The 56,642-nt window shown below is 60.6% G+C and carries 52 protein-coding genes, 1 tRNA gene, 2 pseudogenes and 1 riboswitch (1 of these 56 running past the window's edge); of the genes and pseudogenes, 26 read left to right on the forward strand and 29 right to left on the reverse strand.

Annotated elements, in window-relative coordinates:
- The first annotated feature begins 46 nt into the window (after positions 1–46).
- Complete coding sequence (locus DNK06_RS07825) at positions 47–1,141, forward strand: SH3 domain-containing protein (protein ID WP_131179473.1); 1,095 nt, start codon at positions 47–49, stop codon at positions 1,139–1,141.
- A gap of 58 nt (positions 1,142–1,199) precedes the next feature.
- On the opposite strand, the gene DNK06_RS07830 is transcribed toward DNK06_RS07825, so the two are convergent.
- Positions 1,200–1,276: transfer RNA gene (locus DNK06_RS07830), tRNA-Ile, on the reverse strand.
- A 268-nt stretch (positions 1,277–1,544) separates the two neighbouring features.
- Here DNK06_RS07830 and DNK06_RS07835 point away from each other — a divergent pair.
- The 3 genes and pseudogenes from DNK06_RS07835 (at position 1,545) to DNK06_RS07845 (ending at position 5,392) form a co-directional block, all read left to right on the forward strand.
- Complete coding sequence (locus DNK06_RS07835; protein WP_131179474.1) at positions 1,545–2,699, forward strand: Fic family protein; 1,155 nt, start codon at positions 1,545–1,547, stop codon at positions 2,697–2,699.
- 189 nt (positions 2,700–2,888) lie between these two features.
- The gene (locus DNK06_RS07840) at positions 2,889–4,571 is read left to right on the forward strand and encodes an SNIPE associated domain-containing protein (protein ID WP_131179475.1); all 1,683 of its coding nucleotides are present in this window, start codon (positions 2,889–2,891) and stop codon (positions 4,569–4,571) included.
- Positions 4,572–4,640: 69 nt separating this feature from the next.
- Positions 4,641–5,392, forward strand: a pseudogene (locus DNK06_RS07845) (nuclease-related domain-containing protein).
- Between the two features lie 65 nt (positions 5,393–5,457).
- On the opposite strand, the gene DNK06_RS25510 reads toward DNK06_RS07845, so the two are convergent.
- Complete coding sequence (locus DNK06_RS25510; protein WP_131179476.1) at positions 5,458–5,658, reverse strand: hypothetical protein; 201 nt, start codon at positions 5,656–5,658, stop codon at positions 5,458–5,460.
- Positions 5,659–6,290: 632 nt separating this feature from the next.
- On the opposite strand from DNK06_RS25510, the gene DNK06_RS25195 reads away from it, so the two are divergent.
- Positions 6,291–7,958 carry a P-loop NTPase fold protein gene (locus DNK06_RS25195; RefSeq protein WP_369073643.1) on the forward strand — a complete coding sequence of 556 codons (1,668 nt, stop codon included), beginning with the start codon at positions 6,291–6,293 and terminating at the stop codon, positions 7,956–7,958.
- A 650-nt stretch (positions 7,959–8,608) separates the two neighbouring features.
- On the opposite strand, the gene DNK06_RS07865 is transcribed toward DNK06_RS25195, so the two are convergent.
- Positions 8,609–8,881: a helix-turn-helix domain-containing protein gene (locus DNK06_RS07865; protein WP_423228050.1), complete on the reverse strand. Its 273-nt coding sequence runs from the start codon at positions 8,879–8,881 to the stop codon at positions 8,609–8,611.
- A gap of 140 nt (positions 8,882–9,021) precedes the next feature.
- Here DNK06_RS07865 and DNK06_RS07870 point away from each other — a divergent pair, with 140 nt between their 5' ends.
- The 6 genes from DNK06_RS07870 to argE all read left to right on the forward strand — a co-directional run bounded on the left by DNK06_RS07870 (position 9,022) and on the right by argE (position 15,025).
- Entirely contained in the window at positions 9,022–9,543 is a 522-nt protein-coding gene (locus tag DNK06_RS07870) for a BRO-N domain-containing protein (RefSeq protein ID WP_131179478.1), read from the forward strand.
- A 256-nt stretch (positions 9,544–9,799) separates the two neighbouring features.
- Positions 9,800–11,287, forward strand: coding sequence for a sensor domain-containing diguanylate cyclase (locus DNK06_RS07875; RefSeq protein WP_131179479.1), 1,488 nt, complete (start codon positions 9,800–9,802; stop codon positions 11,285–11,287).
- 168 nt (positions 11,288–11,455) lie between these two features.
- The gene (locus DNK06_RS07880; protein ID WP_131179480.1) at positions 11,456–12,757 is read left to right on the forward strand and encodes a flavin-containing monooxygenase; all 1,302 of its coding nucleotides are present in this window, start codon (positions 11,456–11,458) and stop codon (positions 12,755–12,757) included.
- Positions 12,757–13,182: a RidA family protein gene (locus DNK06_RS07885; RefSeq protein WP_131179481.1), complete on the forward strand. Its 426-nt coding sequence runs from the start codon at positions 12,757–12,759 to the stop codon at positions 13,180–13,182. Before DNK06_RS07880 ends, DNK06_RS07885 begins: the two co-directional genes overlap by 1 nt.
- A 9-nt stretch (positions 13,183–13,191) precedes the next feature.
- Positions 13,192–13,869 (forward strand): DUF1028 domain-containing protein, encoded by a 678-nt coding sequence (locus DNK06_RS07890; RefSeq protein ID WP_131179482.1) that lies wholly within the window; start codon positions 13,192–13,194, stop codon positions 13,867–13,869.
- Positions 13,862–15,025, forward strand: a complete 1,164-nt coding sequence (gene argE / locus DNK06_RS07895; RefSeq protein WP_131179483.1) for an acetylornithine deacetylase — start codon at positions 13,862–13,864, stop codon at positions 15,023–15,025. Before DNK06_RS07890 ends, argE begins: the two co-directional genes overlap by 8 nt.
- A gap of 261 nt (positions 15,026–15,286) precedes the next feature.
- On the opposite strand, the gene DNK06_RS07900 is transcribed toward argE, so the two are convergent.
- Positions 15,287–16,225, reverse strand: coding sequence for a LysR family transcriptional regulator (locus DNK06_RS07900; protein ID WP_131179484.1), 939 nt, complete (start codon positions 16,223–16,225; stop codon positions 15,287–15,289).
- A 324-nt stretch (positions 16,226–16,549) separates the two neighbouring features.
- Here DNK06_RS07900 and DNK06_RS07905 point away from each other — a divergent pair, with 324 nt between their 5' ends.
- Positions 16,550–17,605, forward strand: coding sequence for an ABC transporter substrate-binding protein (locus tag DNK06_RS07905; RefSeq protein ID WP_131179485.1), 1,056 nt, complete (start codon positions 16,550–16,552; stop codon positions 17,603–17,605).
- Positions 17,606–17,789: 184 nt separating this feature from the next.
- Here the strand turns inward: DNK06_RS07905 and DNK06_RS07910 are convergent, their stop codons facing one another.
- The 14 genes from DNK06_RS07910 to nac all read right to left on the reverse strand — a co-directional run bounded on the left by DNK06_RS07910 (position 17,790) and on the right by nac (position 27,713).
- Positions 17,790–18,623, reverse strand: coding sequence for an ABC transporter substrate-binding protein (locus DNK06_RS07910; protein ID WP_131179486.1), 834 nt, complete (start codon positions 18,621–18,623; stop codon positions 17,790–17,792).
- Between the two features lie 46 nt (positions 18,624–18,669).
- Positions 18,670–19,398, reverse strand: coding sequence for an amino acid ABC transporter ATP-binding protein (locus DNK06_RS07915; RefSeq protein WP_207389975.1), 729 nt, complete (start codon positions 19,396–19,398; stop codon positions 18,670–18,672).
- Positions 19,399–19,417: 19 nt separating this feature from the next.
- Positions 19,418–20,161, reverse strand: a complete 744-nt coding sequence (locus tag DNK06_RS07920) for an amino acid ABC transporter permease (protein WP_131179488.1) — start codon at positions 20,159–20,161, stop codon at positions 19,418–19,420.
- 6 nt (positions 20,162–20,167) lie between these two features.
- Positions 20,168–20,869 carry an amino acid ABC transporter permease gene (locus DNK06_RS07925; protein ID WP_131179489.1) on the reverse strand — a complete coding sequence of 234 codons (702 nt, stop codon included), beginning with the start codon at positions 20,867–20,869 and terminating at the stop codon, positions 20,168–20,170.
- 114 nt (positions 20,870–20,983) lie between these two features.
- A complete protein-coding gene (locus tag DNK06_RS07930) occupies positions 20,984–21,730 on the reverse strand; it encodes an SDR family oxidoreductase (RefSeq protein WP_131179490.1) in 747 nt (248 codons plus the stop codon).
- Positions 21,731–21,852: 122 nt separating this feature from the next.
- Entirely contained in the window at positions 21,853–22,626 is a 774-nt protein-coding gene (locus DNK06_RS07935; RefSeq protein WP_131179491.1) for a LamB/YcsF family protein, read from the reverse strand.
- Complete coding sequence (locus tag DNK06_RS07940; RefSeq protein ID WP_131179492.1) at positions 22,623–23,039, reverse strand: acetyl-CoA carboxylase biotin carboxyl carrier protein; 417 nt, start codon at positions 23,037–23,039, stop codon at positions 22,623–22,625. The genes DNK06_RS07935 and DNK06_RS07940 overlap by 4 nt, the downstream gene beginning before the upstream one ends.
- 11 nt (positions 23,040–23,050) lie before the next feature.
- Positions 23,051–24,007, reverse strand: a complete 957-nt coding sequence (locus tag DNK06_RS07945; RefSeq protein ID WP_131179493.1) for a 5-oxoprolinase subunit C family protein — start codon at positions 24,005–24,007, stop codon at positions 23,051–23,053.
- Entirely contained in the window at positions 24,004–24,654 is a 651-nt protein-coding gene (gene pxpB, locus DNK06_RS07950) for a 5-oxoprolinase subunit PxpB (protein WP_131179494.1), read from the reverse strand. Before pxpB ends, DNK06_RS07945 begins: the two co-directional genes overlap by 4 nt.
- Positions 24,651–26,003, reverse strand: coding sequence for an acetyl-CoA carboxylase biotin carboxylase subunit (accC, locus tag DNK06_RS07955; RefSeq protein WP_131179495.1), 1,353 nt, complete (start codon positions 26,001–26,003; stop codon positions 24,651–24,653). Before accC ends, pxpB begins: the two co-directional genes overlap by 4 nt.
- Positions 25,996–26,121, reverse strand: coding sequence for a hypothetical protein (locus tag DNK06_RS25430; RefSeq protein WP_278248842.1), 126 nt, complete (start codon positions 26,119–26,121; stop codon positions 25,996–25,998). Before DNK06_RS25430 ends, accC begins: the two co-directional genes overlap by 8 nt.
- Entirely contained in the window at positions 26,114–26,239 is a 126-nt protein-coding gene (locus DNK06_RS25435) for a hypothetical protein (RefSeq protein ID WP_278248843.1), read from the reverse strand. Before DNK06_RS25435 ends, DNK06_RS25430 begins: the two co-directional genes overlap by 8 nt.
- Before the next feature lie 19 nt (positions 26,240–26,258).
- Complete coding sequence (locus DNK06_RS07960) at positions 26,259–26,690, reverse strand: acetyl-CoA carboxylase biotin carboxyl carrier protein (protein WP_131179496.1); 432 nt, start codon at positions 26,688–26,690, stop codon at positions 26,259–26,261.
- A gap of 96 nt (positions 26,691–26,786) precedes the next feature.
- Complete coding sequence (gene nac, locus DNK06_RS07965) at positions 26,787–27,713, reverse strand: nitrogen assimilation transcriptional regulator NAC (protein WP_131179497.1); 927 nt, start codon at positions 27,711–27,713, stop codon at positions 26,787–26,789.
- Positions 27,714–28,000: 287 nt separating this feature from the next.
- Here nac and DNK06_RS07970 point away from each other — a divergent pair, with 287 nt between their 5' ends.
- The 3 genes from DNK06_RS07970 to DNK06_RS07980 are packed head-to-tail and all read left to right on the forward strand — an operon-like array spanning position 28,001 to position 32,155.
- Positions 28,001–29,209 carry an aspartate transaminase gene (locus tag DNK06_RS07970; RefSeq protein ID WP_131179498.1) on the forward strand — a complete coding sequence of 403 codons (1,209 nt, stop codon included), beginning with the start codon at positions 28,001–28,003 and terminating at the stop codon, positions 29,207–29,209.
- A gap of 16 nt (positions 29,210–29,225) precedes the next feature.
- On the forward strand, positions 29,226–30,767 hold the full coding sequence (locus tag DNK06_RS07975; RefSeq protein WP_165493693.1) for an MFS transporter: 1,542 nt from the start codon (positions 29,226–29,228) through the stop codon (positions 30,765–30,767).
- 56 nt (positions 30,768–30,823) lie between these two features.
- Complete coding sequence (locus tag DNK06_RS07980) at positions 30,824–32,155, forward strand: OprD family porin (RefSeq protein ID WP_131179500.1); 1,332 nt, start codon at positions 30,824–30,826, stop codon at positions 32,153–32,155.
- Between the two features lie 107 nt (positions 32,156–32,262).
- Here the strand turns inward: DNK06_RS07980 and DNK06_RS07985 are convergent, their stop codons facing one another.
- On the reverse strand, positions 32,263–33,675 hold the full coding sequence (locus DNK06_RS07985; protein ID WP_131179501.1) for an amino acid permease: 1,413 nt from the start codon (positions 33,673–33,675) through the stop codon (positions 32,263–32,265).
- A 1,019-nt stretch (positions 33,676–34,694) separates the two neighbouring features.
- On the reverse strand, positions 34,695–36,632 hold the full coding sequence (locus DNK06_RS07990) for a DNA topoisomerase III (RefSeq protein WP_131179502.1): 1,938 nt from the start codon (positions 36,630–36,632) through the stop codon (positions 34,695–34,697).
- 367 nt (positions 36,633–36,999) lie between these two features.
- On the opposite strand from DNK06_RS07990, the gene DNK06_RS07995 reads away from it, so the two are divergent.
- The 4 genes from DNK06_RS07995 (at position 37,000) to DNK06_RS08010 (ending at position 42,363) form a co-directional block, all read left to right on the forward strand.
- Positions 37,000–37,242, forward strand: coding sequence for an exodeoxyribonuclease VII small subunit (locus DNK06_RS07995; protein WP_131179503.1), 243 nt, complete (start codon positions 37,000–37,002; stop codon positions 37,240–37,242).
- On the forward strand, positions 37,239–38,126 hold the full coding sequence (gene ispA, locus DNK06_RS08000; protein ID WP_131179504.1) for a (2E,6E)-farnesyl diphosphate synthase: 888 nt from the start codon (positions 37,239–37,241) through the stop codon (positions 38,124–38,126). Before DNK06_RS07995 ends, ispA begins: the two co-directional genes overlap by 4 nt.
- 126 nt (positions 38,127–38,252) lie before the next feature.
- Positions 38,253–40,163 (forward strand): 1-deoxy-D-xylulose-5-phosphate synthase, encoded by a 1,911-nt coding sequence (gene dxs / locus DNK06_RS08005; RefSeq protein ID WP_131179505.1) that lies wholly within the window; start codon positions 38,253–38,255, stop codon positions 40,161–40,163.
- Between the two features lie 42 nt (positions 40,164–40,205).
- Positions 40,206–40,416: riboswitch (cobalamin riboswitch) on the forward strand.
- Positions 40,417–40,509: 93 nt separating this feature from the next.
- Complete coding sequence (locus tag DNK06_RS08010; protein ID WP_131179506.1) at positions 40,510–42,363, forward strand: TonB-dependent receptor domain-containing protein; 1,854 nt, start codon at positions 40,510–40,512, stop codon at positions 42,361–42,363.
- 262 nt (positions 42,364–42,625) lie between these two features.
- Here DNK06_RS08010 and DNK06_RS08015 read toward each other — a convergent pair whose 3' ends face one another.
- From DNK06_RS08015 to DNK06_RS08035, 5 genes are all read right to left on the reverse strand, one after another.
- A complete protein-coding gene (locus DNK06_RS08015; protein WP_131179507.1) occupies positions 42,626–43,636 on the reverse strand; it encodes an AI-2E family transporter in 1,011 nt (336 codons plus the stop codon).
- Positions 43,637–43,731: 95 nt separating this feature from the next.
- Positions 43,732–44,529 carry a cobalamin-binding protein gene (locus DNK06_RS08020; protein ID WP_131179508.1) on the reverse strand — a complete coding sequence of 266 codons (798 nt, stop codon included), beginning with the start codon at positions 44,527–44,529 and terminating at the stop codon, positions 43,732–43,734.
- Positions 44,529–44,942, reverse strand: coding sequence for an MFS transporter (locus DNK06_RS08025; RefSeq protein WP_131179509.1), 414 nt, complete (start codon positions 44,940–44,942; stop codon positions 44,529–44,531). The genes DNK06_RS08020 and DNK06_RS08025 overlap by 1 nt, the downstream gene beginning before the upstream one ends.
- Entirely contained in the window at positions 44,939–45,556 is a 618-nt protein-coding gene (ribA, locus tag DNK06_RS08030; RefSeq protein WP_131179510.1) for a GTP cyclohydrolase II, read from the reverse strand. Before ribA ends, DNK06_RS08025 begins: the two co-directional genes overlap by 4 nt.
- A gap of 229 nt (positions 45,557–45,785) precedes the next feature.
- On the reverse strand, positions 45,786–46,223 hold the full coding sequence (locus DNK06_RS08035; protein WP_165493691.1) for a DUF192 domain-containing protein: 438 nt from the start codon (positions 46,221–46,223) through the stop codon (positions 45,786–45,788).
- A 175-nt stretch (positions 46,224–46,398) separates the two neighbouring features.
- Here DNK06_RS08035 and DNK06_RS08040 point away from each other — a divergent pair, with 175 nt between their 5' ends.
- Positions 46,399–47,982 carry a peptide chain release factor 3 gene (locus DNK06_RS08040; protein ID WP_131179512.1) on the forward strand — a complete coding sequence of 528 codons (1,584 nt, stop codon included), beginning with the start codon at positions 46,399–46,401 and terminating at the stop codon, positions 47,980–47,982.
- A 134-nt stretch (positions 47,983–48,116) separates the two neighbouring features.
- Positions 48,117–48,740 (forward strand): annotated as a pseudogene (locus DNK06_RS08045) (IS110 family RNA-guided transposase); the annotation flags it as partial.
- A 667-nt stretch (positions 48,741–49,407) separates the two neighbouring features.
- Here the strand turns inward: DNK06_RS08045 and DNK06_RS08050 are convergent.
- Complete coding sequence (locus tag DNK06_RS08050) at positions 49,408–51,807, reverse strand: glucose/quinate/shikimate family membrane-bound PQQ-dependent dehydrogenase (protein ID WP_131179514.1); 2,400 nt, start codon at positions 51,805–51,807, stop codon at positions 49,408–49,410.
- A gap of 248 nt (positions 51,808–52,055) precedes the next feature.
- Here DNK06_RS08050 and DNK06_RS08055 point away from each other — a divergent pair, with 248 nt between their 5' ends.
- From DNK06_RS08055 to DNK06_RS25515, 4 genes are all read left to right on the forward strand, one after another.
- A complete protein-coding gene (locus DNK06_RS08055; RefSeq protein WP_131179515.1) occupies positions 52,056–52,313 on the forward strand; it encodes a type II toxin-antitoxin system ParD family antitoxin in 258 nt (85 codons plus the stop codon).
- 10 nt (positions 52,314–52,323) lie between these two features.
- The gene (locus DNK06_RS08060; RefSeq protein ID WP_131179516.1) at positions 52,324–52,626 is read left to right on the forward strand and encodes a type II toxin-antitoxin system RelE/ParE family toxin; all 303 of its coding nucleotides are present in this window, start codon (positions 52,324–52,326) and stop codon (positions 52,624–52,626) included.
- Positions 52,627–52,788: 162 nt separating this feature from the next.
- Entirely contained in the window at positions 52,789–53,004 is a 216-nt protein-coding gene (locus DNK06_RS08065) for an addiction module protein (protein ID WP_131179517.1), read from the forward strand.
- Positions 53,001–53,309, forward strand: a complete 309-nt coding sequence (locus DNK06_RS25515) for a type II toxin-antitoxin system RelE/ParE family toxin (RefSeq protein WP_165493705.1) — start codon at positions 53,001–53,003, stop codon at positions 53,307–53,309. Before DNK06_RS08065 ends, DNK06_RS25515 begins: the two co-directional genes overlap by 4 nt.
- Before the next feature lie 132 nt (positions 53,310–53,441).
- On the opposite strand, the gene DNK06_RS08075 is transcribed toward DNK06_RS25515, so the two are convergent.
- The 3 genes from DNK06_RS08075 to DNK06_RS08085 all read right to left on the reverse strand — a co-directional run bounded on the left by DNK06_RS08075 (position 53,442) and on the right by DNK06_RS08085 (position 56,137).
- Positions 53,442–54,137 carry a hypothetical protein gene (locus DNK06_RS08075; RefSeq protein WP_131179519.1) on the reverse strand — a complete coding sequence of 232 codons (696 nt, stop codon included), beginning with the start codon at positions 54,135–54,137 and terminating at the stop codon, positions 53,442–53,444.
- A 259-nt stretch (positions 54,138–54,396) separates the two neighbouring features.
- Positions 54,397–54,972 (reverse strand): REP-associated tyrosine transposase, encoded by a 576-nt coding sequence (locus DNK06_RS08080; RefSeq protein WP_131179520.1) that lies wholly within the window; start codon positions 54,970–54,972, stop codon positions 54,397–54,399.
- A gap of 688 nt (positions 54,973–55,660) precedes the next feature.
- Positions 55,661–56,137, reverse strand: a complete 477-nt coding sequence (locus DNK06_RS08085; RefSeq protein ID WP_131179521.1) for a pilin — start codon at positions 56,135–56,137, stop codon at positions 55,661–55,663.
- A 260-nt stretch (positions 56,138–56,397) separates the two neighbouring features.
- Here DNK06_RS08085 and pilB point away from each other — a divergent pair, with 260 nt between their 5' ends.
- Positions 56,398–56,642, forward strand: partial view of a type IV-A pilus assembly ATPase PilB gene (pilB, locus tag DNK06_RS08090; RefSeq protein WP_131179522.1) — the 5' end (the start) only. The gene runs 1,462 nt beyond the window's last position; only the first 245 of its 1,707 coding nucleotides appear in the window; the start codon lies at positions 56,398–56,400; its stop codon lies off the right edge, out of view.

Consider the following 56,642-nt stretch of genomic DNA (forward strand, 5'->3'; position numbering starts at 1 on the left):
CCCCAGAAACCCCCACCAACCTCCGACAAGTGACAGGGAAGTGCTTATGGCTGGCAACAAAGACTGCTCGGATAAGATGACCAAGGTTCAGGATCAACTCAGAATGGCCAGCTCGCCACGCATGCATGCGTTGCAAGAGCAAATCGACCGGATCACCAGCGCCGCCAACACGCCAGGCCTTCGTGCGTTTCAAGAGCAAGTTGACCGAATAACCAGCGCCGCCGGCACACCAGGCATGCGTGCGCTTCAAGACCAAATCGACCGGATCACCAGCGCCGCCAACACGCCAGGCATCCGTGCGTTTCAAGAGCAAGTTGACCGAATAACCAGTGCCGCCAGCACACCAGGCATGCGTGCGCTTCAAGACCAAATCGACCGGATCACCAGCGCCGCCAACACGCCAGGTATCCGTGCGTTTCAGGAACAGATTGAGCGCATGGTCGCAGCGGCGAACGACAGCAGGATGACCAACTTGTTGGCTCAGACTGTTGCCTCGTATCAAGGACTGACTGCTGACTCAGTATTGGCAAGCTACCTCGTATCAGAGTCGGATTCCGCCGAACCAACTACACAAACCGTCGAAGTAGAAGGTTTCGATAGTCTAGAGGTTGGTGACTGGGCAGAGCTTGAGGTCACCGGTTACAGCGACATTGATCACCAGATTGTTGAGGCGATCCAGAACGGAAAGGTAGAACAGTTACCGGAGCCAGCCACCCAGCGATTACAACTGGTCATCGCACGCATAGTGGTGGCCTGGGACATGCTGTTGAGGATATTCAATACCTGCATGGCTGTGGTTTATCTATCGGCCTTGATGTCTAGCACCACTGCCCCTTTAGATATCCCTAAACAAGCAGAACAGCTTTCCAACGAGCAGCGCGAACTGCTGGCCGATTATCGTGTTGTGAACCGTGAAGGTGCCAGGCTTAGAGCTGAGGCGACCACTAACAGTCAGGTGATTAGCTCACTCAAACTAGGCACGCTCGTAGAGGTCATCGAGTACAACGACAAGGGGTGGTATCGCGTTGCTACAGAGATCGATGGCCAGTCCGTACAAGGCTGGATGTACGTCACAATCACCACACCAGTGCCAAAGCCCAAGTACCCACGTGGACACTTTGTGGTCGCTGAGATCGAGTAAAAAGACAAGTTCACTCACCCTTAAACGACAAAAGCCGCGCAATGCGCGGCTTTGAAGATGGTGGGCCCACACGGACTCGAACCGTGGACCAAAGGATTATGAGTCCTCTGCTCTAACCAACTGAGCTATAGGCCCTCAGAGGCCGGCGGATTATACCGATGCGCCTGGCCGAGCGCCAATCTCATGCGCAGACTGCCTGGCAACATCGAAACGACACTGTACGGTGCGCCATTCCTAGAAAAGTACTGAGGCTGCTGCAGGAGCGCGACCTACAACCCTGAACAGGCGCGAATATCTTAAGCAGCCTGACCTGAGGATTCGACAGTGAGCCGAATAGCCGACATTATCAGCTCACGTAATGAGCCGAATAGGCTCGCTAATCGACTCACAGATGAGCAAGCCCATGAATGCCCCCTTGTGGATCTGGCAGCAGCACGATTGGCCTCACTTCAGTTGGCAAGCCGAACCACTTGCCCCACTGCTGCGTGCCTGCACCCAGACCCAGGGGCGCTTGCTTGGTATGCTCGGTGCCGTGGGTAACGATGCCGAAGCGCAGAGCAGCCTGGATGCCATGCTGCAGAACATCGTCACCTCATCAGCTATTGAGGGCGAGCAGTTGAATGTCGGCTCAGTGCGCTCCTCCCTGGCAAGGCGTTTGGGGATAAACGAAGAAGGACGTACCACGGCACGATCAGAGGGACTGGCAGAACTGCTACTCGATGCCACCCGTGCACATCAGCATCCGATGGATCTGCAGCGGCTGTATGGCTGGCACCGCTGGCTGTTCCCAAGCGACGACAACCTGTTGGCTCGCCCACTACGTATTGGCACGCTACGCGACGAAGAGCCTATGCAGGTTGTTTCCGGCCGACTCGACCGCCCCACAGTACACTTTGAAGCCCCACCACGCGCCGGGCTGGAAGAACAACTGGCCGACTTCCTCACTTGGTTCGAGAGCAGCCGCAGAGATACCAGTCTCGATCCGTTGCTGCGCGCCGGCATTGCCCATTTCTGGTTCGTTACCCTGCACCCATTCGATGATGGCAACGGCCGCCTTACTCGCGCTATTACCGACTTGGCACTGGCTCAGGGCGAGCAGCAGGCCATCCGCTTCTACGCCATATCAGCGAGCATCTTCGACGACCGTGCTGGCTATTACCGCATACTAGAATCTAGTCAGAAGGGCCCGCTGGATATCACCGCCTGGCTGCAATGGTTTCTCGGCACACTGCTCAAGAGTCTGGAGCAGGCCCTCGCCCGCATCGACAGAGTGCTAGCCAAGGCGCGATTCTGGCAGACACACCGCAGCCAGATCCTGTCTGCCGAGCAAATCAAAGTGCTTAACCGCCTACTCGATGGCGGTGAACGCGGGTTTGAGGCCGGTATCAGCGCCGCTCAATACCAAGCAGTGGTCAAGGTTTCCAAAGCCACTGCCACTCGCCACTTGAGAGACCTCCTTGGAAAAGGCTGCATCGTGCGACTGCCTGGCGGCGGGCGCAGCACCCACTATCAGATTAATTTCGCGGCGAATGGGCAAGGCAGCGAATCCCCTAATTGAGCAACGCAGAATATTCCAAAGCAGCCGGTCGACCATTGATTGCTATTAGCAATTAGTCATTAAGCCCTTGAGCTACCCAAGGCAATTGGCCATTATCCGATTCTGTGCCTGGTATTCGAATTTTTAGGCACGCCTGCTCGCTCAGATAACGAGCGTCACTCTAGCGGCTTTGTTCAAGGAAGAAAGCGCATGGAAATGCTCTTATCCGTTGCTCTTGTTGCGGTCACAGCGTTGTGTGTACGGGCGTTCCTAGCAGCGAAGACAGCTCGCAAAGTTCATGCTGGCGAGCTTGCACTGCGTGATTTACGCATTCACGAACACGAGCAACGCATTACTCAGCAAGATTCACAGATCAAGCTGTTGCAGCTCGAAATATCCTTACTCTCCGAGGAACGCGAAGAGCTGCTGAAACGGGTTGGAGCTCTCGCACGCTACACCCATATCGTTGATGTTGAAGCTGAAGCCAGGAGCATCGCAGCCAAAGCCGAGAACTTACTGGAAAAGGCCAGGCTAGAAGCCAACCACTTACGTCAGCAGGCAGAACAATCGGCCAGAAACACCCTTGACCAAGCTAACCAGAGATCAAGGGCCACCCTTGAGCAAGCGGAGCAACGGATTGGACGCGCGGGGCAGGAGGCGAGCAACATAATTGCTGCCGCCCAGCAGCGCGCTGAAGAGATTGCCGGTGATGCCTACACGGCAATGAGCCGTGCCAAAGAATTCACCAATACCGTTCAGGCGATGAAAAACCTCATTAAGGGCTACGGCGATGCCTACATCGTGCCCACCTATAACCTGCTCGACGATTTAGCTGATGAATTCAGTTTTACGGAAGCAGGGCAAAAGCTGAAAGATGCTCGTGATACTAGCCGCATGATGGTCAAAAGTGGCCTGGCTGCTACCTGTGACTATGTTGAAGCGAATCGTAAGGAAACCGCCATTCGCTTCGTGACCGATGCATTCAATGGCAAGGTCGACTCGATCCTTTCGCGTAGCAAAACCGATAACCACGGCAAGCTGGAGCAAGAGATCCGCGATGCCTTCGCGCTGGTTAATCACAATGGTGCCGCCTTCCGCAGTACGCGCATTACAGACAGCTATCTGACTGTGCGACTTGAAGAGCTCAGGTGGGCAGTGACAGCCAAAGCGCTCAAAGACGAAGAGAAAGAAGAGCAACGCCGACTGCGCGAGCAGATACGTGAAGAAGAAAAAGCACGCCGCGAATATGAACGGGCCATCAAGGATGCAGCGAAAGAAGAAGATACGCTGCGCAAGGCCATGGAGAAAGTGCAACGGCAAGTGGAAGCAGCCAATGAAGTACAGCGAGCCGAATTTGAGGCCAAGCTGTTTGAGTTGGAGTCGAAGCTGCGTCAGGCCGAGGAGAAAAACCAGCGCGCCCTCTCCATGGCCCAGCAGACCCGATCCGGCCATGTCTATGTGATTTCTAACATCGGCTCGTTTGGAGAGGAAATATTCAAGATCGGTATGACCCGCCGACTGGAACCGCAAGATCGTATACGTGAGCTGGGTGATGCCAGTGTGCCGTTTGAATTCGACGTACATGCCATGATCTTCAGCGACGACGCACCTGGCCTGGAGAAAAGCCTGCATCGCCACTTCCTTCGTCAGCAGGTCAACAAGGTGAACCCTCGCAAGGAGTTTTTCCGGTCAGGACTGGAGGCTATTCGCCAGGAGCTGGAGACTTTGGGGGTCGAAACACACTGGACAATGACAGCTCGCGCCCATGAATACCGCGAGAGCCTGCGCATCGAACAGCAGATACTTGAGAACCCCGAGGTCGAGCGCGAATGGACGAAGCATCAGCTTGAGGTCGAGGCGGAAATTGAAGAAGAAATCGAGGCGATTAGCTGACTCAACGACCACTGGGTGCCGCCCTGAGGAAGCATGGCGCTAGGCCTACAACAACATAAAGGACTGCACATGGACTACAGCGTCATCCTCCGGCCCGTCATTGACACAATGATCTGGCTAATTCCGGCCATGCTGCTGATTGGCCTGCTCAAGTCTCCTTGGGCCAAGGGCCATATTGGTGAACTCCTAGTGCGATTTTTCGCCCATTGGCAACTGGACAAGCAGACCTACCGCTGCCTGCACAATGTCACCCTGAACACGCCCGACGGCACTACGCAGATCGACCATGTATTCCTTTCGCCCTACGGCATCTTCGTGCTGGAAACGAAGAACATGAGCGGCTGGATCTTCGGTAGCGAGAAGCAGCCAGAGTGGACGCAGAAGCTCTACAAGCGCACCTTCAAATTGCAGAACCCACTGCGGCAGAACTACAAGCACCTCAAAGCACTGGAAGCCACCCTTGGCGTTAACCCCGAGCACCTTCATTGGCGGCAGCACCTTCAAAACCGAAGTACCAACCAACGTCACCCTGGGCATTGGCTTGATCCGCTATATCCAGTTATCCCAGCAGCCGGTATTCAGCGAGGCTGAAGTCGATGCCATGCTGAAAACCTTACAAACCGGCCGCCATGCACCGACCTTCGCCACACACCGCAAGCATGTGCAGAACCTCAAGCGGTGGGGTGATCCGACAGCTGAGCGACATTGTCCGAATACGGCAGTGCTCTGCGGATCAGAACCGTAAAATCAGGTGAAAAAGTGGGGTAGCAGTTTCAGCCTGTTATGGTTTCCCCAAATGCAGAATGATTCAAGGTTTTTAGAAAAATCAAGAAGATGCACCAGGGTATCTTCATATTTGAAATGAACTTAATGACCTCTGGGCTTATTAAATATTAAGTATTGGAGAACACGATGCAGGATACAATAAGAGAAATATTAGAAGCAGCCAAAAAAATTGACTTCGAAAATGCAAACGAAGCTGAAACCAGACTAAAGGTAATTGACAAGATACTTTTCGACATCCTAGGCTGGACTCACAATGATGTCCAAGTCGAAGAAAGAGTATCGGAGGATGGGAGCACCACATATGCGGATTATGTAATACGCACGGCAAGCACAGCCCTAATAGTTGAAGCAAAAAAAGGCGGCTCAGTATTTAAAACTCAAGCAAAAGAGCGGAGACTGAAACTTTCTAAATCAAATTTACAGGGAGAGCTTGAGAGTGCAGTACTACAGGCTCGCGAATATTGCAGGAAGCTAGGGGTACAGTTCGCAGTTGTGACTAACGGTAATCAGTGGATTATATTCCCAGCCAACAGGATAGACCAAGTTACCTTTCATAATTCTTATGCGCTAGTCTTCAACTCCCTACAATCAATCTTGGTGGATGACTACGCTGAGTTCACAGATATCCTATCAAGGCATTCCGTAGTCAATTCAAGCTTGGAAAACTTCCTGCTCGGATATACCGAAGATCAAATTGAAGGGCGTCGACTGAGAAACTATTTTCAAAGCCCAAGATCGGAAATGCGAAATCCTATCTATCCATTGATAGAGCAAGCAATAACCACATCCTTTTCTGATACGATGATAGAAATGGATCCCGAACTGTTCGAGCGCTGCTACGTTAACTCGCCGGAGAAAATAAAATTTGATCGGCGAATAAATATGCACATCTCAAAAAGCCAGCACTTGTTTAGTTCTCAGCCTGCACGTCCAATGCAGAAAAAAGACTCAAATTTTTTTCGTGACAAAATAAAGAATCTGAAAAACGCTTCCAAACCCCTTGCGATAGTAATTTTAGGAAGCGTAGGGGCTGGCAAAACTACTTTCCTTCACTACACAAGGCATGTAACGGCTGCGTCTGTTTTTGAAAAAAAGCCGAATGAGGTATACCCACATTGGATACCTGTAAATTTTATAAATTACACCAAGGATCAAACTCCAGTTGACTTCATATATGAATCAATAAAGGAGTATATTATCGGCGACCAATATTTTTCCAACTTCAACCTCTGCATTGAAAAGGCATACAGCAAAGAACTTGAGGCTATAAGAAAAGGCCCGGCATTTCTAATTTCAAAAAACCAAGACCAGATAGACCAACTAATAACAAAGAAGCTTACCGAGGATTATGATAAGACCAAGCCGTATGTGGACAAGCTACTGAGACATGGGGCTTCTCAGGCGCCCATCTTTGTAGTTATCGACAATATAGACCAGATTGAAGAGAAACTTCAGTCTAATATATTTACAGAAGCCGTTGCTTTTTCGTCTAAACTCCACCTCAATTTAGTCATTGCTCTAAGAAGCTCTACATATGTTGAGCACCGTAATTCCCCCGCATTCAATGCATTCGATTTTGATCCAATACTCATCGAGCCACCTAAGGTTGAAGCAGTACTGTCAAAAAGATTCTTTTTGGCAAAGAATTTGCTTTCAGGCCAGTCTGGAGATTTCACGTCTGAAAATGGAATGAAGGTGCATGTTTCTGACCTTGCTGTTCTTATTGAGCTAATACAAAGTTCAGTTTTGGGGACTGACGTTGGTGGGCTGCTTGAAGTTCTAGCTTCAGGTGACGTTCGTAATGCATTACGCATGACTCGAGAGTTTGTCGAGCACGGCTACTCCAATCCTGGCAAGGCATATAGCATTCATGTTTCTGGTGAAAAGTACACGCTTCCCAAACATGAGGCGTTACGAGCGATTCTTCTCGGTAATCAGTCTGTATATAGTGAAGCATTCTCCCTCATAGGAAATCCTTACGATTCTCATCTGGGTCGCACGACACTACAGATGACTCGTATTTTTCTCTTATCTGCTTTAGTGCAATATTCTTCTGATGCAGCATTCCAATACCTAGATGGTATTGAAATTAATAAATCCCTGAGAAGTGTTGGTATTGGGGATGATGCAGCCTTGAAACTCCTCAGTGACCTTTGTCGTTTCCGCTTTTGCTATACTGGCGGCCATGGTGAGGCCGACTTCAAATCAAGCTATTACCCTAGCCGTCTTGGTGGGTATGTCGTCAGAGACCTTATGTCAAATTTCATGTTTGTTGAGAACATGATGATGGATACGTTTGTTGCGGACGAAAAAGTATGGACGAACCTAAACCAGCTCGGTCGAGATATATCTAACAGTCATAACAGTAGAACCATTAGGGTTGCATATCGGATCGAGAGAGTGAAGACTTTTCACTCCTACATGGCTGAGTTATATTCAGTGCTTTGCGACGAAGCAATCAGGAGGGCTCTCCCTAAAGAGTGGCATATCAATGTGCTTAAGGAAACTTACCCATTACTGGAGGTTAACATGCGAACTGCTCTGGAGTCAGCAGAGCGAAACTACGGGCGTTTGCCAAGTACACTTGATAGACCTGTATAGTAATTGAGCTTCTTGGCCAGGCAGCTTAGCCAAAATCCAAGTAAAAGGAAAAGACTACAATTTAAATAGGGAATTGTAGTTTTTCCTGTTCAGCGTAATCAGTAGAAAACACTTTGAATTTCATCTAGTGTGGGTACGATCGCGAACTCACATTCCAGCTCGCGCGGTAGTTACACCTACTGAAAGATCACCCTTTTCGATTGCGATGATCTTTTTCCGGATGACAGCGGCCAATGCCGCAAGCCTGGCTTGCGTCAGCCCTCAATTGAAGCGGCGCTGCCGGGCCTGCTCGCCAAGGCGTGTCCTGATGAGGGAATAATCCATGTTCTATATACGTAACAAATTAGAATCAATGTAACGTATACCTAACTCTTGAAAAATCAAAGCAGATGAGGCAACCGAGCAACAACAGAGGTGAGACGGATTAGCGGATTTTTAAATCTTTCATCTGACAGGAAGTAAACCTGATCGATTGGAGGTAAAAACGATACGCTAGCAGTACAGTACCCAGAGCCTGAAGCTTTCGTAATTACGCCAATACTAGTAACCATGCTACTTACAGCTCATAGTACCTACGCTCAGCTACTCATAACTTCACTAGGTTTGTCCTTTCTAGGCAATTCATAATCCTTTACTCTACCGGGCAATGGTCAAATCGGACTAACCTGACCACACTCTGGAGCCGTCTCTCCCGTAGCCAGCCAAAGCGCATACTTTTTAAAACGAGGATGGTTGGCGACCTTGAGGAACGGTACCAATCCCATGTCAGTGATCGAGGCCTCGTACTTCTTCCAGCTACTCAGGCTGATATCCACCTCCCGGCAAAACTCTCCCTGAGTCAGGTTCTCCCTGGCGCGTATCGCCTTCATTTTTGCCGGCAAATCCAATGCAACCCCCTTGACAGGTTCCAACAATGGAACCATGATTAGTTCCAAGATTGGAACCTTAAGAAAACAAGCTTCGGCAGGTTATCAAAAGCAGTACGTCCTCGACACGCTATGCGTGCGCGATGTCGTGCCCCTGCAGAAAAGCACACTAATCCATACCTGTCTCAGGAGGTCTTATGGATAAAGCCTTTACTCCTCTCGTATTGATGCGCCATCGCCAATCGTTGCGCGGGGTGATGATCGATCGGCAGCCCTGGGTTGGTGCTCGGGAGTTTGCGCGCTTGCTTGGCCATCGCCGCCCGGAGCGGGTCTGCCGGCTGATGGATGCCGACCAGTTGCGCCTGGTGCATTTCCAACTCGCCAGCGGGCAACTGGAGGCCGTGGAGGTACTCAGTGAATCGGGGATGTACCGGGCGCTGTGCCGCTTCTCGCACCCGGAGAACCGCCACCTGCGTCGCTGGCTCAGCCATGTGGCCCTGCCTGCGCTGCGTGATAGTGACGTTACCGAGGGATATGAGCCGTCACGCCGCCTGATGGCCTGGGGCAACGGGCAGGTCAATCTGCTGGAATGGCAGGGTGAGCTGTGGGTTGCCCTGGATGAACTGCCGCGCTTCCATGGGCAGGCCCAGGCTGCACCCTCCCCGGCCGGCTCATGGTTCGCGCGCTGGTGGCGGGGCCGGTTGCAGGCGGGGCGGTAATCCATGACAGGCAACGCGCCAATGTTATGAGGCTGCCCTGGGGCATGCAGACATCACCATACAGGGGCATGGCCATTCATAATTGCCGCACCAGCCTCTATCATTGGATAAGTCAGCGTCCTCATCCAACGTCTCTTATCCCGCCAAGCGCTCCAATGGCGCAGGGCGATACGAGCACAACACCGCCTAAGCCAGGCCTGTGAACTTGACGAGTCAGACTTCAAAAATAGGTCACCTCAGACGCCTGGTCGCGATCATGACCAGTGTCGTGGGCGTGGCCTTTTTGCTGCTTACCTACCTGCAGGTCGAGTGGGACAAGCGCGAGGCGCTGAAGCAGCATGTCGACGATATGCAGAACCTGTCGACGGCGCTTACCCGGCAGGCCGAGTCGACGATTCGCGATGCGCACACGGTGCTGATCGGTATCGAGCGCAAACTCGAGATTTCCGGTTATGGCCCGGAGAGCCTGCACGAGGTACTGGAGGTATCTCGGGCCCAGTTGGGTGCGCTGCGTGATGTCGAGGGGTTTACCGTGATCGGCTCGGATGGCCGGCCGCTGATCACCACGATCGCCGAACCCAACGCGACCTATAACGCCACCGACCGGGATTACTTCGCTCTTCATCGCGTCGATAGGAATCACGGCCTGTTTATAGGTACGCCCATTGAGAGCCGCATGACCGGTGAGCGAGTAATCTCACTGTCCTTGCGTCTGAACGGTGCCAACGGCGAATTCCGCGGCGTGGTACTGGCGACGCTGCTGATCAAGCGCTTCCTCGATTTTTATCGAACCATCGACCTGGGTAGCGAGGGTGTTATCAGCCTGGTCAAACGGGATGGGACGATCCTCGCCAGGTCGCAGGTGATGACCCAGGGTTTCGCGCTCAATGTGGCGAAGAGCCCCGTGTTGCACATGGTCAACGACGAGGGCGTGACGCGCGGCAGCATGGTACTGACGGCGATGCTCGATGGCATCAGGCGCATCTATGGCTTCGACTCCAGTGCCGAGTATCCGATTCTGGTGGCGGCGGCGGTATCTGAAGAGCAGGCGATGCAGTCCTGGAAAAACCGCGCACGACAGACCTGGGGGCTGAGCAGCATCGTGCTGCTGTTGCTCGTTTCGATGGCCTGGCTGATCTGGCGCGCGCTGGTTCGCCAGGGTCTGATGGAGGCCAGCCTGAAGGGCATGCATCGTGACCTGGCAGAAGCCAACCATGCGTTGGAAATCATCGCTGGCGAAGATGCGCTCACTGGCCTGGCTACCCGCCGCCGCCTGGATGAAGCCCTGCAGGCCGCCTTCAGTTCCGCGCCCGCCCAGGATCAGCCATTGTCCTTCGTGCTGGTCGATGTGGACTACTTCAAACGCTTCAACGATCAGTACGGCCACCCGGCCGGCGACGAAGCGCTCAAACAGGTGGCCGCGGTGCTCAAGCGGCATGCCAAACGCAGTGTGGACACCACCGCACGCTATGGTGGTGAGGAAATGGCGCTGGTTCTTCCCGGTGCGGAAAGCACGCCTGCGCTGGTCGTCGCCGAGCGGATCCGCGCGGATGTCGAGGCCCTGGCGATTGCCAACGAGGGCTCGCCCTACGGCAAGCTGACCCTGAGCATCGGTGTCGCGTCCTGCGTTCCGGGGCGGGATATGCCGACGCCTGCCGCACTGGTCGCTGCTGCGGATGTCGCCCTGTATGCCGCCAAAGGTGCCGGCCGCAACCGGGTGACACGCGCCGAGAACCCCGCCTGATTCATCCACCGAAGAGCCATTCCCCCGGCCGCGGCTTCGGTGCCCAGCTTTTTGCTGGTCAACGACTACAAAAACGCTAATTTCGCTATCCCCCTCCTCTGAACACAATGCCCTCAACGCACGAGCGGCTTGCGCAAAACGCCCGGCCTCCTTCAGAGGGACATAGAAATGACTGTCGAGAAAATCGAAATAGATACCCTGGTGGTTGGCGCAGGCCAGGCCGGGGTAGCGATGAGCGAGCACCTGAGCAAGTTGGGTGTGCCGCACCTGGTGCTGGAGCGCGACCGCATCGCCGAGCGCTGGCGCACCATGCGCTGGGATTCGCTGGTGGCCAACGGGCCGGCCTGGCACGACCGCTTTCCCGGCCTGGAATTCGACATCGACGACGATGCCTTTCCCGCCAAGGAGCAGGTAGCCGCCTATTTCGAAGCCTATGCGCGCACCTTCAACGCGCCGATTCGCACCGGTGTGGAAGTGAAGAAGGTACGCCGCAATGCCAATCGCCCCGGCTTCACCATCGAAACCTCGGAGGGCGTGATCGAGGCCAACCGTGTTGTCGCTGCCACCGGGCCATTCCAGCGCCCGGTGATTCCGGCCATCGCGCCGAAGGACGAACGCCTGACGCAGATCCACTCCGCCGAATACCGCAACCCGCAGCAGTTGCCAGCCGGCGCGGTGCTGGTGGTGGGCGCTGGCTCCTCGGGCACACAGATCGCCGATGAGCTGATGCAGGCCGGCCGCCAGGTATATTTGTCGGTCGGCGCTCACGACCGCCCGCCACGCGCCTACCGCAACCGCGATTTCTGCTGGTGGCTGGGTGTGCTCGGCGAGTGGGACGCGGAGATCGCCAAGCCCGGTCGCGAGCACGTGACCATTGCCGTCAGCGGCGCCAATGGCGGCAAGACCATCGATTTCCGCCGTCTGGCCCATGAAGGCATGACGCTGGTTGGCCTGACCCAATCCTTCGAAAACGGTGTGGTGCGCTTCGCCGACGACCTGGCCGACAACATCCGCCGTGGCGACGAGAATTACCTGGCACTGCTCGATGCAGCGGATGCCTATATCGCCCGCAACGGTCTCGATCTGCCGGAAGAACCAGAAGCGCGACGTATACCTGCCGACCCGGCCTGCATGGCCGAGCCATTGCGCGAGCTCGACCTGATCGGGGCTGGCGTGACCTCGATCATCTGGGCCACCGGTTTCGCCACCGACTTCAGCTGGCTGGAAGCCGATACCTTCGATGCCAACGGCAAGCCGCAGCATCAGCGCGGCGTGTCCCGTGAACCGGGCATCTATTTCCTCGGCCTGCCGTGGCTGTCGCGCCGTGGTTCGTCGTTCATCTGGGGCGTGTGGCACGACGCCAAGCATGTCGCCGATCACATCGCCACCCAACGCAAATACACCGCCTATCGCGATGCCGAGCAGCGCCAGGCAGATGCCCCCATCACTCGTCTGCAGGGAGTCAAATGATGCCCACTCATACCCGTATCCGCATGTTCAACACCAAGGACACCTACCCCAACCAGTCCCTGGACAATGACCTCTGCCAGGCCGTGCGCGCCGGCAACACGGTGTACGTGCGCGGCCAGGTCGGCACCGACTTCGAGGGCAACCTGGTCGGCCTCGGCGACCCGCAGGCGCAGACCGAGCAGGCGATGAAGAACCTCAAGCAACTGCTGGAAGAGGCCGGCAGCGACCTCTCGCACATCGTCAAGACCACCACCTACCTGACCGACCCGCGCTACCGCGAGCCGGTGTACAAGGAAGTCGGCAAATGGCTGAAGGGGGTCTTCCCCATCTCCACCGGCCTGGTGGTGTCCGCCCTCGGCCAGCCGCAGTGGCTGATGGAAATCGACGTGATCGCGGTGATCCCGGACGATTGGCAAGCCAAATAGGAGGCAGGCATGACCTTTTCCATCGTCGGGCGTTGCCCGGAAACCGGCCAGTTGGGCATCGCCATCAGCTCGTCGAGCATCGCGGTCGGTGCACGCTGCCCCTGGCTGCGTGCCGGCGTCGGCGCGGTGGCCACGCAGAACGTCACCCTGCCCGCCCTCGGCCCGCAAATTCTCGACCTGCTGGAACAACAGACGCTGGAACCGGGCGAAGCATTGCAGCGCGCCCTGAGCGCCAATGGCTGGAGCCAGTATCGCCAGGTCACGGTGATCGACAGCCACGGCCGCACCGCGCTGTTCAGCGGTAAAGAGGCGCTGGGGCTGTACAACGCGATGGCCGGTGAACAGTGCGTGGCGGCGGGTAATCTGCTGTCGAGCGAAGCGATCATCCAGACCATGGTTCAGGCATTCGAGAATGCCAGCGGGCAACTGGCCGACCGCCTGCTCGCCGCCATGCATGCGGCGATGGCCGCCGGTGGCGAAGCCGGCCCGGTGCATTCGGCCGCGCTCAAGGTGGTGGGCGACCTGATCTGGCCGATCATCGACCTGCGGGTCGACTGGGCGGATAGCGACCCCATTGGCCAACTGGATGGGCTGTGGCAGGCCTACCGATCACAGATGCAGGATTACCTGACTCGCGCCCTCGACCCCACGGCCGCGCCGAGCTACGGAGTGCCGGGTGATGAATGAGCCCAGCAGCCGCGCCCTGCTCGAGCGGCTGATCGGCTTTGCCACGGTCAGCCGTGATTCCAATCTGCAGTTGATCGAATTCATCCGCGATTACCTGGCGGGGTTAGGCGTCGACAGTGAGCTGTTCCACAACGCCGAAGGCACCAAGGCCAATCTGTTCGCCACCATCGGCCCCCGTGATCGAGGCGGTGTGGTGCTGTCCGGCCACACCGACGTGGTGCCGGTGGACGGCCAGGCCTGGACGGTCGACCCGTTCCACCTGACGGAGCAAAACGGTCGCCTGTATGGCCGAGGCACGGCGGACATGAAAGGTTTCATCGCCTGCGTGCTGGCGGCGGTGCCGGGTTTTCTGCAACGCCCACTGCAGGTGCCGGTGCACCTGGCCTTTTCCTACGATGAAGAGGTGGGCTGCCTCGGCGTGCGCTCCATGCTCGCCGAACTGGAAAAGCGCCCGCACAAACCGACCCTGTGCCTTATTGGCGAACCCACCGAACTGAAGCCGGTGCTCGGCCACAAGGGCAAGCTGGCGATGCGCTGTGAAGTGCATGGCGCAGCCTGCCATTCGGCGTATGCGCCCTACGGCGTGAACGCCATCGAATATGCGGCGCGCCTGATCGGCCATCTGAGTGATATCGGCGCGCGGCTGGCGCAGCCCGAGCATCACGACGCGCGCTTCGACCCGCCCTTCTCCACCGTGCAGGCCGGCCTGATCAAGGGTGGCCGTGCACTGAACATCGTGCCCGCGGAATGCGAGTTCGATTTCGAGGTGCGCGCGTTACCGGGTTTCGATGCGCAGAGCGTGGCGGATGAATTGCAGAGCTACGCCGCCCAGCAACTGCTGCCGAAGATGCAGGCGGTGAGCGCCGATAGCGACATTCGTCTGCAACCGCTGAGCGCCTACCCCGGCCTCGCCACGCCGCCCGACAGCGAGGCTGCACGTTTGCTGGCGAGGCTCTGCGGGTCGAGTGATTTCGGCACCGTGGCCTTCGGCACCGAAGGCGGGCTGTTCGACGGAGCCGGCATCCCCACCGTGGTCTGCGGCCCCGGCAGCATGGATCAGGGTCACAAGCCCGACGAGTTCGTCAGCGTGGAGCAGCTGCAAGGGTGTGATGCGATGCTCTCGAGACTGGCGGATTACCTACGCGAGCCGGTTTGAGATTCGGTTGTTTGGTGGGCTAAAGCGACTCGCCGCCCGGCCCACGAATCGTAGGGTGATCCTGCGACAAGTCGCGTTATCGGTCGGGTAGCGTAGGTGAAACCCATCTAAATCTGATGGGTTGCACCCATCCTACGGGCTGCTGAGATTGGCAGGTTACCTACGCGAGCCATTGTGAAATCCGGCTACGTGGTGGTGGATGAAAAGAGCGTCATCCACCCTACGTAGCGCACGGACGTAGGGTGGGGTCCGGCCCACCAATTACGATTGCCGGCCCCCTGCGACCGCCTGCTCACTCAATTCCCCCAACCGTTCGCGGCAGAAGTCCACGAACAATTGCGCCGGTTTGGTGAGCTGGCCACGTTTGAGGCGTGCCGCCACCAGCCCGGAGGTGGCGACGGGTTCGGCGATATCCACGGTCACCACACGCTTGCCGTCGTAGGTGCATTCCGAATGCGGGCGGGTGACCAGCAGTGAGAAGCCGAAGCCCTGGCCAACCATGCCGCGCACCATCTCGATCGATGGCGAGCTGAACACGATGTTGGGCGTCAGCCCCAGCTCGTGGAACAGGCTGACGAAATAAGTACGACTGGGCTGCACGTCGAGCAGAATCATCGGCTCCAGGCACAGGTCGCGCAGCGACACCTGGGCCTGGCCGGCGAAACGATGGTGTTCGGGCAACAGCACGTAGGGCTTCTGCGGTGGCATCAACGGCTCGGTGGCGATGGTGCCATCGAGGTCGTGTTCGTAGAGAAAGGCCAGGTCGAAGGAGCCGGCGGTCAGGCCTTGCACCAGTTCCTGCTGCTCGCCATCGCGAATGCGGATGTCTACACCCGGATAGCGCTCGCGAAAGCCGGCGATCAGTTGCGGCAGATAGAGCGGCGCCACGGTTTCGAAACAACCGATGTCGATCTGCCCGGCGACGATGTCGTTGTCGGCCAGCGCGTTCTGCTCGAACTCCCGCGCCATGCGCAGCAGTTGTTGGGCCTTCTCATAGAAGCGCGCACCGCTCGGTGTCAGCGATACGCCCTGGGCGTGGTGGCGAATGAACAGCTGCACGCCGAAGCTTTCTTCCAGGCCCTTGATCGCCGTGGAGATGGACGGCTGGGCGATGTACAGCTGCCGCGAGGCCTCGGCCACGCTGCCTGCTTCCACCGTGGTGACGAAGTACTTGAGTTGCCTGAGGGTGTAGGTAGCCACGTGTCGATCTCACCACCATTACTGTCTGCACCTTACCCCAGTAATGCCTTGCTACGGAGCCGCCGCTTGCAAAGTTTTTTCGTATGTCTCGAGCATATTTTTACTAATTTTCCTCCTCGCCAGACTGACGCACCATATCCCTCACTCGAACAACGCACAGGTCGCGACGACGACCTGAACGGATTGCCGTTCACACTCACCAGGCGAGCGGACGCCCATAACAAGAACCATCCCCCTGACGCGTGGTACGACGCGCAGGTTCGCCGATTCGGCCATTACTGCCTCAGACCTGACTACAACGTAAAAAACAGCGAGGGAGTTTCCATGTTCAAGCACTTGCGTCCATGCATCCGGGCCGCCATCGGCCTGTCCATTCTGGCCGGCGCCAGCACCTCGGCCCTGGCCGATTCTTCCAGCCTGACGGTGATTTCCTTCGGCGGTGCCACCAAGGTCGCGCAGACCGCCGCCTACTTCAAACCCTTCGAGCAGAGCGGTGCCGCCAAGGTGATCGCTGGCGAATACAACGGCGAATTGTCCAGGGTGAAAGCCATGGTCGATGTCGGCCAGGTCACCTGGGACGTGGTCGAAGTGGAAAGCCCGGAGTTGCAGCGCGGCTGCGAGGAGGGCCTGTTCGAGCGCCTCGACCCGGCCATTCTCGGCGATACCGCCAACTTCATTCCCGGCACGGTCAGCGAATGCGGCGTGGCCAGCTACGTCTGGTCGATGGTGCTGGCCTATAACGGCGACAAGCTGAAAACCGCCCCGAAATCCTGGCAGGACTTCTGGGATCTCAAGCAATTTCCCGGCAAGCGTGGCCTGCGCAAGGGTGCCAAATACACCCTGGAAGCCGCCCTGCTGGCCGATGGCGTGAGCCGCGAAGAGCTGTACAAGGTGCTGGCCACACCTGAAGGCGTCAACCGCGCCTTCAAGAAACTCGACGAGATCAAACCGTCCATTCAATGGTGGGAGGCCGGTGCCCAGCCGCCGCAGTGGCTGCTGGCCGGAGACGTCGCCATGTCCGCGGCCTACAACGGCCGTGTCGGTGTCGCACAGAAAGAAGGCGCCAACCTGGCCATCGTCTGGAACGGCAGCCTGTACGACCCGGATCACTGGGCCATCGTAAGCGGCAGCCCGAACAAGGCCGTGGCCGAGCAGTTCATCAAGTTCGCCAGCCAGGCGGATACCCAGAAGGTGTTCTCCAGCCAGATCCCTTATGGCCCGGTACACAAGCAGGCCCTGGCCGAGCTGCCGGCAGAGGTTCGGGCGCAACTGCCGACCGCCGAAGCCAACATGGCCGGCGCACAACTGGTGAACGCCGAGTTCTGGATCGACCACGGCGAAGAACTGGAAGAGCGCTTCAACGCCTGGGCTGCGCGCTGATCGGCTAGCAGCAGAAACGAAGACGCGGGCCTAGGCCCGCGTCTTCGTTTACGGCACTCGCTCAACCATCGAGAAAGCCGTCGTCCTTCATCTTCTTCTCCGAGCTGTACTCGCACGTCATTCATAAGTGATGAGTTGAAGCATGATCCACTTCAAACGAGTCTGACGAAACGCGCCACAGATCTTAAGGCAGCGGTTCGAACTTGAGCTCGCTCAGGCTCTGTACCTTGTCTTCACGTACCATCTTGTACTCGGTGTTCGGGCCGATCCAGCGCTCCCAGATGGCGTCGATTTCACCTGCCTCCTCCATCGCGTAGAGGGTCTCGTTGACCTTGGCGAGGAAGGCCGGTTCGCCCTTGCGCATACCTGCGCCGACGGGTTCCAGGGCCATGGGCTCCTTGGCGATGGCCAGCTCGATGCCGCTTTGCTTGGCCTGCCCGACCAGCTTGATGGCGGTCATGGTGTTAGTGACCAGGCCGATCACCTTGTTCTGCTGCAAGGCCATGTAGGCCGAACCGGTGTCCTGGAAAGTCACGGGCGTGGCATCAGCCAGTCGAATGGATTGCTCGGAGGTGGAGCCCTTGGTCGAGCTGATGCGCTTGCCCTTGAAGAAGTCCTTGGGCTGATCGGCATTGGCGGCGCGCACCACCAGGGTTTCCTTGGCGATGTAGTACGGGTCGCTGAACTGGATCTGGTCGGCGCGGCTCTTGGTGTAGGCCAGATTGGCGAAAATCACATCGACGCGGCCCATCTTCACTTCCGGAATACGTGCCTCGACGGACAGTGGCTTGAGTTCCAGTTCCACGTCCAGGTGCTTGGCCAGTGCCTTGCACAGATCCACGTCCATGCCCACCAGTTCGCGGGTTTTCGGATCCGGCGCCGAGAACGGTGGCACGTCGGCGTAGACGCCGCAGCTCAGACTCTTCTTGCTCATCACATCACTCAGCTGATCGGCCTGGGCCAGCGAAATCGCCAGCGGGGACAGCGCGAACACAGCCAACAAACGCTTCAAGCTCATGGGATTACTCCTGGACTCGTGATTGAATCGGTGGTGACTTGCGGCCTCAGTGGCTGCGCAGGTCGGAAATGAAGCGCTGAGCACGCGGGTGTTCAGGCTGTTGGAAAAACGCCTCGGGTTTGGACTTTTCCAGGATCTGGCCGGCGTCCATGAACCAGATGGTGTCGGCCACTTCCCGGGCAAAGTTCATCTCGTGGGTCACGCACATCATGGTCATCCCCTCCTTCGCCAGGCCCTTCATGACGCTGAGCACCTCGCCAACCATTTCCGGATCAAGGGCGCTGGTGGGCTCGTCGAACAGCATCACCGGTGGCTCCATTGCCAGGGCACGGGCAATCGCCACACGCTGCTGCTGACCGCCCGAGAGCTGGGCCGGATAAGCACCAGCCTTGTGCGAGAGACCTACGCGGTCGAGCAACTGCATGGCCCGCGTCTTGGCTTCGGAGGCCTTGAGGCCCCGTACTTTGGTCGGGGTAAGAATGATGTTGTCCAGTGCCGACAGGTGCGGGAACAGGTTGAAGCTCTGGAACACGAACCCTACCCGGCTGCGCAGACGGTTGACGTTGGCATCGGTACCATTGACGTCGTGGCCGTCGAACAGGATCTGGCCTTGCTGGATGTTCTCCAGGCGATTGACCGTACGGATCAGGGTCGACTTGCCGGAGCCTGAAGGCCCGCACAGCACCACCACTTCGCCGCGCTTCACGTCGGCACTGATATTGGTCAGCGCCTGGTACTCGCCGTACCACTTGTTGACCTGGGAAAACATGATCATCGGATGCATGGGCGCGCCCTCAATTATCGGTAGTCAGTACGGGGCTCTTGCTCGCCACGGCCGCCGAGGTGCCCAGACGCTTGCGGGCGATACGGCGCTCGACTGCGTTGGCCACTCGGGTCAGGCCGTAGCACAGCACGTAGTAGGTGATCGCCAGGATGAAGAACACCTGGAACGGCTTGGTCAGCAGCTGGTTATTGACCTGGTTGGCGGCAAAGGTGACTTCCTGGACGTTGATCACGTAGCCCAGGGAGGTCTCCTTGATGATCGAGATGAACTGGCTGATCAGGCTCGGCAGCGAGTTGTACAGCGCCTGCGGCAGGATTACCCACGCCGTGGTGCGCATATAACCCAGGCCCAGAGCCCGCGAGGCCTCGTACTGCCCCGGCGGCAACGCCTGGATGCCACCACGCACGATCTCGCACAGATAGGCGCTCTGGTACAGCACCAGGGTGCAGAGCATGGTGGTGAAACCGGTGATGTTGTGACCGATGATCAGCGGCACCAGGAAGTAGGTCCAGAAGATCACCATCAGCAGCGGAATGCCGCGCATCACGTAGACCCAGACCGTGGCCGGGTAGCGCAGCCAGCGCCACGGCGACACCCGCGCCAGGGCCATCAGCACCCCCAGCGGAAAAGCCAGAATCAATGCCAGCGCAGCGAGAATCAGCGTGGTGGCGAGGCCGCCCAGGGCGCCATGGGGGTACTGGCCGACCAGGAACAACGTCCAGTTATCACGCAGGATCGTGAAGATATCGAACATCGCCGCTTACCTCGCCATCGCTTTGTTGAAATGACGAGCCAGCAAGGCGCCGAGCCCCATGAGTGCCAGGGAGAACCCCAGGTACACCAGGGTCGCGACCAGGTAGGCCTCGAAGGTACGGAAGGTGTAGTTCTCCACTTCCCGCGTGGCGTAAGTCAGCTCCACCACGCCAATGGCCATGACCAGGCTGGTGTTCTTGAACAACAGCACCGTGTGGTTGATCAGCGATGGCAGGCTGTTACGGATGCCTTGCGGCAGGATCACATAGCGCATCGAGCGGATATAGCCCAGGCCCATGGCCCGCGCGGCCTCGGTCTGCCCCGTGGGAATGGCCCGCAGGCCGCCACGGATGTCTTCGCTGAAATAGGCGGCCTGGCACAGGCCCAGGGCGATCAGCGAGAAGATGAATTCGGTGCTGTAGTTGGCCAGCCAGATCTGCGTGGATTCCGACAGCAGAGTCGGGATGCCGAAGTACCACAGCATCAGTTGCACCAGGGTAGGCACGTTGCGGTGGTAGGACACATAGGCTGCCACCGCGCCTTCGGCATAGCGGTTGCCGGTCAGGCGAATCGACACCAGCACCAGGGCCAGCGCCATGGCCAGACACCAGGCGAAGAAGGCCAGCTGCAGCGTCATGCCGATGCCCTTCAGGATCAGCTCGGCGTACTCGCCCTGCAGGATCGCGGAAAGATCGAAATCAGTCGTCATGGTCAGGTTCCAGTGACTTCAGCTTGGGGCAGGAGCAAGGCGCCAGTCTGGGCTGGCGCGAGTGAAGCAGGCGGCTTGGGCCGCTCTAGGGATAGAGCCTGACGAACTACAGCTTCAGATTTCTCCAGGGCGAGCGGTGGAAAGCCCACCGGGAACCTGCAGGGTCGGGGTGATTTCCATATGGCCGATGTTCACCGCCACCGGTGCTGCGATGGCGAAGGCGATGGCATCGGCGATGTCCTTCGCCTCAGGCAATTCGAAACCTTCCAGGAAACGCTTGCGCACTTCTTCGGAGTCGCCGTGCACATGGGCGAAGATGTCGGTAGCCACACGCCCCGGACAGATCTCGGTGACCCGCACGCGCTTGCCGAAGGCATCCACCCGCAGCTGTTTGGAGAGCATGCTCACTGCGGCCTTGGTCGCGTGATAAGTCGCGTTGCCGCCGAAGTTGTAGGCGGCGGCGATGGAGCTGATGTTGACGATGTGCCCACGGTCGCGCTCGACCATGCCCGGCAAGGCCAGGCGAGCGATCTGCAGCACCGCCCGCAGGTTGACGTCGACCAGCAGGTCGATGCCTTCGGCGTCGGCCTTGAGCAGCGAGCCGGGACGGTCGACCCCAGCATTGTTGATCACCACATCGAAGACATTGCTACGGAACAACTCGGTCAGCCCGGCCAGGTCGGTGACGTCGATGGCGTGAGCGATGCATCCGGTGCGCTCGGCCAACTCGGCCAGCTTGTCGGCGCTACGGGCCAGGGCATGAACCTGCAGCCCCTCGGCACACAGACGCTCGACGACGGCAGCGCCGATCCCGGAGGAAGCGCCGGTGACCAGCGCGGTTTGGTAGTCGGAAAATGGCATGACGTGTTCCTCTGATTCCTCTGCGATCGCCGGCCATGAGGGGGCGATTGCCTTTCACTGGACTGTAACCACTGCCGTTCGGGTCGACCAAGACGCAATGATTGTGTGGCAATAAGCTGCGCTTATGACCCAGCCAGCAGCTGTGTAATCGGGGTGATCAGCCCGCCCTGGCGCTCGATGCTGGCGCGGATGCTGCGGGCGAAGTCGACGGCGCCCGGCGTGTCGCCGTGCAGCAGGATCGAGCGCGCATTCACCGCCACGCGCTTGCCGGTGATGGTGGTCACCGTGCCGTCCTCGAGCAGTTGGGCGATGCGCGCCATCACCTGCCCGTGATCGCTGACTACCGCGCCGGGCGTACCGCGCGGCACCAGCAGGCAATCGTCGTCGTAGGCACGGTCGGCGAGGAAGGTGGTGGCCACGCGCAGGCCGCATTTGTCCGCCGCACGCTCGATGGCCTGGCTGCTCGACGAGCTGATGATGATGCCCGGGTCGAAGCTGGCCACCGCCCGCACCAGCGGCCCGGCCAGTTCGGCATCGGCCGCGGCCATATTGCCCAGGGCGCCATGGAAGCTCATATGGCTGACCCGGTGACCGGCTGCCCTGGCGATGCCACTGAGGGCGCCAAGCTGGTAGATCACCATGCAGCACAGCTCCTTGAGCTCGATATTCATCCGCCGCCGGCCGAAGCCCTGCAGGTCGGGGAAGCCGACATGGGCGCCGAGGTCGATGCCCAGGGCCTTGGCCCGGCGCACCGTGGCATCCATGATCAGCGGGTCGCCGGCATGGAAACCACAGGCCACGTTGGCCGAGGAAATCAGCGCCATCAGCGCTTCGTCCTCACCCATTTTCCAGGGGCCGAAGCCCTCGCCCAGGTCGGCGTTCAGGTCGATCTTCACGATGCCAGCTCCTCGAGTTCGATCAATGTCTGGCCATAGCCAACGGTTTGGCCATCCGCCACCGATACCTGCCGCACGCGCCCTGCCACCGCGGCGCGCACCGGCAGAAACAGTGCGCCGACCCGCAGTACGCCAACCAGTTGACCCAGGCTGATCACGTCACCGCCTTGCACGTAGGCCGCCGTTTCGTCCGGGTGGGTGGCGAAGAACACACCAGGGCCGCTGGCCTTCACCGCACATGCGAGACGTTCTCTGCCGCGCGCAGGCGTTACGCTGGCCGATAGCGAAGCGCTCGGACTGATTCGCGCCGTACGCCGCAGCAGTACGCTCTCGTCGCCCCGTTTCAACTCGATGGCGGTCAACCCGGCCTCGCCAAGCCAGATCGCCAACTGGCGAATCTCGTCAATCTTCATCAGGGGTTTCCTCAACTGCGCAGCGCCAGCTGCTGGCGGGTGCGTTCGATAAATGCCTGGTTGGCCTCGAGCGCATCCAGGGCCTGGTCATAACTGCAGGCGACGAAGCGCACCTTGCTGCCGATAGCGGCCTGGCCCAGCCGCCAGATATCCGCCTCGATCACCGTGGCGAACTTCGGATAGCCACCGCTGGGTTGCGCATCGCGCATCTGCACGATGGGCTGGCCGCCGTGGGGCACCTGGATCACGCCCGGCACGATGCCGTGGGAGCGGATTTCCAACGGCCGCTCCGGCAACAGCGGCGTGCCCTCCAGGCGATAGCCGTAGCGGTTGCTCTGCGGGGTGATCTTCCACTCGCCGGCGAAGAACGCATCCCGCGCCTGGGCGCTGAAACACTCGAACTCCGCCGCCGGCAGCACCCGTATCGCCGGGCGGCCTTCCACCGTCAGCGGCAGGGCGGCGAACACCGACTCGACGCCGAAGTCGGCGGGCTGGTCGAGACCGGGACGCGCTGCGGAAATGCGGTCGCCGCGCTCCAGAGCGCGGCCCTGCCAGCCGCCGAACTCGCCGCGCAACTGGGTACTGCGCGAACCCAGCACCTCGGGAACGTCGACGCCGCCGGCCAGGCACAGGTAGACACGGCTGCCCGAAGTCGGATACGTCAGCGTCAGCACCTGGCCCTTGCGCCCGTGGGCCACCCAGTTGGGCGGCAGGCGCTGGCCATCGAGGCGCGCGGCGCAGGCGGCGCCGCTGACGGCGAAGGTGCAGTCCTCGACGAAGCGTGCCTCGAAGGGGAACAGCGGAATCTCGATGGCCGCCGCATTGAGGTCGTTGCCCAGCAGCAGGTTGCCGAGCTGCAGGGACAGCGCGTCCATCGCCCCGGAGGTGCCGACGCCGTAACCCAGGCTGCCGTGGCGACCGAGATCCTGCACGGTGGCCAGCGCCGTGGCGCTGATGATTTCGATCATCGGATGATCCTCTCGATACGCAGACGCAGTCGATCGCCCGGCTGCAGGATCGCCGGCGGATTTCGTTGGGAGTCGAAGAACACCATCGAGGTACGGCCGATGGTGTTCCAGCCGCTGGGGCCGGCCGACGCGGAGATGCCGGTCTGCACGCCACCGATGGACACCGCGCCGGCGCCGATGCTGAGCACCGGCACCTGGCGCCGTGGCGTGGCCAGGCGCGGATCCATGCCGCCGAGGTAGCAGTAGCCCGGATGGCTGCCCAGGGCGTAGACCGGGTACAGCGGTTCGCAATGCAGGTTGGCGATGGTCTCGATATCCAGGCCGGTATGGGCGATGACATCGGCCATGTGCGGGCCGTCTTCGCCGCCGTAGACCACCGGCAGCTCGACGATGCGTCCCTCGATCGGCAACGGCTGACACTGCTCCCAACCTTCGAGCAGTTGCGTGCTCAGCCCAGCGATATCGCGCGGCGGCGTCTTGAAGGTCAGCATCAGGTTATTCATCCCCGGCACCGCCTCATGTACCGCCGGCCACTGCTGCGCCAGCCGGGCCAGGGCCCAGATGCGTTGCTGGGTGACCAGTTGCAGGTCACCGGGCGCTTCGAACAGCAGGGCCGTGGTGCCCAGCAGACTGATATGCGCGGTCATGACGAAGCCCTCTGCTGCAACCAGCGTTCGAGATGGTGAATGTCCACCGCGCCGGCGCAGAACGCCGGATCCTGGAGAATCTCGCGGTGCAATGCGAGGTTGCTGGCGATGCCGCCGATGGCCATCTCGCTCAGGGCCAGGCGCATGCGCGCCAGCGCTTCGTCGCGAGTCGCGCCCTGGGTGATGACCTTGGCGATCATCGAGTCGTAGTACGGCGGCACCCGATAGCCCTGGCTGACGTGGGAGTCGACGCGCACGCCAATGCCACCGGGCAATTGCCACTCGCTGACCAGGCCCGGCGTGGGCATGAAGGTCTGCGGGTCTTCCGCGTTGATGCGGCATTCCAGCGAATGGCCGAGCGTGCGAATGTCCGCTTGGGTCAGACTCAAGCGCTCGCCCAAGGCCATGCGAATCTGCTGCTGGACGATGTCGATGCCGGTGGTCACTTCCGTCACCGGGTGCTCGACCTGCAGCCGTGTGTTCATCTCGATGAAGTAGAAAGCGTCGTTCTCGAACAGAAACTCGAAGGTGCCGACCCCGCGATAGCCGATCTGCCGGCAGGCCTCGGCGCAACGTTCGCCGACCTGGGCGATCAGTGCCGGGTCGATACCGGGGGCGGGCGCTTCCTCCAGCACCTTCTGGTGCCGGCGCTGCATCGAGCAGTCCCGCGAACCCAGCCACAGCGCATTGCCATAAGCATCGCAGAGCACCTGGATTTCCACATGGCGCGGCTTGCCGAGGAACTTCTCGATATACAGCTCGGGGTTGCCGAACGCCCGCCGTGCTTCCTCGCCCGTTACCGCGATGGCATCGAGCAACTGCGAGGCCTCCTGCACCACACGCATGCCGCGACCGCCACCGCCGCCGGCGGCCTTGACGATCACCGGGTAGCCGATTTCCTCGGCAATCGCCAAGATCGCCGATGGCTCGGCCGGCAGAGCGGAGTCCGGCCCCGGCACGCAGGGCACCCCGGCCAGGCGCATGGCGCGCTTGGCCGCGACCTTGTCGCCCATGGTGCGAATGCATTCGGCGCTGGGGCCGATAAAGGTCATCCCGGCATGCTCGATACGCTCGGCAAAGGCCGCGTTCTCGGAGAGAAAGCCATAGCCGGGATGAATGGCCTGGGCTCCGCTCACCCGCGCGGCATCCAGCAGGGCCAGCTGATTCAGGTAGCTCTGCCCGGGCGCCGCCGGGCCGATGCACAGCGCGTCATCGGCCAGCTGCACATAACGAGCATCGCGATCGGCCTCGGAATAGACCGCAACGGTCTTCAGCCCCAGGCCCTTGCAGGCGCGCTGGATACGCAGGGCGATCTCGCCACGGTTGGCGATCAATACCTTGTCAAACATCGTGCTTCTCCGTGGCGAGATCGCCCACACGGGCTACGCCCGCCGGGCACTTTGGCTGCGCCGCTGCGCCGCGTTGCGGCTGGTCACCACAGTTGGCGATCAATACCTTGTCAAACATCGGGGTTCTCCGTGGCGAGGTCGCCCACACGGGCTGAGCCCGCCGGGCACTTTGGCTGCGCCGCTGCGCCGCGTTGCGGCTGGTCACCACGGTTGGCGATCAGAACTTTGTCGAACATCAGAATTTTCCGCCCTTGCTTACGCGATGCGCACCAGCACCTGGCCCGCTTCGACCTCGCTACCGCCCGCCACCAGAATCGCCTCGACCACGCCAGCGGCCTGCGCCTTGAGCGGGTGGAACATCTTCATCGCCTCGAGCACCGCCAGGGTCTGCCCGGCGCTGACCTGAGAGCCGACTTCGATGAACGGCGGCTGATCCGGCGCCGGGGTGAAGTGCACGATGCCATGCAGCGGCGCCTTGGCCTGGTAACCACTGACCTTCTCGCTTACCGCCTGCGACTCGGGCGTGGCAGGCTGGGAAACCGCTGCCGGCGCAGCGACTGAGGCGCACACAACCTGGCCGTGCTCACGCAGCAGACGCAGCTGCGCGCCCTCCTCGCTCAGGCTCAGCTCGCTCAGGTCGGAGTCGACCATCAGCTCGATCAATGCTTTTATGCGTTCGGGTTTCATCTACGGCCCCTGCCGATGAAAAATTGGCTGAGGGCAATGTATCGAGGCCATCCTGGAGCGGCCAAGACGGTTTGGCTGTGGGGTAATAAGGCCTCCTTATGACCCCCCGCCCTCTGCTGGCGGGCGGCTCGTGCGCATCTCGGCGACCAGCTCCAGCAGGATCGCCTTGACCGCCTGCGCCGGTACCGAAAGCGGCAAGTGGCCGGACAGGCACAGCGCCAGCGGCGCCTCGATATCCGGTTCGACGACGCGGCTCAGGTGCAGGTCATGGGCATCCGCCAGCACCCGGGCGGCCGACTCCGGGAGGATGGTCGAGCCGAAATGATCGGCCACGGCGGCGGCCAGGGTGGTGGACGACTCGATTTCCGCGACCACCTGAGCGCTCATCTCGATACGCAGAAAGGCCTCGTCGACCAGGCGACGCATGACGTTGTAGGTGCGCGGCAACAACAGCCCGTACGCCGCCACTTCGCTCAGGGCAATCCGTTCGCGCCCCTGCAATGCCGGTTCGGCGCTGACCAGGTAGAGCGGCTCGCGCATCAGTTGGATAAAGCTCAGGCCATGCACTTCGCGCCCACCATAGAGCACCGCCATGTCCATGCGGCCGTTCATGATCAACTCACTGAGGGTGGTGCCGAAATTCTCGTTGAGGTACAGCAGGATGCCCGGATGCTTCTCGCGCACCCGCTTGAGCAACGGCAACGACAGGGTCGACGCCGCGGTGCCCGGCGCCAGCCCCACCGACACCGGCCCGGACAGCGCGAGGCCACTGGCGTTGACGTCGCTCTGCGCCTGCTCGCACTGGCGCAGGATCACCTGAGCGTGGCCATACAGCACCTTGCCGGCCTCGGTCGGCGTCACCCCGCGCTTGGTGCGGATCAGCAGTTGTTGCTGCAGTTCGGACTCCAAAGTGCTGAGTTGCTGGCTCAACGCAGGCTGGGCGATATGCAATACATCGGCGGCCTGGGTCAGGCTGCCGATGTCGACGATCTTGACGAAATATTTGAGGCGACGGAGGTTCACGGTGCGCTGCTCTGTACAGATGAATACTCCCTGGCAGAGCAATAGGCGGGCCAACGCATACGGAAAGCTGCGCCTGGATACATAAGCGTTTCATATGACGACACATCGGCGACTGGCGATCCCTGTTCTGGAGCCTACGCCTTTGCTGTCGCACAACATTGGTGCGCAACATATCGAGCTCTATCCATAAGCACTTCCTATCAAACCAGAACGAACTCATCTTATGGCGCCCATGCGGCCGAGCCGTAACGTAATCCTCGTCAAGGCCCTAACCGAGGATCATTCCCGTGACCGCATCCCGCATCGCTGCCCGCGTGCTCCGTATCAAACCGTCCCCCAGCAGCGCTGCCGCAGATCGCGCCAACGAGCTGCGCCGTGCGGGCAAATCCATCATCAACCTGGTGGTCGGCGAGCCGGACTTCGACACCCCCGAGCACATTCGCCAGGCCGCCTGCCAGGCCATCGAAAACGGCGAGACGCGCTACACCCTCAATGCCGGCACGGCGGCCTTGCGCGAGGCCATCGTCGCCAAGCTGCAGCGCGAGAACGACCTGAGCTACCCGGCCAGCCAGGTGGTGGTGACCAGCGGCGCCAAGGCGGCGATCTTCAACGCCCTGGCCGCGACCCTGGGCGTCGATGACGAGGTGCTGATCCCGGCGCCGTACTGGGTCTCCTATCCCGATATGGTGCTGGCCTGCGACGGCCGGCCGGTAACGCTACCCTGCCCGGAAGAAAACCAGTTCAAGCTCAGCGCCGCGCAGTTGCGCGCCGCGATCACCCCGCGCACCCGCTGGTTGCTGCTCAACTCGCCGAGCAACCCGACCGGCGCCACCTACAGTGCCGAGCAATACCGTGCGCTGGCCGACGTACTGCTGGACTACCCCGACGTGCTGGTGATGACCGACGACATCTACGAGCACATCCGCTACGACGAACGCCCGCTCAGCCATCTGCTGACGGTCGAGCCGGCCTTGCGCAAGCGCGTGCTGATCATCAACGGCGTCTCCAAGACCTACGCCATGACCGGCTGGCGCATCGGCTACGCCGCCGGCCCGGCCGACATCATCAGTGCCATGGCTACCCTGCAGTCGCAGTCCACCAGCAATGCCTGTTCGGTCAGCCAGGCCGCCGCCGTGGCCGCGCTGCAAGGCGAGCAGAGCTTCGTCGCTGAAAGCGTCAAGGTCTACCGGCAACGCCGCGACCGCTGCCTGGAGCTGATCAACGCCATCGACGGCCTGAGCTGCATCGAGCCGGAGGGCGCCTTCTACCTCTACGTCAACTGCGCCGCCCTGCTCGGCAAGCGCACGCCACAGGGCAAGGTGCTGGAAGCGGACACCGACGTGGTGCTGTACCTGCTGGAAAGCCAGGGCGTCGCCGTGGTCGCCGGTACCGCCTACGGCCTGGCGCCGTTCTTCCGCATGTCCACCGCCACCGCCATCGAAACCCTGGAAACCGGCTGCGCGCGGATCGCGGCGGCCGTGGCCGAGTTGCGCTGAGGAGCGCGCCGTGACGATGCCGAGCCAGCCTTCGATGACCTTCAAGCAGGCGCTGCTGGCGATGCTCGGCATCTCCCTGGTGCTGATGCTGTCGGCGCTCGACCAGACCGTGATCGGCAACGCGCTGCCAAGCATCGTCAACGAGCTGCAGGGCTTCGACCTCTATGCCTGGATCGCCACCGGCTACCTGCTCGCCTCCATCGTCACCATCCCGATCTTCGGCCGCCTGGGCGATTACTACGGGCGCAAGCCCTTCATCCTCGCCGCCACCCTGATCTTCACCCTGGCCTCGCTGCTCTGCGCCCTGACCGACAGCATGCGGGTACTGGTCATCGGTCGCATCCTGCAGGGCATCGGCGGCGGTATGCTGATCGGCACGGCCTTCGCCTGCGTGCCCGAACTGTTCCCCGACACCCGCCAGCGCCTGCGCTGGCAGATCCTGCTCAGCGCCATGTTCAGCGTGGTCAATGCCATCGGCCCGGGCCTGGGCGGCTACCTCACCGGCACGTTCGGCTGGCGTTCGGTGTTCTGGCTGAACATTCCCCTGGGGGCCCTGGCGCTGTTCTTCGCCTGGCGCTTCCTGCCCTGGTATCGCCCGCAGTCTGCCGGGGCGATGAACCTCGACTGGTTCGGCGCGCTGCTGATCGTGCTGGTGCTGGGCAGCCTGCAACTGTTCGTCGAGCGCCTGGAACAGGCCGATCTGGCGCTGTGCTCGCTGCTCGGCGCGCTGTTCTGCAGTGCCGCGTTCGCCCTGTGGCGCTGGGAACGGCGCTGCCGCTTCGCCCTGCTACCGAAAGAACTCTTCACACAACCGAGCCTGCGTCTGCTGTTCGTGCTGTCGATGCTGGCCGGCGCGATCATGTTCACCCTGCTGTATTACCTGCCGCTACTGCTGCAAGGCAGTTATGGCTACTCGCCGCAGGACGCCGGCCTGCTGATCACGCCGCTGGCGTTGAGCATCACCCTCGGGGCGATCATCAACGGTCGCATCGTCACCCGCCTGGCCAATCCCAACCTGTTGCCGCTCGCTGGTTTCTGCGCGCTGCTGGTGGCGTGCCTGGGGCTCGCCTGGGCCGGCCTGTCGGCCAGTTTCAACCTGTTGCTTGGCCTGATCCTGCTGGCCGGGCTGGGGCTCGGTTTCATCCTGCTCAACCTCACGGTGTTCACCCAGACCCTCGCCGCACACCAGTTCCTCGGTATCGCCACCGCCCTGACTCAGTCATTGCGCCTGGTCGGCGGCCTGCTCGGCACAGCGATGATGGCCGTGCTGGTCAAGCTGCTCTACGCCAGCACCTTGCAGCGCAGCCTGATCGCCGCAGGTGAAGGGGATGCCCTGGCGCAATTCGCCAATCCTCAAGTGCTGTTGCAACACGCGGCCAGCGACACACAGACACCATTGCTGATGTTGGCGCGCAGCGCCCTTGCCCAGTCGATCGGCGTCGGCCTGCTGCTCTGCGCCGCCCTCGGTGTTCTGGCCCTGCTCATTCTTTACCGTTTGCCGCCGGTGGTGTTACCGCGCGTGCGACCTCCCGTTGCTCCAGAAAAACAACAACCTTGACTGCCGACATTTGACTGCCTCTCACAACACCCAATGACAACCAGAGGATGAACACGATGGAGCGTTTCAATCGCACCCCCATTCTAGCGACAGGCCTTTGTGGCCTGCTCATCGCGCAACAGGGCCATGCGGCAGGTTTCGTGGAGGACACCAAGGCCAGCATCCTGGCCCGTAACTTCTTCAGCAATGCGGACAACCGCAGTGGCAGCGCAGATCCGAGCTACACCCAGGAATGGGGCCAGGGCTTCATGCTCAACGTGCAGTCAGGCTTCACCGAGGGCACGGTCGGCTTCGGCGTGGATCTCATCGGCCAATGGGGCATCCGCCTCGACTCGGGCAAAGGCCGCCACTACAACCCCGACAGCATCAACTTCAACGGCAATGTATTCCCCACCGACAGCGATGGTCGTGCGGTCGATCAGTTCGGCAGCCTGGGCGGCACACTGAAGGCGCGCTTCGCCGAAACCGAACTGCGCTACGGCACACTGATCCCCAAGCTGCCAGTGGTGGTTTCCACTGATCGCATGCTGCAGCAGACCTTCCGCGGCGGCCAGATCCAGTCCAGGGATCTGGATGGATTCACCTTCACCGCCGGCCAGCTCGAGCATGTCATGGGCCGTGGCTCGACCGATCAGATGGGCATGTCGATTCCCGGCGCGAACAATCCGCTAACCGGTGAGTTCGTCAACACGTTCTATTACGCCGGGGTCGACTACAAGGCGCTCGACAACCTCACCCTGCAGTACTACTACGGCAACCTCGAAGACTTCTACAAACAGCACTTCGTCGGCCTGCTGTACGATCTGAAACTGGGCGAAGGCACGCTGCGTAGCGACCTGCGCCACTTCAACAACCGCTCCGATGGTGCCAACGGCCATGACTCGGCCTTCTACACCAATGGCTACTACGGCAACGGAGTGACCAAGGGCAAGGTCGACAGCCGCATGAGCAGCGCCCTGTTCTCCTATCTGATCCAGGGCCACACCTTTGCGGCCGGCTACCAGGTAGTCAGCGGAGACAGCGATGCCGTGTGGCTGAACCAGGGTGACGGCTCTTCAGCCTACTTCATGACGGAGTCGATGATCGGCAAGTTCCAGCGTGCCGGTGAACGCACCTGGCAGGTGCGCTACGGTTATGACTTCGCTAACGTCGGCGTGCCTGGCCTGACCTTCGTCGGCATGTACGAAAGTGGCTCGCACATCAAGGCGGTCGATGGTGACAAGAAGGAGTGGGAGCGCAACGTGACCCTCGCCTATACCGTACAGTCCGGCCCGGCGAAGAACCTGAACATCCAGCTTCGTCATGCACAACTGCGCTCCACCGTGGGCAATCAGCGTGACGCGGACGAGCACCGGATCCTGATCAACTACCCGATCAATATCCTGTAAGCCCCCACTTGGCAGCTGCTACAAGAGCCGCTGCCAAGCCCCGTGAAGGTCAGCCGCCGGTGTTCAACACTTGCGAGTACGTCCTCTTGCCGATCATACCGAAGTAATCAGCGTGTCAGCCTCTTTGCCGCGCGCATGTGAACCCAGAGCCCCAACGCCACGACGACGGCCGCTGCCGCGCCGGTGGAGATGACTAGTACCTGATATTCCTCGACGAATGCCATGGTCACCAGGCAGCCGACGATGAAGACGATCACCAGGTAGGTCAGCCAGGGGAACAGCCACATTTTCAGACGGATGTCCTTGCCCTCGGCTTCCAGCTTGCGGCGCATCTTCAGTTGCGAGAAGGCGATCACCAGGTAGACCAGCAGGGCGATCATGCCGGTGGTGTTCATCAGCGTGTCGAGCACGTCTTTCGGGCGCAGGGTTTCGCTGAAGTTGATCATCGCCACGAAGATGGCCACCGAGCAGGAGGCGATGATCGCAAACACCGGCACACCGGTACCCGCACGAGTGATTTTCAGGAACGACGGCGCATCACCACGGGTGGACAGCGAGAACAGCATGCGCGAAGCGGTGTAGTGCGCCGAGATCATGCAGCTGCTCACCGAGGTCAGCACCACGAAGTTCATCAGCAGCTCGGCGCCCGGAATGCCCAGCAGTTCCAGGGTGCGGCGGTAGGAGCCATAGCCCGACTGAGCCATCAGCGGGTCGTTCCACGGCACCAGGCAGACGATCAGAAAGATCGAGCCGATGTAGAACAGGCACACGCGCCAGACCACCGAATTGGTCGCCTTGACGATCTGCGTCGACGGATCCTTGGCTTCCGAGGCAGCGATGGTGACGATTTCAGCGCCGAGGAAGGCGAACATCACCCCGAGGATGGCCACCACCACGGCTTCGATGCCATTGGGCATGAAGCCCTGAGCAGTCAGGTTGCCGAAGCCACGCACTTCGCCGGTCGGCCACAGGCTGAGCACGGCCATGCTGCAGACCACCAGGAAGCAGATGATCGCCACCACCTTGATCAGCGCGAACCAGAACTCGAACTCCCCGTAGTGTTTGACGTTGAAGAAGTTGATGCTGATCAGCAGCAGCGTGGTGGCCAGCACGAAGACGTTGACGCTGACTTCGGGGAACCAGCCATTGAGGATGGTGCCCGCCACGTAGGCCTCCCAGGCCATGAGAATCACCCAGAACCACCAGTACAGCCAGCCGATGGTGAAGCCCGCCCAGCGGCCGATGGCGCGCTCGGCGTAAGTGGAAAAGGAGCCGGTATCCGGCGAAGAAGTCGCCATCTCGCCGAGCATGCGCATGATCAGCACCACCAGAATACCGCCGGCCAGGTAGGCCAGTATGGCTGCCGGGCCGGCGCTATGGATCACGCTGCCGGAACCGACGAACAGAGCGCCACCGATCACGCCGGCGATCGACATCATGGTCAGGTGCCGGGACTTCAATGACGCACTGAGCTTGCTCTCGTGCTCCTGCTTTGCCTTGTCGGTTGCTACAGCATCCATGGATGGATTACCTCTTATCGATCTTGCTGGAAACAGTTGAAGCCGGGCCGTCCTCGGACTGATCGACGCACGAAACGCGGCAACGGGTCTGCCACACGCAGGCGTTGTCGTGATTGCTTGCCATATGAGCGTTTCCGGATCCGCCCTGGCCGGTCTCGGGCAACAGTCCTTGCCGAAATCCATCCGGTTGAATCAGAGGACGACCCAGCATCACTCGCGTGACGTTCTGAGCCATTACCGCAGCGGTGTAGCCAGGGAAACACCAGGCACACCGGCTTGAATGTTCGTTTTACTCCACAACCAGCTCAGCCCGAGGAGAGCTGAACCCATATTTTCAATAAGGCCTTACGCACCGTTCTAGAGGGATTACCACTAGAAAATCCGACGACTGGAAGGGTAAGCCCAAGCGCGGAGCAGGCGAATGAAACCTGTTCATAAAATCAAACGCGCCGGATGGTAACGGAAAAATGAGTTTTGGGAAGACCTCGGGCCGAAGCATCGACCAAAGGTGGAGACGAACAATGGATATTGCAGCGAGAGAAACAGCGTCGAATGACTGTTCTATTGACCAACGGCCTGGCCTGCAAACCAGGAACACGGCAACAGCGCTGCACGTTGAACAGAGAGGCCTGGAATCGGTTCACGATTCATGGCCCCAGGCCCTGCGGACACCTCCTCATTATTTACGACCGCCCAAAGGCGTAAGCGGCCGTCGTAGGGTGGATCGGGGCGCGTAGCTGACGCTTGCCTACGCGGCCCGATCCGTCCACCGCTCTGCAATCGCAATGGTGGATGAAAAGAGCGTCATCCACCCTACGTCCACTCCCGCCTTGTAGGTCGTAGGATGGGTGAAACCCATCGGAAATTGATGGGTTTCACCCATCCTACGGGCTAATCCAACCTACAGGTCGTGGCCCGAACGTAGCCTGGATTAGCCGCAGGCGTAATCCGGGGCCGAAGGCCGTGATCCATGGTTCAACGCGGGTCACCGACCGTCCACTCCCGCCTTGTAGCGCGACTCAGCTCTTCGCCGGGGTTTTGCGGCCACGCTTGCCAGCCGTGCCCTTGCGGGCTGTCGCCTTGCGCTTGCCTTTCCAGGGTGCACGCCCTGCTGGTGCGGGGCCGCTGATGGTCAGTTGCAGGCCGAGACAGCGCTCGATCTGCTTGCCCATCCAGGCCGATTGCTTGGCGACGAACTCCTCCAGCGGCATCTCGCCGCTCTGCACCATATCCAGCGCCTGTTCCCAGATCGCCGTGGTGCCAGGATCGGCGATGGCCCGCGGCACCGCATCGATCAGGCCGAAAGCCGCCGAGGTGGCGGCCAGGGTCTTGCCCTGCTTGATCAGGTAGCCGCGGTCGAGCAGACCCTGGATGATGCCGGCGCGGGTGGCTTCGGTACCGATTCCGGTGGTGTCCTTGAGTTTCTGCTTCAGGCGTGGATCCTCGACCAGCCGCGCCACGTTCTTCATGGCCTGGATCAGGTCGCCTTCGGTGAATGGCTTGGGCGGCTGGGTGTGCAGATCCTTGAGGGTCACCTCATGCACCGGGCACTGCTGCCCTTCGTGCAGAGCCGGCAATGCCTGGGGCGCCGGGGCTTCGCGCCCCTTGGCGGGCGTCAGGGCTTCCGGCAGGGCGCGCTTCCAGCCGGGCTCGACGATCTGTTTGCCAACCGCGCGCAGGCTATGGCCGGCACAGTCGAAATCGGCCTGGGTGCGGTCGTATTCGTGGTTGGCCAGAAACTGCGCCAGATAGCGGGCGCGAATCAGCTCGTAAACCGCTCGCGGCCGACCACTCAGGCGCGCCAACCCGCCTGCGGCCAGGGTTGGGATAATGCCGTGGTGCGCACTGACCTTGGCATCGTTCCAGGCCCGTGAGCGGCGCTGCGCCTGAGTATGTCCGAGCACCTCGCGCAGGCTCGGGTCAGCCTGCCCCAAAGCCGACAGGATTGCCGGTGCCTCGGCATGCTGGCTCAGCGGCAGGTAACCGCAATCGCTGCGCGGGTAAGTGATCAGTTTGTCGGTCTCGTAGAGCTTCTGGGCGATATCCAGGGTTTCCTGGGCGCCGAGGCCAAGCTTCTTCGAACAGACCTGCTGCAAGGTGCCGAGATCGAACAGCAAGGGCGGCGCTTCGCGCATGCGCTCGGTCTTCAAGTGCTGTAGCAGGGCCTGCTCGGCGCCCCGGATATCTTCGGCGGCGCGTTGCGCCACCTCCTGACGCAGGCAACGGCCCTGCTCGTCGCACTGCGCTTCGGGCGCTCGCCATTGCGCGGTGAATCGCGTGCCGTTGCCGTCGAGTCCTACGTCGATGGCCCAGAACGGCACCGGCACGAAGGCCGCGATACTACGATCACGATCCACCACCAGGCGCAGGGTCGGCGTCTGCACGCGCCCGACCGGCAGCACGCCCTGATAACCGGACTTGCGGCCAAGCAGGGTGAACAGCCGGCTCATGTTCATGCCGATCAACCAGTCGGCCCGCGAACGACCGAGCGCCGACTGATAGAGGTTGTAGGTCATCGCGCCCGGCTTGAGCGCAGCCAGTGCCTTGCGGATCGAGGTATCGTCCAGCGCCGACAGCCACAGGCGCTGGATGGGCCCGCGGTAGCGGCAGTGGTCGAGCAACTCGCGAGCGATCATCTCGCCCTCACGATCCGCGTCGGTGGCGATCACCAACTCCGCGGCCTCACCCAGCAGCCGCTTGACCGCCTTGAACTGCGCGGCGGTCTTGGGTTTTACGCGCATCTTCCACTGCTGCGGCACGATGGGCAGGTCGTCCAGCACCCAGCGTTTGTAGCGCGCGTCGTAGGCATCCGGCGGCGCGGTTTCCAGGAGATGGCCGATGCACCAGGTAACCGTCACCCCGTTGCCCAGCCAGCAGCCATCGCCACGCCGTGTGGCACCGAGCACACTGGCGATATCCTTGGCTTGAGAGGGCTTTTCGCAGAGAAACAGACGCATGAGACATCGGCACGCTCGAATGAACAGGCGCCAGAATACTGTATATCCATACAATCCAGCTACGCCCGCACTGATTTGCCCATAGGCAGGGGCTCTGCTAGGGTCTGCTCCCGATTGAGCATGACGATGCCAGAGCGCGCTTTATCGCGAGCCGCGAAGTCTGGTTGCGCCAAATGAGTGGCGAGCAACGCGGCATTCGCGACAAAATGAGCCCGACCCGGAGGGTTGCGCGTAAAATCTCGCCACGCACTGCTCTTGGCCTGCCTGCCGTGTTGGCGAGTTTTTTCGCCGCAACGCGGCTGGTGCTGAATCGAGAACAAATCCTAATGTCGCGCCGAACCGCGAACCCCGCCTGAGAATTCCCGCCATGGCCCGTAAGAAAGCCTCGCTCGATTTCGAGCAGTCCCTCACCGACCTGCAAACCCTGGTCGAACGCCTGGAGAACGGCGAACTGTCGCTGGAGGAGTCGCTGAGCGCCTTCGAACAGGGCATCCGCCTGACCCGTGACTGCCAGGCGTCGCTGACCCAGGCCGAGCAGAAAGTACAGATCCTCCTGGAGCGCGATGGCGAACTGGAAGCGGCGCCGTTCGAAACGGACGAACCGATATGATCACCACGTACCAGGCCCGCTGCCAGAAGCAGGTCGACGCGGCTCTGGAGCTGCTGTTCGCAGCACCGCGTACCGAGCTCGAGCGCCTCTATGCGGCCATGCGCTACAGCGTGTTCAACGGCGGCAAACGCATTCGCCCGCTACTCGCCTACGCCGCCTGCGAAGCCCTGGGTGGGGATATCCGGCAAGCCGATGGTGCGGCCTGCGCGGTGGAGCTGATCCACGCTTACTCCCTGGTACACGACGACCTGCCGGCCATGGACGATGACGACCTGCGCCGCGGGCAGCCGACCACCCACAAGGCCTTCGACGAGGCGACGGCGATCCTCGCCGGCGACGGCCTGCAGAGCCTGGCTTTCGCGGTGCTGGCCGACGAGCAGCGCAACCCGCAGAGCGCCGATGTTCGCCTGGCCATGTTCAGCGCATTGGCCAACGCCGCAGGCCCGGCGGGCATGGTTGGCGGTCAGGCCATCGACCTCGGCTCGGTCGGCCAGCAACTGCAACAGCAAGCCCTGGAGGTCATGCACCGTCACAAGACCGGTGCGCTGATCGAAGCCAGCGTGTGCCTCGGCGCCCTGGCCAGCGGCCGGGCCGATGAACGCACGCTGACGGCCCTGAGCACCTACGCTCGCGTCATCGGCCTGGCCTTCCAGGTGCAGGACGACATCCTCGACGTCGAAAGCGATACCGCCACCCTGGGCAAGACCCAGGGCAAGGATCAGGCGAACGACAAACCCACCTACCCGGCCCTGCTCGGCCTGGAGGCGGCGAAGCACTATGCCTGCGAACTGCGCGACCAGGCCCTGCAGGCGCTGCACCCGTTCGACAGCGCCGCCGAGCCACTGCGCGAACTGGCTCGCTATATCGTCGAAAGGCGCAACTGAAGTCACGCCCTCGCTGTCTCATCTGCCACGACCGCTGCGGCGATCCGCGCTCTTGCCCTGCTTGGGCTCGGATCGTCGCATCAGGTAAACTGCCCCATTCTTTGAATTCTTATAACGACTCGCCTGATGCCGACGACTTTCCACGAGATTCCCCGCGAACGCCCGCTGACGCCGCTGCTCGACCGCGCCAACACGCCGGATGAGCTGCGCCGCCTCGGCGAGGCCGAGCTGGAGACCCTGGCGGACGAATTGCGCCAGTACCTGCTCTACACGGTCGGTCAGACCGGCGGGCATTTCGGCGCAGGCCTCGGGGTGATCGAACTGACCATCGCCCTGCACTACGTCTTCGATACCCCGGACGACCGCCTGGTGTGGGACGTCGGCCATCAGGCCTATCCGCACAAGATCCTCAGCGGCCGCCGCGAGCGCATGAGCAGCCTGCGCCAGAAGGACGGCATCGCCGCCTTTCCGCGTCGTTCGGAAAGTGAGTACGACACCTTTGGCGTCGGTCACTCCAGCACCTCGATCAGCGCCGCACTGGGCATGGCCATCGCTGCCCAGCGCCAGGGCAGCAAGCGCAAATCGGTTGCCGTGATCGGCGACGGCGCCCTGACTGCCGGCATGGCGTTCGAAGCGCTCAACCATGCGGCAGACGTCAAGGCCAACATGCTGGTGGTGCTCAACGACAACGACATGTCGATCTCCAAGAATGTCGGCGGCCTGTCCAACTACCTGGCCAAGATCCTCTCCAGCCGCACCTACGCCAACATGCGCGAAGGCAGCAAGAAAGTGCTGTCCAAGCTGCCCGGCGCCTGGGAAATCGCCCGCAAGACCGAAGAGCACGCCAAAGGTATGCTGGTCTCCGGCACGCTGTTCGAAGAGCTGGGCTGGAACTACATCGGCCCCATCGACGGCCATGATCTGCCGACCCTGCTGGCCACCCTGCGCAACATGCGCGACCTGGAAGGCCTGCAGTTCCTCCACGTGGTCACCAAGAAGGGCAAGGGCTTCGCGCCCGCCGAGGTCGACCCGATCGTCTACCACGCGATCACCAAACTGGAGCCGATCAACGCACCAGCCAAAGCGAAAAAGCCGTCCGGGCCGAAGTACTCCAGCGTGTTCGGTCAGTGGCTGTGCGATATGGCGGCGAGCGACGAGCGCCTGATGGCCATCACCCCGGCCATGAAGGAGGGCTCCGACCTGGTGACCTTCAGCGAGCGCCACGGGGATCGCTACTTCGACGTGGCCATCGCCGAACAACACGCGGTGACGCTCGCCGCCGGCATGGCCTGTGAAGGCGCCAAGCCGGTGGTGGCGATCTACTCGACGTTTCTGCAGCGCGCCTATGATCAACTGATCCACGACGTGGCCGTGCAGAACCTCGACGTGCTGTTCGCCATCGACCGCGCCGGCCTGGTCGGTGAAGACGGCCCCACTCACGCCGGCAGCTTCGACCTCTCCTACCTGCGTTGCATTCCCGGCATGCTGATCATGACGCCGAGCGACGAGAACGAACTGCACCACATGCTCACCACCGGCTACCAGTTCGCCGGCCCGGCAGCGGTGCGCTACCCGCGTGGCAGCGGCCCGAATGCGCCGATTGACCGCGCACTGAGCGCTCTGCCGATTGGTAAAGGCGTGATCCGTCGCCAGGGCAGCGGCGTCGCCCTGCTGGTGTTCGGCGTGCAACTGGCCGAGGCCCTGCGCGTCGGCGAAACGCTGAACGCCACGGTGGTCGACATGCGCTTCGTCAAGCCCCTGGACGAAGCCCTGATCAGCGAACTGGCCGCCAGCCATGAGCTGCTGGTGAGCATCGAGGAAAACAGCGTGATGGGCGGCGCCGGCAGCGCCGTCAGCGAATTCCTCGCCCAGAGTGGCGCGCTCAAACCGATGCTGCACCTGGGCCTGCCCGACAATTATGTCGAGCACGCCAGGCCCGAACAGATGCTCGCCGAGTGTGGCCTGGATGAAGCGGGGATCGAAGCGGCCGTGCGTAAACGCCTCGCTATTCTTGAGAAAAATTCAAGCAAAGACTGAGGTGCTTGCTTGTAATTCACTCAGGCGCACACTAAGGTACGCGGCGTTCATATCCTGCAAGGTGCGCCCTGACGATCAGCCGTCGGGCGTTAAACGGGAAGCCGGTGCCCTCGCCCAGCGAGTCATCCCGGCGCTGCCCCCGCAACGGTAATCGACTGCAGTACTGCACAGCCGCTCAACAGCCACTGGGTTTCCCGGGAAGGCGAGTGACTGAGTCGAGAGCCCGGAGACCGGCCTCGCAGGATTCGACTGGTGTTGCGGAGGGCATCACCGTCAAGCGACGGCCTTCTGCGCCGCGCTTGCTTCTGCCCTCCTCGAAAGTCTGCCGACCTTTGAGGAAATACATGTGAAATTGTCCCGCCTGATCCTTGCGACGTCTCTGGCTCCCGGCCTGGCTTTGGCCCAGGCCACCAGTTACGACGACGCCCTGAAGCTCTCGGAAACCGTCATCACCAGCAATCGCGAGGTACAGCCACGCGAGCAGAGCAGTACCGCCAGCACGGTATTCACCCGCGAAGATATCGACCGCTTGCAGCCCAGCAGCGTGCTCGATCTGCTGGCCCGCGCTCCCGGCGTACAGGTCACCCGTAGCGGTGGCAGAGGCAGCAACAGCGGCCTGTACATCCGTGGCACCAAATCGGCGCAGAGCCTGGTACTGGTCGACGGTCAGCGCATCGGCTCGGCGTCCGCCGGTATCTCCCCACTGGAATACCTGAATATCGAACAGATCGAGCGCGTCGAGGTACTACGCGGTTCACGCTCGGCGATCCATGGTGCCGACGCGATCGGCGGCGTGGTGCAGATCTTCACCCGTCGGGCCACTGGCGAGGGGCTCAATCCGCGCCTGCGTATCGGTTATGGCACGAACCACACCTGGGAGCGCAGTCTCGGCCTCTCCGGCGGCAACGCAGACACCCGCTTCAACCTCAGCATGAGTGCCGATGACACGCGCGGCATCAACCGCACCTATACCCGAGTGGCGCCGGATCATGACCGCGACGCCTATCGCAACAACGCTTTCAGCGCCAGCCTCAGCCATCGTTTCAGCAACGAGCTGGAGGCCGGTTTCAGTGTGCTGGATCAACGTGGCGAGAGCGAATATGACCTGGGTTGGGATGGCGCCTACCCCTATGCCGACTACCAGCTCACCAGCTACTCGGGCTTCGTCAGCGCCCAGTTGCTGCCGAACTGGAAAAGCCGCGTGGAACTGGGCCACAGCGAGAACCGCTCCGCCGAGCGTTTTGACGATGTTCCCGACAGCAGCCTGTTCAGCACCTACCGTGACAGCCTGGCCTGGCTCAACACACTCGATTTGGGCAATGGCAACAGCCTGCTCGTCGGTGCAGAAAGCTATCAGGAACAACTCAACAGCAACACTGACCATGCGCAGGACAGCCGCTGGAACCATGCGCTGCTCGCTCAGCACAGCTACCGCGGCGAAGTGTTCTTCACCGAGCTCGGCCTGCGCCACGAGAAGAACCAGCAGTTCGGCAGCGCCAATACCTTCAGCGGCGCGCTGGGCTACAAGCTGGATGCGCGCAACGAACTGATCCTCTCCTACGCCGAAGGCTTTCGCGCGCCAACCTTCAATGACCTGTACTGGCCGGGCGGCGGCAATCCGGATCTGCAGCCGGAGACGTCCAAGTCCTACGAACTGCAGTGGCGCAGCCAACTGGCCGAGCGCACCACGTTGCAGGCCTCGGTCTACCGCACCGACCTGCGCGATGCGATCAATGGCTGGCCTGCCGAGAACGTAGACAAGGCGCGCATCAACGGCTTCGAGAGCAGCCTGCAACACGAGACGCTCGGCTGGCAGACGGCTCTCGGCCTGAGCGTGATCGACCCACGTGATCGCACCACGGGCAAGCAACTCGATCGCCGCGCCAAACGAACCCTGAGCCTGGATGTGGATCGCCAGTTTGGCGACTGGTCGTTCGGCGCGACCTGGCAGGCAGTCAGCCGTACTTACGACGATGCTGCCAATCAGCGTGAGATCGCCGGCCACGGCCTGCTCGGCCTGCGCAGCAGTTGGCAGGCCACGCCAGAACTGGCACTCGGCCTGAAGGTGGATAACCTGTTGGACAAGCGTTACAGCCGTACGCAGTACAGTTATGGAAGCTGGCCGGTGACGAATTACAGCGAGTACCGGGAAGAAGGTCGCACCGCTCTGCTGTCACTGACCTGGACACCGGCGTTCTGAGAGCCTGTTCACGATCTTTGTGCACTTGGCAAACAGGAACCCGTATCCCTACAGATCGGCGGCAATAAGGCGCAAGCGGACGCTCACCCCGTAGGGTGGATGACGCTCTTTTCATCCACCATTACGATTGCAGAGCGGTGGACGGGTAAAGCGTCGTCCACCCTACGACAGACCGCTCTCGCCTTTTTGCTGTCCTTGCACGTGGAATCTCGTCGAAAGATCGTGAACAGGCTCTGAGTCAGGAAATCGCCAGCCGACATGCTCACACCCAGCCCTGGGCTTTGAGCTCGCTCTTGAGGTAGGCGTAGTACACCGGCGCAGCGACCAGCCCGGCGATGCCGAACGCCGCTTCGAACACCAGCATGACCAGCAACAGCTCCCAGGCACGCGCCTTGATCTGCCCACCGACGATGCGTGCGTTGAGGAAGTATTCGACCTTGTGGATGACGATCAGATAGGCCAGCGCACCGATCGCCACCCAGATCGACATCGACAACCCCACCACGAAGATCGCCGTATTGGAGATCAGGTTGCCAACCACTGGCAGCAGCCCCGCCACGAAAGTGATCAGGATCAGCGTCTTGGTCAGTGGCAAGTGCACACCGAACAGCGGCAACACGCCAATCAGGAAAATGCTGGTAAAGGCGGTATTGAGCAGGGAAATCTTGATCTGCGCGAACACCACGTTGCGGAAGGCCTCGACGAAATGCCCGACACGCGTCAACAAGGCACCGGCCAATGGCTTGAGCTCACCCGGTTCCGGCACGTTCTGCAGGGCAATGACCGCACCGAGGATCATGCCGATCAGCACCGTGACGAACATGTGCACGGCCCCCTTGCCCAGCAGTTGCAGCTCGCTGATATGGCCGCGCAGCCAATCGTGCAGCGCGATGCGGATGTCGTCGACGCTGGCCGGCAGGTAGGCCACCAGCACCTCCGGCAACTGGGCGCGGGCACGGTCGATCACCTCGAACAACTTGCCCATCAGCCGCCCGGGGTTGTTCAGCTCGTGTATCACCAGCGAGAAGCTACCGGCGAACACCAGACCGAGCACGGCGATCACCAGCACGCTGAGCAGACCGACAGCCAGCAAGCGCCCGAGATGCCCGGCGAACATCCGTTGCATCGGGCGAGCCAGACGGTTGACCAGTTCGAACACCAGCAAACCGGCCAGCAGACTCGGCAGCAGTTTCAACGGGAAGACCAATAGTAGCGCGGCGCCAACGATCAATGCGCTGGCGGGGGAAAACCAAGGGGAGACAGGGGCTTTCATAACATCTGCAACAAACGGGAAGGCATCCAATCTGCCAGTTGCCAGCGCGCTTTACCAGCGTCATCGCATGTCGGCAGTGGGCGGTGCGACCGCCATCACCGAGCGGGTGCCAACAGCTCGCAGAGTTTGGCGGTCGCATCGAGCATCTGGAAGCTCGCGCGCTCCAGGCCCTTGTTCGGCAACCCCCACAATTGCTCGCGCTGCACCGCCGTAAGCTGTGGCCAGCGGCGCCAGGCCTGCAGTTGCCTGATGTCGCCTGCGATGATCACCGCAGGGTCGCGCTGCAGTACAGCCTCGACACTCACCTGCGGGGCCGGCAAATGCAGATCGGCAAATACATTGCGCGCACCGCAAACCTGCAAGGCATCGCTGATGATCTGCCCGCCACCCACGGTATACAACGGCGCATCCCACACCTGATAGAACACCGGCACGGGCCGCTCGCGGCGATAACGATCACGCAGCTCATCCAGTCCGGCCACGAAACGCTCATGCAGGCGCTGCCCCACCTCTGCCCGGCCAAGATGCTCGCCGATCTGCACGAACTGATGAGCCAGTTCGTGCAGCGAATGGGGCTCCAGCACCAGCAGAGGAATACCGAAGCGTTGCAGTTGCTCGCGCTGAGTGGCACTGACGCTGCCCGGCCACAACAGCACAAGGTCAGGTTGCAGGGCCAGCAGGGTTTCCATCTCCAACTGCCCGTAACGCCCGACTGAAGGTAGATGAGCCAGTGCTGCTGGACGTTCGCCGCCGTCGAGCACACCGACCAGCAGGTCGGCGGAATCCAGCTCGAGGACGATTTCGCTCAACGAAGGCGCGAGACTGACCACACGCTCGGCGGCCGACAACACCGTCACCTGCAACATCAATAACGCGAGTAAAGCGCGCCGCATCAGAGCTGCCTGGGAATTCGATAGAGGTAAAGCAGCACGACACTGGCGAGCGCCAGCAACACCAGCGGCACGGCTTCCAGACCTGCGAATACCGCCAGGGCGGCGATCCAGGCCGGCAGCCCGGCGCCGAGAAAGGCCGCACGTCGGCGCTCGGCCAACGTCAGCCAGGCAGCGGGCTCGTCAGCCGTATCCAGCGCCTTGACGGTGGCAAACAGCGCGCGCTTGTAAGCGCCGAATAGCGGCAGGCTGACGAACAGCGAGGCCAACCCTGCGACGAACAGCGGCATGGCCAGCACGCCAGGTTGGCGACCAGCCCCGAAAACGAAGTTGATCAGCAGCAGCGGAGCCAGGGTCAGTGCCAGTTGCCGCCACCAGAGCAGGGCCAACCGGCGCTTGACCGCGGCGCGGGTCAAGGCCGCTCGACCTCGCCCTGGTGCAGCTTGCCGAGCATGTGCCCGAGCTTGCCGGCCTTGGTCGCCAGGTATTTGCTGTTGTGCGGATTCTGCCCAAGCTGCAGCGGCACGCGATTGGCCACGGGGATGCCCATGTCACCCAGCGCCTTGACCTTGCGCGGGTTGTTGGTCATCAGCTTGAGCGAGGAGATACCCAGGTGCTGCAGCATTGGTAGACAGATCGCGTAGTCGCGCATGTCCGCACCGAAACCCAGGCGCTCGTTGGCTTCGACGGTATCGGCGCCAGCGTCCTGCAGCTCGTACGCACGGATCTTGTTGAGCAGGCCGATGCCGCGACCTTCCTGACGCAGGTAGAGCAACACGCCCCGGCCGGCTTCGGAGATGGCCCGTAGCGCACCTTCAAGCTGGAAGCCGCAATCACAGCGCAGGCTGAACAACGCATCGCCGGTCAGGCATTCGGAATGCAAGCGACCCAGCACCGGCTCGCCATCAGCCACGTTACCGAAGGTCAGAGCGACATGCTCTTTGCCGGTGGCCTCCTCGAGAAAGCCATGCATGGTGAACACGCCGAACGGGGTCGGCAGTTGGGAGGCGGCGACGAACACGACAGGCACCGGATGCTCCTGGTATCGGAAAGGATGCGGATTTGCGAGGGGTGATAGTGTAACAGCAGCGCCAATACCCGCGTCAGCCGAATTAGCAAATCAGCCACATGGTGCGGGATGGCCACTTTCGTGCAGGAGCCCGCTTGCGGGCGATGCAATGGTGCCCGTTGTGAGAGTTTGTGTTGTGGCCGCCAATCGCCGCGGGGCACGACTGCTACATGTATCGGCAAGCCCTCGCTCATCGGCCTTTCGCGCAATCGATCCCGACACGGCTCTCGACCGCCACGCCAAGTGCGCCGAAATCCCCTCTCCCCACCTCGATGATGTAACGCACCGGCTCCTTCGAGCCGTGCCGCTGCAGGCTGTAGGGCTGCATATCGACCACCTTGCGCACCACGCCGCCAGCATCGATAAAAGCTGCCGAAAGCGCCACACGCGTATCCTTCATCCACAGCTCGCGCATCCCCTCCTCCGGCCAGGCGAAGAGCATGCCGCTGCCGATATCGTCCCGCCCGGACAACCCCACCGCACGCGCCTCGGCGCTGGCGGCGAGCGGCAGATCCAATGTCTCGCCATTGGGAAAGCCGACCCTGCACTCGGACAATTGCGCCACGGCTGCAGAGGAAGCGAGCCCCAGGCCGCCGACCAGGATGCAGCGCAGAACCCAAGGTGCCATGGGTAACCTCGAACCTGAGAAAAAAGGTGATCCTACCGACAAGCGCCCGTTTTCGGCACTGCCGATACGATCAGCGCCTGACAGGAGACGCCCCAGCGACCCTGCATTTACCGCTATAATCGCGCATTTTTCCGGGCTCACAGGCCCGCCAACGCTTTCAAGCAGGCACGTATCCATGACCATTCAGGCCGCCGAAGTCGCCAAGCGCCGTACTTTCGCCATCATCTCGCACCCCGACGCCGGTAAAACCACCATCACCGAAAAGCTGTTGCTGATGGGGCAGGCAATTGCCGTGGCCGGTACGGTCAAGTCGCGTAAATCGGATCGCCACGCGACCTCCGACTGGATGGAAATGGAGAAGCAGCGCGGGATTTCCATCACCACCTCGGTGATGCAGTTCCCCTACCGCGAGCACATGGTCAACCTGCTCGACACCCCCGGTCACGAAGACTTCTCCGAAGACACCTACCGCACCCTGACCGCGGTGGACTCGGCATTGATGGTGCTCGACGGTGGTAAAGGCGTCGAGCCGCGTACCATCGCCCTGATGGACGTCTGCCGCCTGCGCGACACGCCGATCGTCAGCTTCATCAACAAGCTGGATCGCGACATCCGCGACCCGATCGAACTGCTCGACGAAATCGAGGCCGTACTGAAGATCAAGGCCGCGCCGATCACCTGGCCGATCGGTTGCTACCGCGACTTCAAAGGCGTTTACCACCTGGCCGACGACTACATCATCGTCTACACGCCGGGCCATGGCCACGAGCGCACCGCAACCAAGATCATCGAGAAACTCGATTCCTTTGAGGCTCGCGCCCACCTGGGTGACGAATACGATCGATTCGTCGAGCAACTGGAGCTGGTGCAGGGCGCCTGCCACGCGTTCGACCAGGAAGAGTTCCTCAGCGGTCAACTGACCCCGGTGTTCTTCGGCACCGCACTGGGCAACTTCGGTGTCGACCATGTGCTCGATGCCGTGGTCGACTGGGCACCTCGCCCGCTGGCCCGTGTCGCCAACGAACGTACCGTGCAACCGGTGGAAGAGAAGTTCACCGGCTTCGTGTTCAAGATCCAGGCGAACATGGATCCCAAGCACCGCGACCGCATCGCCTTCATGCGCATCTGCTCGGGCAAGTACGAGAAAGGCATGAAGATGCGCCACGTGCGCACCGGCAAGGACATACGCATCGGCGATGCCCTGACCTTCTTCTCCAGCGAACGTGAGCAGTTGGAAGAAGCCTGGGCTGGCGACATTATCGGCCTGCATAACCACGGCACCATCCAGATCGGCGACACCTTCACCGAAGGCGAAGCGCTGGGCTTCACCGGCATCCCGCACTTCGCCCCGGAACTGTTCCGCCGCGTGCGCCTGAAGGATCCACTCAAATCCAAGCAACTGCGCCAGGGCCTGCAGCAACTCGCCGAAGAAGGCGCCACCCAGGTGTTCTTCCCCGAACGCAGCAACGACATCATCCTCGGCGCCGTCGGTGTGCTGCAGTTCGATGTGGTCGCCAGCCGCCTGAAAGAGGAATACAAGGTCGAGTGCGGCTACGAGCCGATCACCGTCTGGTCAGCTCGCTGGATCGAATGCAACGACAAGAAGAAGCTGGAAGAATTCTCCAACAAGGCCGTGGAAAACCTCGCTCTGGATGGCGGTGGCCACCTCACCTACCTGGCTCCGACCCGCGTCAACCTGAGCCTGATGGAAGAGCGCTGGCCGGACGTGAAATTCCGCGCGACTCGCGAGCATCATTGATACCCAAAAGCGTAGGGCGTATTAGCCGAAGGCGTAATCCGCCGCAAGAAAGCGGCACCACCGCCCCCTCAAACAGCAGTTCGTAGGATGGGGGCAACCCATCGGCAATTGATGGGTTTCACCCATCCTACGGGCTGCTCGAGCATGGCCTGGCGATACCGCAAGGGGCTACGGCGCTCGCCGAGCGCGTGAACCGGATCCTGGAGGATGCCACGCTGCCACTGCCTGAGCTTCTACGCGAGCTGCTTGCCGACCTGCAGGCAGAATGGGCGTTCCTGGGAAGTCGCATCCTGCAGCAGACCAAGCGGTTGGAGCAAAGCGCGCGCAAAGACAAGACGGCGTCTCGGTTGATGACGGTACGAGGGATCGGGCCGATCATCGCCACCGCGCTGGTGGCCAAGCAGGTCGAGCCGCAACGTTTCCCCAATGCACGGCAGTTCGCCGCCTACATTGGCTTGGTGCCCGATCAGCACAGCAGTGGCCAGAAGATCCGGCTGGGCAAGATGAGCAAGCGTGGCGATGGTTACCTGCGCAGCTTGATGATCGAAGGCTCACACGCCGTGCTACGCATGCTCAAGCCGGACTCGGAGGAGGCGGACGACCGTCGGCTAAAGCGCTGGATGCAGCGTCATGGTCGCAAAGGCGCCGCCATACGCCTGGCCAACCGCAACCTGCGCATCGCCTGGGTGCTGCTGCAATCGAACGATGTCTACAGGCGTGATCCCCAGGCCCGGCAGGAGGCTGCGATGGCTGAGTAAACACAACGAGTTCCCGCCACCGGGGCGCTAAGCGTCTCCAACCGCTGCTCAAAACATTGACCCCAGGTCAGACCGTCGCGCATTGATGCCTGCCATCCTACTGGCTGTTAAAGCCTCTTCGTAATCGGCACTGCGCGAGCTCAAACAATGGTGGCCCGGAGCACCTGATGCTCCCTTGCTGAGGCCTGATACATAGATGCAACCGGGTTTCTCTGTTCAAAGCGGGTTGACAGGTAAAGGCGAGTCCATACATAGGATGGGTGCAACCCATCGGCAATTGATGGGTTTCACCCATCCTACGGGCTGCAAAGAGGCGCAAGCGGACGTAGGGTGGACAACGCTCTTTTTGTCCACCATTGCGATTGCGGAGAGGTGGACGGGTCGGGCCGCGTAGGCAAGCGTCGTCCACGAACGGCCGCTTCTGCCTTACTGCCCACTAGGAAATCTCTATCTGATAGCCCGTAGGATGGGTGAAACCCATGGCAACTGGTGGTTTCACCCATCCTACGTTCGTCCGCTACCGCCTTGTAGCGTCCTGTCAGGCGCCCTTTGATTTCGCAAGCCAGAGCGTAGGGTGGATGGCGCTTTATCCATCCACCTTTGGGCCGCGATACGGGATGAAAGGAGCGCCAGCGATACGCACGACTCCTTCAAACCTCGCCATCGCTTACTGCTTATCCTCTGCCAACGTCCAGGCCGTTACCGAGTCACCGATTTTGGTGCCGAACGAGCCATGCCCGCCGGCCATCTGCACGACGAACTGTTTGCCGGACTTCTCCGAGACATAGGTCATGGGCGTGGCCTGCCCGCCAGCTGGCAGACGCCCCTTCCAGAGTTCCTTGCCGGTCTGCAGGTCATAGGCGCGCAGGTAATAGTCCAGAGAGCCGCTCATGAATGCCACGCCACCCGCGGTGACGATCGGGCCACCCAGCGCTGGCGTGCCGACCGGGAACGCAAGCCCCAGCGGCGCACTGTCGCGACTGGTACCGTTCTTGTGCATCCAGACTTTCTTCATGGTGCGCAGATCGACAGCCGTCACATAGCCCCATGGCGGCGCCTGGCATGGCAAGCCGAGTACCGACAGGAAAGGCCCCAGGCGCACCATATACGGCGCGCCTAGATTAGGCTGCAGGCCGGTTTCACCACCGCCGCGGCGTTCTTCGGCATCGACCTCGCTACGCTTGACCATCTGCGAGATGAACGCCAGATAGTTCGGCGCCCCGAACAGCAGTTGCCGACTCGGGTCGACCGCCACCGACGGCCAGTTGAAGGTGCCGACGTTGCCCGGATAGATCAGCGAACCCTGCTGCGAAGGCGGCGTGAAATCACCTTCGTAACGCAGCTTGCGGAACTGGATACGGCACATCATCTGATCCAGCGGCGTGCCACCCCACATGTCCCGCTCGTGCAGCGGCTCCTCAGGCGCATAGCTGAGCGCCGAGGCCGGTTGAGTGGGCGCCGTGGTGTCGCCATAGTCGGTGCCCTGGGGAACCGGGAATTCATTTACCGGCACGATGGGCTCGCCGGTGCGGCGGTCGAGCACATAGAGATCGCCGCGCTTGGTCGGCTGGATGATCGCCGGCACCTTGCCTTGCGCCCCGTCGATATCGACCAGCGTCGGCTGAGACGGCAAGTCGCGATCCCAGAGGTCATGGTGCACGGTTCTGAATTCCCAGCGCACCTTGCCGGTCGCCAGATCCAGCGCGACCAGGGCGGCGGTGAAGCGCTCAGCCAACTCGGTACGCGGGATCGACCATTGATCCGGAGTCTGATTGCCAGTGGGGATGTAGACCAGCCCCAGCGCTTCGTCAGCCGTGGCGATCGTCCAGGAGTTGGGCGTGCTGCGCACGTAGGTGTCTCCCGGCGCAAGCGGCTCGGTGGCGTCGGGGTTACCCGGATCGAAATTCCACACCAGCTCGCCGGTTCGCACGTCGTAGGCACGGATTACGCCACCGGGAGAATCCACCGAACCGTTATCGGTAATGGAGCCCCCCACGATCACCAGCTTGTCGGTAACCACCGGCGGCGAGGTAGGCAGGTAGACGCCCAGCGCATCATCACCCAGACCGACCTTAAGATCGACCATGCCACCATCGCCGAAGTCCTCGCACGGTTTGCCATCCCCGACATCCAGCGCGATCAGGGTGCCGTCGTTGGTTGGCAGGAACAGACGACGCTCGCAGCGCGCCGCTGGTTGATCCGCCGCAGTGGCCGTCGCGGCGGATCGGCCGCCATCATGATAGGCAAGGCCGCGGCAGGTCATGTGCTGGTAATACTCGGCATCGCGATTGATGCTGGGATCGAAGCGCCAGCGCTCTTCCCCCGTGTCCGCATCCAGAGCGATCGCCATGCTATGGGGCGTACAGATAAACAGGTTGTCGCCGACTTTCAGCGGGGTGACCTGGTTGGTCAGCTCGTTGGGATCGCCCGGCCCCGGCAGATCCCCCGTGTGGAATTCCCATGCTTTTTCCAGCTTGCCGGCGTTCTCTGGGGTGATCAGATCAGCCGTCGAGTAACGATCACCCTGCCTGGAACCGCCGTAGGCGGGCCATTCGCTCTGCGATCGTTCGGCCTGCCCTTGTGGATCCAGGCCTTGCATCTGCGCGTCGCTGAATTCGCCCTTGATGGAGTGGTAATCCTGAGTCAGCGAGTAGCCCGCCATCAACGCACCGGCCAATACACCAAGCCCCAGAATCCCGCTGGCCCCGTCACGCCAGACTCGCTGATCGCTTACATGACGATTGACGAAAGGCAGAATCAGCCAAAGGCCCAGAATGCACCAGAGATCGATCCGCGGCGCCAACTGCCACCAGTCGAAGCGGACTTCATAAACCGTCCAGATCAAGGTTCCAAGCAGCAACGCGCCGTACAACCCAATAGCCGCCCGGCGCCGAGCGATCAACAAGCCGGCCACCACCAACAGCCCAATGCCTGCCACAAGGTAATACCAGGAGCCCCCCAGTATCGCGAGATAACCCCCGCCTACGGCCATCACCACACCCAGCACCAGCATCGCCACTGCAGTCAGGGTGATCCGTAGGGGCCGACGGCCATATTCGATGCTCATGGGGCTCTCTCCGGTCGGTTCATTTCACAACAAGCGCCGACAAAACCTTCAGAAACAAAGGCTCAACAGCAGCCAGTTGAGAGAGGGGAAATATCAGCTTTATTTACCAGCCTAGGATCGCCAGGAGATCTTCGCCGAGAATTTTCAGGTTCGCCCCGCCCCACGGCCCCGTCATACCGCGATCAAAGATTGACAAAGATTGTAGAGACTTCCATCCTCACCACGACACCATCCCTACGGTGAAGCACATGCACGTTTCTCTTACCCCGGAACTCGAGTCTCGCATCAAGGCCAAGGTTGAAAGTGGGCTTTATAACAATGCCAGCGAAGTCATCCGCGAAGCTCTGCGCTTTATGGAAACTCATGCAGATTGGGTTCACGAACTCAAAGTTGCGCACCTGCGCGGGCAGTTGCAGGCAGGTAACGAGCAACTGGATCGCAATACCGGCATCGCCATCGAATCTCGCACGACATTGAATCGCCTGTTCGAAGAGATCAAGGGGTAACGGATCACGGATGACGACCTATACCCTGGCCATCTCACCGCTTGCGCGAGATGACCTGAAATACATCCATGCCTATGGCTCCAGCAGTTGGGGCACAACTCGGGCATCGACCTATCTCGACGCACTCAAAGAGCAACTCTGGAATCTACTTAGCCAACCCAGAATGGGCATTGAGCGCGATGAACTGCTACCTGGCATGCGCAGCCTACCCCTTGGCAGCCATGTGATCTTTTATCGCCTGCGAGACCAACAATTGGAAGTGTCACGCATCCTTCACCAGCGCCAGGATCCACAACATCATCTCGACCGCTAGGTGAAATTCGCAGAATCGCAGGGTGGATTAGGCTGCGCCCCCCCGATCCATCCTACAAATATGAATCCGCCTTACCGCGTACGTGAGATGATCCGCCATACCATGGTTGTCGTCTTCCCGGGTTGGCGGCTAACATCGACCCAAGTCCAGCGGGAGCTAGCCATGAGCATTACACATGAGCAAATAGAGCAATTGGGCAAATTCGAGCGTCTGCAACTGGCGGAAGACCTATGGGATCGGTTCGCGACCGAGACCCAGCCCGAGACAGCACCAGAAATACTGGACGAGCTCGAGCGACGTGCCCGCTGGCGCGAGCAGAATCCGACTCAAGGCAAGACCCTGGCACAGATTGCACAAGGCCTTGGCATTCGCCTGTGAGCTGGAGCGTTATATACGAGGCGCCGGCCCAGGCCGAAATAGTCGCGGCCTTCGAGTGGTATGAAGAACGCTCCTACGGACTGGGTGGGGAGTTTCTTCGCGCCGTAGCCTCGGCAACAGAGCGCTTGCAACGCTCTCCCGAGAGCTTTCCATCCAGTCGGGACCGTTTCAGACGAATACTGCTACGCCGCTTCCCTTATGCCTTGCATTTCGAAGTACTAGAGAACAAGCGAGTATCCGTGCTTGCCTGTATACACCACCGGCGCTCTCCTGAACGGTGGCCAGGCATAACCGACAGTCCGTAGAAAGCGGCATCACCGTACCCCGAAGCACAACACACCCCGCACGAAGGCGAGGCGCTCAGGTGTATCAGCGGATACGGTCGATTCGCGGTAAACGACGGATTACGCGTTATGAGGTTGACCCGCCTCACCGCGTTAGGAGTTATCCGCCTTACCGCATTGATGGGAGAGCGCCAACTCTGCGAGTGCGATCATGCGATCCTGGCGAGCGCAGAGATGGTGTGCGATTACCGCTATGACGAAGAACACGGGAGTGGCGTAGGCAATGGCCAGAACCCAATCTGGTTGCCCTTCCAACTGCTTGAGCGTCACGAACATCGCCAGAACACCGGGGAACACACCGACTTTCTCGGCCGGCCCAACTACCAGCGCTATGCGCTGGGCCAGATCCTTGCGGTTGTTTTTCAGCGCTGAGATACCCAGTTGTAGGTCGGTTTTCGGTAACCCTACGAGCTGCTTTAGATGGGCTTCATCCACCTGAAGCGGCCGTACCATATTGGCAATCAGGAAACTGGCGAACGGCGCACGATAGATAGCTCCTATTTCGCTGCGATATAGCCAAGCACCAAGTAGTGGGTAAACAAGGATGATCCCATAAGAAAGCAACAACAGTACTATGCTTGCCTTTGCCAAGCTTGGCGCCCACCAGGCGAAGAAAGCCAATACCAGCGAAACCGCTAGCGAACCGACAAAACCGCCCCAAAACACCCAGAACCCAACACGATAGGCCGAGGTGGATTTTTCACCGTCGCGTTTCTGCTTAATCAGCTTTCTGTCTTCCTGCTCAATGTCAGCCAGGATAGTGATGAATGGGTTGCTGCTGGGTTGCATATATACGCTCGAGGTAAATTGAGATTGATCCGACGGGCAGCGTTACGAAACCTCTCCGTCCCTGAGTAACCGCCGGAGGTCATCAAATCATATAACCAGAACTATTCGCCGGATTATCTGCGGCGTAATCCGCCGAACGATATCCGTCACAACGAAGAGCCCGGACAGCAGAACGCCCCGGCGAAGGCGAGGCGTTCGGGTGTATCAGCGGATACAGCCGGTTCGCGGTAAACGACGGATTACGCTTCGCTAATCCATCCTACGAAGTTGCGCACCGCGATCCATCCAACGAAATTGATCTGTCTTGCCGCCCTGTCGTGCTCACCAATCCGGCATCGCCCGCCCAATCCAGCGGGTAGAGCCCTGCACCCACGTCGCGATGAAAGCTCGAATAGGGCCAGTCTCGTACTCGCCGCGCCAAGCCATGCTTGAGTGGGTTCACATAGACGTAATCGACATGCCGACGAAAATCTTCATCGTCACGAATCTGATGCTCCCAGTAGCGCCGCTGCCAGATACCCCGCTCGCCACGCCGGAAACGAACCAAGGATCGGTGCTCGCCCACCGGTAAGCCACGGCAGAAGAAGGTTTTGATCAGTCGCCAGCGCAGCGGATAATCCGTATCACTAGGCGGCAACGTCCAGACGCAGTGCATATGATCCGGCAATACCACCCACGCATCGATCACGAATGGATGCTGATGATGAACCTTGCGCACCGAATCACGGAGCAGGTCGATATGCTTCACCAGCAAATCGTTACCCCGGCGCTCCAGCAGGTTGACCGTAAAGAACCAAGTTGCCCCAGGCACAAAGACACGACGATAGTTTGGCATCCATGCCACCTTTTCCCATGAAAAAGCGAAGCATAGACCAGCGATCCAAACATCCCCCCGGCGACGCAAACCCGTAGGGCGTATTAGCCGAAGGCGTAATCCGCCGCATGATTCGCAACAACGCAAACCCCGGACAGCAAAACGCCTCGCACGAAAGCGAAGCGCTCAGGTGTATCAGCGGCTACAGCAGGTTCGCGGTAAACGACGGATTACGCCTGCGGCTAATCCAGGCTACGGTTATCCGTCATACCGCGATGCACGCCCGCCAGGAATATCCCTGATCACTACCGGGGTTCGTCCAAACCCGTAGGGCGTATTAGCCGAAGGCGTAATCCGCCGCAAGATTCGCAACAATGCAAATCCCGGACAGCAAAACTCCCCGCGCGAAGGCGAGGCGTTCTGGTATATCGCGGATGCAGCAGGTTCGCGGTAAACGACGGATTACGCCTTCGGCTAATCCATCTTACGGATATGAATCCGCCTTACCGTGTTAGCCGAAGGCGTAATCCGCCGCAAGATTCGCAACAACGCAAACCCCGGACAGCAGAACGCCCCGCACGAAGGCGAGGCGTTCTGGTATATCAGCGGATGCAGCCGGTTCGCGGTAAACGACGGATTACGCTTCGCTAATCCATCCTACGGAGTTAATCCGTCTTACCGAGTTACAAAGTCATCCACCATACAGCAATTATAGCGGGCAACCAGTAGCAGTGTACTTGGTATCAATAGCCGCTGCCTGACAGGACCACGAACCATTTGCATCACGAGTCCAAGTAACAGTACCAGGACCAGAACTCAAAGCCACAGCAGCCTGATTACCAAAGGTAGCCACAATAGTAGCTAAGCCGGTATTTGGGATGGTTACCTGCGGTACACCAGTGTTTGCCGGAATAGCAGTACCTTGAGTAGCACCAGTCAAGATACTCGAACCAGTGGCTTGAGGATCGCAGTTGCCTGCGGCGATACCAACCGTGAGCTTGCCTTCCAGGATGCAGGCTTCAACAGCAGTTTTGATCGCACCAGCCTCAGCAACAGCGCGCTGAACCTGCGATTTAGCCACATAAGTCTGATACTGAGGGATAGCGATAGCCGCCAGAATACCGATGATCGCAACCACGATCATCAGTTCGATAAGGGTAAAACCCTTTTGCAATTGAGCTTTCATATAACTCTCCATTTATTAAGTGTCAGGCAGACAAGCCTGTTGGAGATCAAGCAGGAGGCGTGCCAATACGGCCCGACCTTGCAAATACAATGAAAACTGCAAGCCACCTCACAAAACGGAACCCTGTACGTCAATAATGCGAAACGCCCAGACCGCACTTCTCCGCACCTTGTGACGTTTTTCGTCACCACAATGCTGACCGTTTGGCAGCCCCTGCCATCTGCGTTATAACGCACCCATTCGATATATGTGAGGTGCCCATGAGCGACAATATTCCCCTTTCCGGCTTGGCCAAGCAGGTGGTACTGGCTGAGCTGCTGGACGAGAAGGCCGCTCAGCAAGCGCAAGCGCAGGCCAAGCGCAATAAGTTGTCGCTGGTCACCTATCTGGCACAGAACAAACTGGTAAAGAGTCGCGCCCTGGTTGAACTGGCGGCCGAGCAGTTCGGCGTCGCCTATTTCGACCTCAGCGCCCTGGACAAGGAAAGTCAGCCCAAGGATCTGGT

It is taken from the genome of Phytopseudomonas daroniae (genome assembly GCF_004327285.1).
In the GTDB taxonomy this organism is placed as follows: domain Bacteria; phylum Pseudomonadota; class Gammaproteobacteria; order Pseudomonadales; family Pseudomonadaceae; genus Aquipseudomonas; species Aquipseudomonas daroniae.

What these genes read in the sequence shown, in the direction of transcription:
- DNK06_RS08065 (WP_131179517.1), top strand. Translation starts at nt 52,789, where the DNA reads ATGAGCATTACACATGAGCAAATAGAGCAATTGGGCAAATTCGAGCGT.
- DNK06_RS07925 (WP_131179489.1), bottom strand. Translation starts at nt 20,869, where the DNA reads ATGACGACTGATTTCGATCTTTCCGCGATCCTGCAGGGCGAGTACGCC.
- DNK06_RS07910 (WP_131179486.1), bottom strand. Translation starts at nt 18,623, where the DNA reads ATGAGCTTGAAGCGTTTGTTGGCTGTGTTCGCGCTGTCCCCGCTGGCG.
- DNK06_RS25430 (WP_278248842.1), bottom strand. Translation starts at nt 26,121, where the DNA reads ATGTTTGACAAGGTATTGATCGCCAACTGTGGTGACCAGCCGCAACGC.
- DNK06_RS07840 (WP_131179475.1), top strand. Translation starts at nt 2,889, where the DNA reads ATGGAAATGCTCTTATCCGTTGCTCTTGTTGCGGTCACAGCGTTGTGT.
- DNK06_RS08075 (WP_131179519.1), bottom strand. Translation starts at nt 54,137, where the DNA reads ATGCAACCCAGCAGCAACCCATTCATCACTATCCTGGCTGACATTGAG.
- argE (WP_131179483.1), top strand. Translation starts at nt 13,862, where the DNA reads ATGAATGAGCCCAGCAGCCGCGCCCTGCTCGAGCGGCTGATCGGCTTT.
- DNK06_RS25435 (WP_278248843.1), bottom strand. Translation starts at nt 26,239, where the DNA reads ATGTTCGACAAAGTTCTGATCGCCAACCGTGGTGACCAGCCGCAACGC.
- DNK06_RS07975 (WP_165493693.1), top strand. Translation starts at nt 29,226, where the DNA reads ATGCCGAGCCAGCCTTCGATGACCTTCAAGCAGGCGCTGCTGGCGATG.
- DNK06_RS07825 (WP_131179473.1), top strand. Translation starts at nt 47, where the DNA reads ATGGCTGGCAACAAAGACTGCTCGGATAAGATGACCAAGGTTCAGGAT.
- DNK06_RS07865 (WP_423228050.1), bottom strand. Translation starts at nt 8,881, where the DNA reads ATGGTTCCATTGTTGGAACCTGTCAAGGGGGTTGCATTGGATTTGCCG.
- DNK06_RS07890 (WP_131179482.1), top strand. Translation starts at nt 13,192, where the DNA reads ATGACCTTTTCCATCGTCGGGCGTTGCCCGGAAACCGGCCAGTTGGGC.
- DNK06_RS07985 (WP_131179501.1), bottom strand. Translation starts at nt 33,675, where the DNA reads ATGGATGCTGTAGCAACCGACAAGGCAAAGCAGGAGCACGAGAGCAAG.
- DNK06_RS08040 (WP_131179512.1), top strand. Translation starts at nt 46,399, where the DNA reads ATGACCATTCAGGCCGCCGAAGTCGCCAAGCGCCGTACTTTCGCCATC.
- DNK06_RS07930 (WP_131179490.1), bottom strand. Translation starts at nt 21,730, where the DNA reads ATGCCATTTTCCGACTACCAAACCGCGCTGGTCACCGGCGCTTCCTCC.
- DNK06_RS08035 (WP_165493691.1), bottom strand. Translation starts at nt 46,223, where the DNA reads ATGGCACCTTGGGTTCTGCGCTGCATCCTGGTCGGCGGCCTGGGGCTC.
- ispA (WP_131179504.1), top strand. Translation starts at nt 37,239, where the DNA reads ATGATCACCACGTACCAGGCCCGCTGCCAGAAGCAGGTCGACGCGGCT.
- DNK06_RS07870 (WP_131179478.1), top strand. Translation starts at nt 9,022, where the DNA reads ATGGATAAAGCCTTTACTCCTCTCGTATTGATGCGCCATCGCCAATCG.
- DNK06_RS07995 (WP_131179503.1), top strand. Translation starts at nt 37,000, where the DNA reads ATGGCCCGTAAGAAAGCCTCGCTCGATTTCGAGCAGTCCCTCACCGAC.
- DNK06_RS08015 (WP_131179507.1), bottom strand. Translation starts at nt 43,636, where the DNA reads ATGAAAGCCCCTGTCTCCCCTTGGTTTTCCCCCGCCAGCGCATTGATC.
- DNK06_RS07835 (WP_131179474.1), top strand. Translation starts at nt 1,545, where the DNA reads ATGAATGCCCCCTTGTGGATCTGGCAGCAGCACGATTGGCCTCACTTC.
- DNK06_RS07920 (WP_131179488.1), bottom strand. Translation starts at nt 20,161, where the DNA reads ATGTTCGATATCTTCACGATCCTGCGTGATAACTGGACGTTGTTCCTG.
- dxs (WP_131179505.1), top strand. Translation starts at nt 38,253, where the DNA reads ATGCCGACGACTTTCCACGAGATTCCCCGCGAACGCCCGCTGACGCCG.
- DNK06_RS07980 (WP_131179500.1), top strand. Translation starts at nt 30,824, where the DNA reads ATGGAGCGTTTCAATCGCACCCCCATTCTAGCGACAGGCCTTTGTGGC.
- pxpB (WP_131179494.1), bottom strand. Translation starts at nt 24,654, where the DNA reads ATGACCGCGCATATCAGTCTGCTGGGCACCACGGCCCTGCTGTTCGAA.
- DNK06_RS07960 (WP_131179496.1), bottom strand. Translation starts at nt 26,690, where the DNA reads ATGAAACCCGAACGCATAAAAGCATTGATCGAGCTGATGGTCGACTCC.
- DNK06_RS07885 (WP_131179481.1), top strand. Translation starts at nt 12,757, where the DNA reads ATGCCCACTCATACCCGTATCCGCATGTTCAACACCAAGGACACCTAC.
- DNK06_RS07905 (WP_131179485.1), top strand. Translation starts at nt 16,550, where the DNA reads ATGTTCAAGCACTTGCGTCCATGCATCCGGGCCGCCATCGGCCTGTCC.
- DNK06_RS08020 (WP_131179508.1), bottom strand. Translation starts at nt 44,529, where the DNA reads ATGCGGCGCGCTTTACTCGCGTTATTGATGTTGCAGGTGACGGTGTTG.
- DNK06_RS08080 (WP_131179520.1), bottom strand. Translation starts at nt 54,972, where the DNA reads ATGCCAAACTATCGTCGTGTCTTTGTGCCTGGGGCAACTTGGTTCTTT.
- DNK06_RS07875 (WP_131179479.1), top strand. Translation starts at nt 9,800, where the DNA reads ATGACCAGTGTCGTGGGCGTGGCCTTTTTGCTGCTTACCTACCTGCAG.
- DNK06_RS08085 (WP_131179521.1), bottom strand. Translation starts at nt 56,137, where the DNA reads ATGAAAGCTCAATTGCAAAAGGGTTTTACCCTTATCGAACTGATGATC.
- accC (WP_131179495.1), bottom strand. Translation starts at nt 26,003, where the DNA reads ATGTTTGACAAGGTATTGATCGCCAACCGTGGCGAGATCGCCCTGCGT.
- DNK06_RS07915 (WP_207389975.1), bottom strand. Translation starts at nt 19,398, where the DNA reads ATGATCATGTTTTCCCAGGTCAACAAGTGGTACGGCGAGTACCAGGCG.
- DNK06_RS25195 (WP_369073643.1), top strand. Translation starts at nt 6,291, where the DNA reads ATGCAGAAAAAAGACTCAAATTTTTTTCGTGACAAAATAAAGAATCTG.
- DNK06_RS07940 (WP_131179492.1), bottom strand. Translation starts at nt 23,039, where the DNA reads ATGAAGATTGACGAGATTCGCCAGTTGGCGATCTGGCTTGGCGAGGCC.
- DNK06_RS08050 (WP_131179514.1), bottom strand. Translation starts at nt 51,807, where the DNA reads ATGAGCATCGAATATGGCCGTCGGCCCCTACGGATCACCCTGACTGCA.
- DNK06_RS07945 (WP_131179493.1), bottom strand. Translation starts at nt 24,007, where the DNA reads ATGATCGAAATCATCAGCGCCACGGCGCTGGCCACCGTGCAGGATCTC.
- DNK06_RS07880 (WP_131179480.1), top strand. Translation starts at nt 11,456, where the DNA reads ATGACTGTCGAGAAAATCGAAATAGATACCCTGGTGGTTGGCGCAGGC.
- DNK06_RS08055 (WP_131179515.1), top strand. Translation starts at nt 52,056, where the DNA reads ATGCACGTTTCTCTTACCCCGGAACTCGAGTCTCGCATCAAGGCCAAG.
- DNK06_RS07990 (WP_131179502.1), bottom strand. Translation starts at nt 36,632, where the DNA reads ATGCGTCTGTTTCTCTGCGAAAAGCCCTCTCAAGCCAAGGATATCGCC.
- DNK06_RS08060 (WP_131179516.1), top strand. Translation starts at nt 52,324, where the DNA reads ATGACGACCTATACCCTGGCCATCTCACCGCTTGCGCGAGATGACCTG.
- DNK06_RS25510 (WP_131179476.1), bottom strand. Translation starts at nt 5,658, where the DNA reads ATGTGGTGCTCCCATCCTCCGATACTCTTTCTTCGACTTGGACATCAT.